22 protein-coding genes (1 of these 22 running past the window's edge) are annotated in these 57,671 nt (G+C 41.0%); 21 read left to right on the top strand and 1 reads right to left on the bottom strand.

The features are described 5' to 3' along the window. The 21 genes from HWQ58_RS18575 to HWQ58_RS18475 all read left to right on the top strand — a co-directional run. Window positions 1-1,288, top strand: the end of a protein-coding gene (locus tag HWQ58_RS18575; RefSeq protein WP_292865633.1) for a non-ribosomal peptide synthetase. The gene continues 3,320 nt to the left of window position 1, outside the view; 1,288 of the gene's 4,608 nt are visible here — the last part of the coding sequence; the start codon falls outside the window, past its left edge; the stop codon is at window positions 1,286-1,288. Between the two features lies 1 nt (window position 1,289). Then, complete coding sequence (locus HWQ58_RS18570) at window positions 1,290-4,577, top strand: amino acid adenylation domain-containing protein (RefSeq protein WP_292865630.1); 3,288 nt, start codon at window positions 1,290-1,292, stop codon at window positions 4,575-4,577. 2 nt (window positions 4,578-4,579) lie between these two features. Then, complete coding sequence (locus tag HWQ58_RS18565) at window positions 4,580-10,486, top strand: type I polyketide synthase (RefSeq protein WP_292865627.1); 5,907 nt, start codon at window positions 4,580-4,582, stop codon at window positions 10,484-10,486. Continuing rightward, window positions 10,479-17,078, top strand: coding sequence for a non-ribosomal peptide synthetase (locus HWQ58_RS18560; protein ID WP_292865624.1), 6,600 nt, complete (start codon window positions 10,479-10,481; stop codon window positions 17,076-17,078). The genes HWQ58_RS18565 and HWQ58_RS18560 overlap by 8 nt, the downstream gene beginning before the upstream one ends. A gap of 230 nt (window positions 17,079-17,308) precedes the next feature. Further along, window positions 17,309-19,921: a TonB-dependent siderophore receptor gene (locus HWQ58_RS18555; RefSeq protein ID WP_292865621.1), complete on the top strand. Its 2,613-nt coding sequence runs from the start codon at window positions 17,309-17,311 to the stop codon at window positions 19,919-19,921. 166 nt (window positions 19,922-20,087) lie between these two features. Beyond that, window positions 20,088-21,095: an iron-siderophore ABC transporter substrate-binding protein gene (locus tag HWQ58_RS18550; protein WP_292865618.1), complete on the top strand. Its 1,008-nt coding sequence runs from the start codon at window positions 20,088-20,090 to the stop codon at window positions 21,093-21,095. 206 nt (window positions 21,096-21,301) lie between these two features. Continuing rightward, window positions 21,302-27,376: a type I polyketide synthase gene (locus HWQ58_RS18545; protein ID WP_292865615.1), complete on the top strand. Its 6,075-nt coding sequence runs from the start codon at window positions 21,302-21,304 to the stop codon at window positions 27,374-27,376. A gap of 17 nt (window positions 27,377-27,393) precedes the next feature. Further along, a complete protein-coding gene (locus HWQ58_RS18540; protein WP_292865612.1) occupies window positions 27,394-31,824 on the top strand; it encodes a MupA/Atu3671 family FMN-dependent luciferase-like monooxygenase in 4,431 nt (1,476 codons plus the stop codon). A 140-nt stretch (window positions 31,825-31,964) separates the two neighbouring features. Beyond that, a complete protein-coding gene (panP, locus tag HWQ58_RS18535) occupies window positions 31,965-33,605 on the top strand; it encodes a pyridoxal-dependent aspartate 1-decarboxylase PanP (RefSeq protein ID WP_292865609.1) in 1,641 nt (546 codons plus the stop codon). A 148-nt stretch (window positions 33,606-33,753) separates the two neighbouring features. Continuing rightward, window positions 33,754-38,424: a type I polyketide synthase gene (locus HWQ58_RS18530; RefSeq protein WP_292865606.1), complete on the top strand. Its 4,671-nt coding sequence runs from the start codon at window positions 33,754-33,756 to the stop codon at window positions 38,422-38,424. 35 nt (window positions 38,425-38,459) lie between these two features. Beyond that, complete coding sequence (locus HWQ58_RS18525) at window positions 38,460-43,115, top strand: type I polyketide synthase (RefSeq protein ID WP_292865603.1); 4,656 nt, start codon at window positions 38,460-38,462, stop codon at window positions 43,113-43,115. Between the two features lie 141 nt (window positions 43,116-43,256). Next, complete coding sequence (locus tag HWQ58_RS18520; RefSeq protein WP_292865600.1) at window positions 43,257-44,024, top strand: class I SAM-dependent methyltransferase; 768 nt, start codon at window positions 43,257-43,259, stop codon at window positions 44,022-44,024. Between the two features lie 260 nt (window positions 44,025-44,284). Continuing rightward, a complete protein-coding gene (locus HWQ58_RS18515) occupies window positions 44,285-48,382 on the top strand; it encodes a non-ribosomal peptide synthetase (RefSeq protein ID WP_292865594.1) in 4,098 nt (1,365 codons plus the stop codon). An 18-nt stretch (window positions 48,383-48,400) separates the two neighbouring features. Beyond that, window positions 48,401-49,777 (top strand): cytochrome P450, encoded by a 1,377-nt coding sequence (locus tag HWQ58_RS18510; RefSeq protein WP_292865591.1) that lies wholly within the window; start codon window positions 48,401-48,403, stop codon window positions 49,775-49,777. Window positions 49,778-49,810: 33 nt separating this feature from the next. Continuing rightward, window positions 49,811-51,193, top strand: coding sequence for a cytochrome P450 (locus tag HWQ58_RS18505; RefSeq protein WP_292865589.1), 1,383 nt, complete (start codon window positions 49,811-49,813; stop codon window positions 51,191-51,193). A gap of 62 nt (window positions 51,194-51,255) precedes the next feature. Continuing rightward, window positions 51,256-51,795: a TauD/TfdA family dioxygenase gene (locus HWQ58_RS18500; protein WP_292865586.1), complete on the top strand. Its 540-nt coding sequence runs from the start codon at window positions 51,256-51,258 to the stop codon at window positions 51,793-51,795. Next, window positions 51,782-51,985, top strand: a complete 204-nt coding sequence (locus HWQ58_RS18495) for a TauD/TfdA family dioxygenase (RefSeq protein ID WP_292865583.1) — start codon at window positions 51,782-51,784, stop codon at window positions 51,983-51,985. The genes HWQ58_RS18500 and HWQ58_RS18495 overlap by 14 nt, the downstream gene beginning before the upstream one ends. Window positions 51,986-52,147: 162 nt before the next feature. Continuing rightward, window positions 52,148-53,194, top strand: coding sequence for a sucrase ferredoxin (locus HWQ58_RS18490; RefSeq protein ID WP_292865580.1), 1,047 nt, complete (start codon window positions 52,148-52,150; stop codon window positions 53,192-53,194). A 10-nt stretch (window positions 53,195-53,204) separates the two neighbouring features. Next, on the top strand, window positions 53,205-54,590 hold the full coding sequence (locus HWQ58_RS18485) for an MATE family efflux transporter (protein ID WP_292865577.1): 1,386 nt from the start codon (window positions 53,205-53,207) through the stop codon (window positions 54,588-54,590). A 74-nt stretch (window positions 54,591-54,664) separates the two neighbouring features. Continuing rightward, window positions 54,665-55,546: an SDR family oxidoreductase gene (locus tag HWQ58_RS18480; RefSeq protein ID WP_292865574.1), complete on the top strand. Its 882-nt coding sequence runs from the start codon at window positions 54,665-54,667 to the stop codon at window positions 55,544-55,546. A 102-nt stretch (window positions 55,547-55,648) separates the two neighbouring features. After that, a complete protein-coding gene (locus HWQ58_RS18475) occupies window positions 55,649-56,707 on the top strand; it encodes a methyltransferase (protein ID WP_292865571.1) in 1,059 nt (352 codons plus the stop codon). Between the two features lie 10 nt (window positions 56,708-56,717). Here the strand turns inward: HWQ58_RS18475 and HWQ58_RS18470 are convergent. Then, on the bottom strand, window positions 56,718-57,671 hold a 954-nt coding region (locus HWQ58_RS18470; protein WP_292865568.1), incomplete at its 5' end, for an IS66 family transposase.

Raw genomic sequence — 57,671 nt, 5'->3', positions numbered from 1 at the left:
ACAAAAACATCATGACGCGCTGCGTTCTCGATTTATAAAACAAGAATTTGGCTTTCAGGCAGTGATAGTAAGTCCTGATAATCAAGTGCCCGTAACCTATTCAGATTTGTCAGCATTATCCAAAGAAAAACAACTAGCACAGATAGAAGCAATCTCAGCGCAGCTACAAGCCAGCTTGAATTTGACAGAAGGACCATTATTCCGGGTTGCTCTTTTTGATCTTGGTGCAAATCAACCAAGTCGCTTACTTTGGGTGATTCACCACTTAATTGTTGATGGAGTTTCTTGGCGAATTTTAATTGAAGATTTTCAAACAGCTAAAGAGCAAATTTGTCAGGACAAAGCACTACAACTGCCACCTAAAACAACTTCTTTTCAGCAGTGGTCTAGCTATCTACAAGAATATGCACAATTGCTCACATTGCGTTCGGAGCTAGAATACTGGCTGACAATACAGCAGCAACCTGTTAAGTCTATACCGATAGATTTTAGCGATGGGAAGAATCTAGAAGAATCAGCTTGTACTGTGGCTGTATTGTTGACTGAAGAAGAAACTCAAGTTTTATTGCAACAGGTGCCAGCAGTTTATCAGACGCAAATTAATGATGTATTGTTAACTGCACTTGTACAAACATTTAGCCAATGGACGGGGGACACTTCTCTACTAATTGACTTAGAAGGGCATGGTCGAGAAGAACTGTTTGAAGATGTAGATTTATCGAGGACTGTAGGCTGGTTCACAACTATCTTCCCGGTACACCTGAGTCTAAAAAACTCTTCCGATTTGCCAGGAAAAGCCCTCAAGTCAATTAAAGAGCAGTTAAGGGCGATTCCAAATCGAGGTATTGGTTATGGAGTGTTGCGCTATCTCAGTTTAGAGAAGGAAATTAGCGAACAATTCAGTTGCTTGCCAAAAGCGGAAGTTATTTTTAATTATTTAGGACAGTTTGACCAAGCTTTACCAGAATCGTCTTTATTTAGCTTTGCTACCGAATCGAGCGGTCCCAGTCATAGTTTGCTTTGCAAACGAACTCACTTGCTGGAAATTAACAGCAGTATTGCTCAAGGTCGCCTGCAAATCAACTGGACTTATAGCAATCAGTTGCATCGGCAATCCACGGTTGAAACTCTTGCTCAAAGGTTTATTGAGGCACTGCGATCGCTGATTGCCCATTGCCAATCTCCTGATGTAGGAGGTTTTACGCCTTCCGATTTTGCTGAATTTAAGCAAAGCCAATGGGAGCAAACCGATCTTGATGCCATTACAGTAGCTATAGGAGATATTTGAGATGGGCGTAAAAAACAAAAATATTGAAGATTTTTATCCGCTCTCGCCCATGCAGCAGGGCATTCTCTACCATAGTCTTGCAGCCCCCAAATCTGGCAACTATTTTGAACAGTTTAGCTGGACTCTCCAAGGAAAACTTAACATTACAGCATTCCATCGCGCATGGCAGCATATTATAGAACGACATTCAATTCTACGAACCTGCTTTGTTTGGGAAGGCTTAAAAGAACCAGTGCAAGTTGTGCATCGACAGGTGGTGCTACCTTGGCAGGAGTATAATTGGCAGCATCTCTCTTCAGATGAACAACAACAAAAGTTAGAACTTTTCTTAGAGAGCGATCGCTCTGGTGGCTTTGAAATTACGCAACCACCATTGATGCGTCTAACACTAGTTCAACTTTCAGATACATCCTATAACTTTACCTGGAGTCATCATCATCTCTTACTAGATGGCTGGTCTGTTGCTATAATTTTTAAAGAAGTTTTTGCTTGTTACAAAGTTTTCAGCAACGGTGAAGACGTACACTTAGAACCTATTCGCCCTTATCGAGATTACATTGTCTGGCTACAGCAACAAAACCTATCCAAGGCTGAGACTTTCTGGCGAGAAACGCTCAAAAGTTTTACTACACCAACACAGCTGTGGGCAGATCAAGGAACTAGAAAATCACTGACTCCAGAAGATGACTATGCCGAACAGAAAATTCAACTTTCAGCACTAACAACCGCAGCATTGCAATCCATAGCACAGCAGCATCAACTAACACTAAATACTCTGGTACAAGGAGCTTGGGCTTTGCTGTTAAGCCACTACAGTGGTGAGGAAGACGTAGTTTTTGGAGCAGTAGCTTCTGGTCGTCCTCCAACCTTAGCTAAAGCCGAGTCTATGGTAGGACTGTTTATTAATACACTACCAGTTAGAGTCAAAGTATCAGCTAAAGAATTTCTTTTACCTTGGTTGCAAAAAATTCAAACTCAACTAGTTGAGGCGCGTCAATACGAACATAGTCCCTTAGTCAAAGTCCAGGGATGGAGTGAAGTTCCTAAGGGTTTTGCTCTGTTCGAGAGTATAGTAGTTTTTGAGAATTATCTTGTAGATGCTTCCGTAAAAGAAAGGGATATAAATTTTGAGATAGAGGATTTTCATGGCTTTGAAAGGACTAACTATCCTGTAACTCTAACTGTGATTCCAGGTAAGGAGTTGTTGCTCAAAATTACTTACAATGATAGTGATCGCTTCGACACCATTACCCAAATGCTAGGACATTTGCAGACTTTGCTAGAGGGTATGGTTACTAATCCACAGCAGCGTCTTTGTGAATTGTCGCTATTAACGGAAACTGAACGACATCAGTTGCTTGTGGAGTGGAATGATACAGAAGTTGAATATCCTCAAGAACAATGCATTCATCAGTTATTTGAGGCGCAAGTAGAACGCACACCTGATGCAGTAGCAGTGGTATTTGAAGATGAACAATTGACCTACTGTGAACTCAACACGAAAGCTAACCAATTGGCACATTACTTGCGTTCATTGGGAGTAAAACCAGAGGTATTGGTAGGGATTTGTGTAGAGCGCTCGCTTTCTATGGTCATTGGCCTATTAGCCATCCTCAAAGCAGGTGGTGCATACATTCCACTAGACCCGAGCTATCTCAAACAACGTCTAGCCTTCATACTAAAAGATGCTCAAATATCGGTATTACTAACGCAACAGCACCTCAAAGAGAATTTGCTGCAACATCAGACTCAGGTTATTTGTCTCGATACAGATTGGTCAATTATTGCTGAGCAAAACTCACAAAATCTAATTAATCAGTGTACAAGCGATAACCTAGCCTACATCATCTATACATCCGGTTCAACAGGTCAACCTAAAGGCGTATTAGTTAATCATAGCAATGTTGTTCGTTTATTGGCAGCAACCCAATCCTGGTATAACTTTAACCAAGATGATGTCTGGACATTATTCCATTCCATAGCCTTTGATTTTTCGGTTTGGGAACTCTGGGGTGCCTTGTTATATGGTGGGAAATTAGTGGTAGTACCATACTGGCTGAGTCGTTCATCAGAAGAGTTTTACAAATTGTTGTTAACACAGCAAGTGACCATACTTAACCAGACCCCTTCAGCTTTCTGCCAACTCATACAAGTAGAAGAATCATTGGGAAATATCAACAAATTAAGCCTGCGAAAAGTCATTTTCGGTGGAGAAGCATTGCAACTTGAGAGTTTAAGACCTTGGTTTGAACGTCATGGCGACCAGTTTCCCCAATTAGTCAATATGTACGGAATTACGGAAACAACCGTGCATGTTACATATCGTCCGCTAAGGATGGTAGATTTAGAAGTACGCTCAGGCAGTGTGATTGGGCGTCCCATTGATGACTTACAAGTTTACTTACTAGATAAATATCAACAGCCAGTACCTATTGGCGTACCAGGTGAAATGTATATTGGTGGTGCTGGTGTGGTACGGGGTTATTTAAATAGACCAGAATTAACACCTCTTAGATTTATTCCCAATCCCTTTAGTAATAAACCAGATGCACGTCTTTATAAATCCGGTGATTTAGGTCGATATTTACCAAATGGAGATATTGAATATTTAGGTCGTATTGACCATCAAGTAAAAGTCCGTGGTTTCCGCATCGAGTTGGGAGAAATTGAAGCACTCATCACTCAACATCCAGCAGTCCGAGAAACTGTAGTTGTACTCAGCGAAGAATCGGTAGATTCTAAACGAATAGTGGCCTATGTAGTTCCTCAAAAACAGCAAACACTGGCAATTCCTGAACTACGTACCTTTTTAGAGTCAAAGTTGCCAAACTACATGATGCCAGCAGCTTTTATCATCCTAGAGGCACTACCACTCACTCCTAATGGTAAGCTTGATCGCAAAGCGCTACCAGCAGCTGATACAGCACGTCCCGATTTAGAAGCAGTTTATCAACCACCCCAAACTGAAATAGAACAAACTATTGCTGATATCTGGCAAAAAGTACTTAATATCGAAAACTTAGGAATTCATGATAACTTCTTTGAACTGGGTGGTCATTCATTACTCTTGATTCAGGTTCATAACAAATTACAAAAAATCTTTTCACTTAATTTATTAATACTCGATCTATTCAGATATCCAACTATCAGTTTATTAGCTGATTTTCTCAGTCGAGCCAACAATAATGAACCATTATCTTTTGATCAAACTGACACTAGAACCCAACAACTAACACAGGGTAAAGATCGGATCAAACAGTTTTTAACAATCAGTAAGAAAATCAAATAAAAATGAGCACTCATTCAGAATTCAGTCAGAATGGTTTAGAAATAGCAATCATTGGCATGGTAGGTCGTTTTCCTGGTGCCAAAAATCTTGAGGAATTTTGGCAGAATCTGCAAAATAGTGTGGAGTCAATCACTACTTTCACGGATGAAGAACTAATATCTTCTGGAATAGACCCTACCTTAGTGAATAATCCTCAGTATGTTAAATCTGCGGGTAAGTTAGAAGATGTAGAATTTTTTGACGCTTCGTTCTTTGGCTTTAATCCTAGAGAAGCAGAAATTACCGATCCCCAACAGCGTCTTTTTTTGGAGTGTGCTTGGCAGGCTCTTGAAAGCGCTGGCTATGATTCTCAAAATTACCAAGGTTTAATTGGGGTTTATGCTGGTTCCAGCATGAACAGTTATATGTTTAATCTTTATTCAAATCAAAATCTGAGAAACTCTATTGATAATTCTCAACTGCTCCTTGCCAGTGATAAAGATTTTCTCACAACACGAGTTTCTTATAAATTAGAGCTAGAAGGACCTTCTGTAGATATTCAAACTGCATGTTCAACTTCATTAGTTGCAGTACATTTTGCCTGCCGAAGTCTGCTTGGCGGCGAATGTGATATTGCCTTAGCTGGTGGTGTTGCAATCAGTGCATCACAAAAATCTGGCTATTTATACCAACAAGGGGGTATTTTATCTCCTGATGGACACTGCCGTGCTTTTGATGCACAAGCCCAAGGAATTGCTTCCGGTAACGGTGTAGGTATTGTAGTTTTGAAGCGATTAGAAGATGCTCTTACCGATGGAGATTGCATCCATGCTGTTATCAAAGGTTCAGCTATCAATAACGATGGCGCTATCAAAGTTAGCTATACAGCACCTCGTATCGATACCCAAGCAAAGGTGATTAGAACAGCTCAAACAATTGCTGAAGTTGATGCCGAGACAATTAGCTATATTGAGGCACACGGAACAGGAACTCCTCTGGGAGACCCGATTGAAATTGCAGCACTAACCCAAGCTTTTCGTGCTACTACTGACAACAAAGGATTCTGTGCAATTGGTTCAGTCAAAACCAATATTGGACACTTAGACGCTGCTGCTGGTGTTACTGGATTAATCAAAACTGTACTCGCTCTCAAACACAGACAGATCCCAGCTAGCTTGCACTTTCAGCAGCCCAATCCTCAAATTGACTTCCACAACAGTCCTTTCTACGTTAATACTACACTTTCACAGTGGAAGACTAACGGTACTCCTCGCCGTGCTGGAGTTAGTTCCTTCGGTATTGGTGGAACTAACGCTCATGTAATTGTTGAACAAGCTCCGCCTACTCAACCTTCTGGTCCTTCTCGCCCTTGGCAGTTGTTATTGCTTTGTGCAAAAACTGATTCGGCACTAGAAACTGCGACGACAAATTTAGTTACTCACCTTAAACAACATCCAGACTTGAACTTGGCTGATGTTGCATATACCTTACAAGTTGGTCGTCGAGCTTTTGAGCATCGTCGAATGTTTGTATGTGAGAATTTTGACGATGCAGTTACAGTTTTAGAGAACTTAGACCCACAGAGGATATTCACCAACTTTCAACAACCATGCAACCGAGAGACTGTATTTATGTTTCCCGGTCAAGGTTCACAGTATGTCAATATGGCTCGAGGATTATACGATACTGAGTCAGGATTTGGCAAACATGTAGATGAGTGCTGTGAAATACTCAAACCTCATCTTGGCGTTGATTTACGTACTATTTTATATCCAGATGAACAAAAGATAGAAGTTGCTGTACGGCAATTGCAACAAACTCATATTACTCAGCCAGCACTTTTTGTCATTGAGTATGCCCTAGCTCAGTTGTGGATGGCGTGGGGTATATTTCCTGTAGCAATGATTGGTCATAGCATTGGGGAATATGTAGCAGCAACTTTAGCTGGTGTATTCTCTCTTGAAGATGCTTTAAAACTCGTTGCTACTCGTGGACGACTTATGCAACAGCTCCCGCCTGGTGCCATGCTTTCAGTAGCGCTTTCTGAGGAAGCAATACAATCTTGTCTTGATGAAAACCTTTCTCTGGCTGCAAGCAATGCACCTTTTTCTTGTGTGGTGTCAGGTTCAGAAAAAGCAATAGACCAATTGCAACAGGAGTTACAACAAGCAGGTGCCAGCTGTAGACGTTTGCATACATCTCACGCCTTTCATTCTCAAATGATGGAACCCATCATCGAGACTTTCACCCAATCTTTACAAAAGATAAAACTTAATCCACCGAAAATTCCGTTTGTGTCTAATGTCAGCGGAACTTGGATTACGGCAGCACAAGCAACAGACCCCAACTATTGGGCTAAGCATTCAAGACTACCAGTCTGCTTCAGCCAAGGTATCACTGAGTTGCTCAAACAAGCACAGCAAATACTCTTAGAAGTTGGTCCAGGACGGACGCTGAGTAGTTTGGCTAAACAACACCAAAAAGAGGAATTGGTAGTGCTGACATCACTGCGACACCCGCACGAACAACAGTCGGATGTCGCATTTTTACTTAATACTTTAGGTAAGTTGTGGCTTTCTGGATTTGAAGTAGATTGGTCTGGTTTTTACACCCATGAACGGCGTCATCGCTTGCCTTTACCCACATATCCATTTGAGCGTCAGCGTTACTGGATTGAACCACAGGCTTCCTTGGGACACGTAACAAAGGATGCAAGACAGACCAACAAGCTTCTCAATTCCCTGCTGTGGAAATCTTTGGTTAAGGCTGGTCAGACTCAAGCTGTTGCAGGAGTTAAGGAATTTGATGAGCAATTATATCTGGCAAACAAACAATGCTTAGAGGATTTATGCACTGCTTACATCAACCTTGGTCTCAAGCGTTTAGGTGCTTTTAGCAATGCAAACAAACAGTATTCCATAGAGAAGTTGTTTGAGCAATCTCAAATTATTCCTCGCTACTACCAATTATTGTGTCGTTGGCTGAACGTACTTGTAGAGCAAGGTCAACTACAGCAAGATCGGGAATTATTTACCAATTTTGTGCCATTTTCAACAGATATTAATACTCTTTTAGAAGAAGTAAGAGTCCGATTTGCTGATACACCCGAAGTAGTAGATGTTGTCGAGCAGTGTGGAGAAAATTTGGCAACTATACTAACTGGTAAACAAGAACCGTTAGAGTTGTATGTAGCTTTGGCTCAAAAGAGACCAACACAGACACCACAAGACTTAAATCAAAAGTTATCCTTATATGAGTACTACAAAGGGATTATTCAGGCAAGTCTAGAACAAGTGGTGAAATTATTACCACCAGATGTCAACCTGAGAATTCTGGAAATCGGGGGTGGAAAAGGAATTGCTACAGAAGTTCTGCTCCCAATTTTGCCATCAAAGCAAACTAATTACACCTTTACGGACGTAGGTGGTTTGTTCCTACAACTAGCTGAACAAAAATTTAGCGCCTATCCTTTTGTTGAATATCGCTTGTTAAATATTGAGCAACCTCCAAGTCAGCAGGGTTACTCAACACACAGCTTTGATATAGTAGTAGCTGTCAATGTGCTGCACGTTACTCGAAACATGGCACAAACCTTAGAGCATGTACGCTCTCTGTTAGCTCCTGGAGGCTTTTTCCTGATTTGGGAAATCACACAACCTCAGATAGAGTTCGACATGACTGATGGTCTGCTGATGAATCCGCTTGAGGATGAACAACGCAGCCAAGGAAATCCGTTTTTATCAAAAGAGCAGTGGGAGGAAGCACTATGCGAGCATGGGTTTGTTGAGGTAGTGGCTCTATCTGAAACTGAAGCTTTTGGGCACGATGTTCTGGTGGCTCAAGCTTCGACATCACCGGATTTATCGGCATCGTCAGCATTCACCCTGTTGCTTGAGCAAAAAAAAGCCGAGCAGATGCATCAAGACTCATTAAACAAGAAAGCCGACATTGCTGATTGGTTCTATATTCCATCATGGAAACGCTCGATGCTACCACAGCCTTTGGACTCAAAAGTTCAAGCAACTCAACCAAGATGTTGGTTAGTGTTTACCGATGAGTGTGGCTTGGGTGATAAAATGGTGCAACATCTCGAACTTTATGGTCACGAGGTGATTACAGTCAAGGTTGGAGAGCAATTTGCTAGAAAGAATAAATCGTCTCAACAAGCATATACCATTAACCCTCGACAACGGGATGATTACGACGCACTATTCAAAGACCTTCTCGCACTGAACAAGGTCCCAAATGCGATCGTTCATTTATGGAGTGTCACACCAAATCTGCACACAGAATTATCAATTGAGTCCCTGGAAAAGTTTGAATATTTAGGCTTTTACAGCCTACTGTTTTTAACGCAAGCACTTAATGAAAACAATCAGACACATTCGCTTGAAATTGCAATTGTTTCAAACAATATGCAGGAGGTGACAAGCTCAGAAACGCTATGCCCAGAAAAGGCACTTATTCTTGGGCCGTGTAAAGTTATTCCAATGGAGTATCCAAATATCACTTGTCGTAGCATTGATATTGATATCGTTATTCCCTCAGATGAAAGTTGGCAAGAGGAACAATTTATCAAAGAACTGTTGAACGAGTTATGTGCCCAAACATCTGACCAAGTTATAGCCTACCGTGGGCATCATCGCTGGGTGCAGGACTTTCAACCTATCCGATTAGATGGAAGAGTTGAGGGAAATGCTCGATTAAGGGAAGAGGGAGTCTATTTGATTACGGGTGGGCTAGGAGGCATTGGTCTGGTATTAGCAGAATACATAGCACAAACCGTACATCCAAAACTGATACTCCTGGGGCGTTCAGCTTTTCCTGGCCGACACGAGTGGTCAGAATGGTTATCAACTCATGCTCGACAGGATAGCATCAGCTGTAAAATCCACAAATTGCAGGCTATAGAAGCATTGGGCGCAGAGGTGATGGTGCTTAGTGCTGATGTTGCCAACCCCGAACAGATGTCGGTGGTTATCAAAAAAGTGAATCAGCAATTTGGTCAGATCAATGGGGTAATCCATGCAGCAGCAGTTCCTGGGGGAGGCATGATTCAACTAAAAACAAGAGAAGCTACAGCAACTGCTTTGGCACCAAAAGTTGCGGGAACAATAGTTCTCGATCTTTTGTTTCAGGATACCAAACTGGATTTGTTTGTACTGTGTTCATCACAAAGTTCATTTCGGGGCACACCAGGGATGGTAGACTATACTGCTGAAAACACCTTCCTTGACGCTTTCGCTCACTATAGCGTTTATCAACATAACAGGTTCACCATATCTATTAACTGGGATAGATGGAACAATTTAGGAATGGCAACTGCTGTCGAAGCACGACATCAGCAGATAACAGGAGAAGCTTTGACGGCAGGAATGACGACTTCAGAAGGCATTGAGGCATTTAGACGTATTCTATGTAGTAATACAGTTTCTCAAGTCATTGTATCAACACAAGATTTTCAGGGCTTAATTCAGCCGCAGGATTCTGTCAAGTCTTTGTCAGAGGAATTAGCGCAGCTGAGTCAAGCCAAACAAACTTACCCCCGTCCCAATCTGGGAAATGCTTATGTTGCTCCTCGTAACGAGGTCGAACAAACCCTTGCTGACATCTGGCAACAACTCTTGGGTATTGGACAAGTGGGTATCTATGACAACTTTTTTGAGTTAGGAGGAGATTCTTTATTTGCTACTATGCTTGTTTCTCGACTGTGCAAAACCTTTGAGGTAGAACTGCCTTATCAGAGCTTTTTTAAAGCACCCACTATAGCCCAGTTAGCTGAGGTGCTGATCCAAAAACTAACTGACCAAAGCGATCGCGACGTGTTAGTTGCAGCCTTAGCAGACATAGAACAACTATCAGAGGATGATGTACAAACACTACTTGTTTCAGAGAAGCGTTTAATTGAGGTCAAGGGGTCAAATGAGTGAACTTTCTCAACGCATCGCCAATCTTTCTCCAGAAAAACGCAAGCTTCTGCTGCAAAAGTTGAATGAAAAAAAAGGAAATCCCTTCTCACCAATAGCGATCGCACCCCAAAGTCGAGAATCCAATTCGTTTCCCCTATCGTTTGCCCAGAAGCGACTGTGGTTGCTCTACCAATTAAACCCTGATAACGCTGCCTATAACATTGCTCAAGCCATGCGCCTGAAGGGTCAACTCAACGTGTCAACGTGGGAGCGTAGCATCAACGAAATCGTCAGGCGTCACGAAGCCTTACGCACTACATTTGTTACAGTCGATGGTCAATCGCTGCAAGTAATTGCCCCAACTTTAACCTTGACAATACCAGTGGTAGATATCCAAGAGTTGCCGCCAACGATGCGGGAACGTAAAGTTCAGCAACTGGCTACCGAGGAAGCTCAGCGTCCCTTTGATTTAACTAAAGGTCCGTTACTGCGAGTGATGCTACTGCAATTGGGCAAAACTGAGTATGTGATGCTGTTCGTAATCCACCACATTGTTTGTGATGGCTGGTCGCTTAGTATATTGATTCAGGAACTGTCAGCACTTTACAAAGATTTTAACAGCGATCGCCCTGTTTTGCTTCCGGAACTCCCCATTCAGTATGTGGACTTTGCTCTTTGGCAGCGCCAGTGGTTCCAACAAGAGGGACGAGAGACGCAACTAGCTTATTGGAAGCAGCAGTTGGCTAGTGCTCCCTCCGTGACAGAATTACCTACTGACCATCCACGTCCGGTTATTCAGACCTACCAAGGTGCAACGCAGTTTTTGCAACTTTCTAAAAGCCTAACCGAGGCCCTTAAGGCTCTTAGTCAGCAGGAGAGAGTGACACTATTCATGACGTTGCTAGCGGCGTTTAAGACGTTGCTTCACCGTTATGCTGAGCATGAAGACATCCTAGTTGGCACTACTGTCTCCGGGCGCAATCGGGTTGAAACTGAGGGGTTAATTGGATTTTTTGTCAATACCTTGGTAATACGTACCTACTTTGGAGGCAATCCCAGTTTTCGGGAGCTTTTGGCAAGAGTGCGTCAAGTTGCTTCAGAAGCTTATGCTCACCAGGATCTGCCTTTCGAGCAAATCCTGGAGGAACTCAAGCTAGAGCGGCATTTGAGCCATACACCTTTGTTTCAGGTGATGTTTCAACTTCAGAATTTCCTAAGAACAACTCTCGAACTACCAGGTTTAAGCGTTAGTCCTTTGGAGTTTGAAAAAGAAACAGCGAGGTTTGACCTAGCTATGGAAATGGTGGAAACTGAGCAAGGGCTAATTGGAACTATGGAGTACAATGTGGCTCTATTTGATGAAGTTACCATTACCCAAATGTTGAGCTGTTTTCAAACTTTGCTAGAAGGTATTGTTGCTAATCCTGACCAAAGACTCTCGAACTTGCCGCTTTTAACACCAGCCCAGCAGCAGGTATTACTGGTGGACTGGAATGATACCTCTGTTGAGTATTCCCAACAACAATCTATTCATCAGTTGGTTGAGTATCCCCAACAACAATCTATTCATCAGTTGTTTGAGGCTCAAGTAGAACGCACACCTGATGCTGTTGCCGTAATCTTTGAAGATGAACAGCTAACTTATTGGGAGCTTAACACCAGAGCAAATCAACTAGCGCATTACTTGCAAAAGCTAGGAGTAAAACCAGAGGTGTTGGTGGGCATTTGTGTAGAGCGATCGCTCTCTATGGTCATTGGTCTATTAGCTATCCTCAAAGCAGGTGGTGCATACATCCCACTAGACCCTAATTATCCCCAAAAACGTCTATCCTTTATATTGCAGGATACTCAAGTATCAGTATTACTAACGCACCAACACCTCATAGAGAAACTTCCTGAACACAAAGCACAGGTAGTTTGCCTAGACAACGACTTCGACATCATTACCCAGCAAAAGCAAGACAACCCTATCAGTAGTTCGGAAGCTGACAATTTAGCTTATGTTATCTACACTTCTGGTTCTACAGGAGAACCAAAGGGAGTTTTTGGTTTGCATAAGGGTGCTATCAATCGCTTTGAGTGGATGTGGCAGAATTATCCTTTTGTAGAGCAAGAAATTTGTTGCCAGAAAACATCTTTAAACTTTGTGGATTCAGTATGGGAAATCTTTGGACCATTACTACAAGGGGTAACTACAGTAATTGTCCCCGATATTGTTGTTAAAGACCCACAACAGTTTATCACCACTCTTTCCCACAATCATGTTACACGGGTAGTCCTTGTTCCTTCATTACTACGTGTACTGTTGAGTACGTGTGAGATTTTACAGCTACAGTTACCCAAGTTAAAATTGTGGATTAGCAGTGGTGAAGCACTATCTACTGATCTGCCAGTGCAATTTCGGCAGAGTTTGCCTGATAGTACCTTATTAAATCTTTACGGTTCGTCAGAGGTATCTGCGGATGTCACTTGTTATAGCATTAGCCCGCAAGCAGCTCTATCAACATCTGTCTTAATTGGTCATCCAATTGCTAATACGCAGATATACATACTGGATGATAACCAGCGACCTGTTCCTGTAGGTGTACCTGGTGAGATATATGTAAGTGGTGACCAACTAGCGCGAGGTTACTTAAACCGTCCTGAACTAACAGCAGAGAAATTTATCCCCAATCCCTTTAGTGACAAACCATCTGCGCGTCTTTATAAAACAGGAGATAAAGCACGCTATTTACCAAGTGGAGAAATAGAATACATTGGTCGAATTGACCACCAAGTTAAACTCCGTGGTTTCCGCATTGAGTTGGGAGAAATTGAAACACTGATTAGCCAATACCCAGGAGTCCAAGAAAGCGTAGTTACAGTTCATTGTTCACAAGCAGATTCTCAACAAATAGTCGCTTATGTAATCCCCCAAAAAGAGCAAACATTGGCAATTTCTGAAGTGCGGTGCTTTCTGGAGTCAAAGCTACCAAACTACATGGTGCCATCGGCTTTTGTGACATTGGAGGCACTACCACTTACACCCAATGGGAAAGTTGACCGTAAAGCGCTACCTATACCTGACTTGACACAGGTATCATCATCTCAGATGCTTGCTCCTTCCACACCAATTGAGAATTTATTAACAGGTGTTTGGGCAGAAATACTTGGTATAGACAAAGTAGGTATTAATAATAATTTCTTTGAATTAGGAGGGCACTCGTTAATCGCAACTCGCGTGATTTCCCAAATCCGACAAGTATTTCAAATCGAACTTCCTTTACGTTACTTATTTGAAAAACCAACAATAGCTGGATTAGCAAAAGAAATTGAAAAAGCAATTAAGGTAGACTCAGGAATTGAATCGACGAAGATTGAGTGGATTAAGCGATCGCCAGAATTACCGTTATCATTTGCCCAACAAAGATTATGGTTCCTAGCCCAATTAGAACCAGACAGCCCATTTTACAATATTCCTGCTGCTGTTCGCCTACAAGGAAAATTAAATGTAGAAGCATTACAACAAAGTTTTAACGAAATTATCAGTCGTCATGAAACGCTGCGAACCAATTTCCAAACAACACAAGGGCAAGCAATAGCTGTCATCTCTGAAAAAAAGCCCCTAACCTTGTCAATATTCGATATTAGCGAACTACCTTCAGACCAACAAGAAGCCGAAATTAAACAACAGGCTACACAAGAAGCACAACAACCCTTTGATCTCAAGAGCGACTTGCTGCTGAGAGTAAAACTATTACGTCTTAATGACCAAGAACACATCGTACTACTGACAATGCACCACATCGTCTCTGACGGTTGGTCAATCGGTGTGCTGGTGCAAGAGTTGGCAACACTTTATCAAGCCTTTTGTAATGAACAACCCTCACCCTTAACTGAACTGCCAATACAGTATGTTGACTTCGCGGTTTGGCAACGACAATGGTTGCAAACAGAAGTACTCGAAACTCAGATATCTTATTGGCGAAAGCACTTAGAAAATGCGCCAGAAGTATTAGAGTTACCCACTGACCATCCCAGACCAGCAATTCAGAAATTCCGGGGTGCAACTTACTCATTTGAGTTATCCAAGCAACTCTCTGTTGCTCTGAATAAATTAAGCCAGGAGCAGGGAAGTACTTTATTTATGACGTTGCTGGCAGGTTTCCAAACACTGCTATGGAGTTACACAGGGCAAGAAGATATTGTAGTTGGTTCACCCATCGCCAATCGGAACCGAGCGGAGATAGAAGGGTTAATTGGATTTTTTGTCAATACTTTAGTACTGAGAACTAACTTAGCAGGAAATCCCAGCTTTCAGGAACTACTAAAACGGGTACGGGAAGTAGCATTAGGAGCTTATGCACATCAGGATTTGCCCTTTGAGTTGTTAGTTGAGCAACTGCAACCACAGCGAAACTTAAGCCATACACCACTGTTTCAAGTGATGTTTGTGCTTCAGAATGCACCGATGTCTGCCTTAGAGTTGCCTGGTTTGACTTTAACTTCTTTACAAAGCAATAGTGATAGTGCTAAGTTTGATTTGACCCTAAACATGAGTGAAATAGACTCTAAGTTAGTTGGAAGTATAGAATACAATACTGATTTATTTGAGCAAAGCACAATCAGCCGGATGGTGGGTCATTTGCAAACGTTGCTCTCTGGAATTGTTGCTAATCCACAGCAGCGGTTGTCAGAGTTAGCACTCTTAAGTAACTCTGAGCAGCATCAGTTGCTGCTGGAGTGGAATAATACAGAAGTTGAATATCCTCAAGAACACTGCATTCATCAGTTATTCGAGGCGCAAGTAGAACGCACACCTGATGCAGTAGCAGTAGTATTTGAATCGGAACAATTAACCTACTGTGAACTCAACACGAAAGCTAACCAATTGGCACATTACTTGCGTTCATTGGGAGTAAAACCAGAGGTATTGGTGGGAATTTGTGTAGAGCGATCGCTCTCTATGGTCATCGGACTATTAGCCATCCTGAAAGCAGGTGGTGCATATGTGCCACTAGACCCTAGTTATCCCAAAGAACGCTTGGCTTATATGTTAGCAGACTCCCAACCAGGCGTATTGTTAACACAACAATATCTAGTAGAAAGTCTACCAAATCACAAAGCTCAAGTAATTTGCATCAATAGCAATTGGGAACTAATCGCCAATGAAAACCCAAGAAATCCGGCGTGCAAGATCACAGTCGATCACCTAGCTTACGTCATCTACACCTCCGGTTCTACAGGTAAACCAAAAGGTGCAATGAATACCCATCGGGGAATCTGCAATCGTTTACTGTGGATGCAAGACACTTACCAATTAACAACAGCAGATAGTGTTTTGCAGAAAACCCCCTTCAGTTTCGACGTGTCAGTCTGGGAATTTTTCTGGCCGTTGATGACAGGTGCGCGTTTAGTAGTAGCTCAACCAGAAGGTCATCGAGAACCCAACTATTTAGTCAACTTGATTTTACAGCAACAAATTACAACCTTACATTTTGTTCCATCAATGCTGCAAGTGTTTGTTGAAACAGAAGGGTTAGAAAAATGTCAGTCTCTAGTGCGGGTAATAGTAAGTGGTGAGGCATTGCCAGTTCAACTTCAACAGCGCTTTTTTAATCGACTTGATGCCCAACTGCATAATCTCTACGGTCCAACAGAAGCGGCTGTAGATGTGACTTTTTGGCAGTGTCAAGATCGTGTTAATAACCAAAAGACAGTTCCCATTGGTCACCCAATTGCAAACATCCAGATTTATTTGCTTGATAAGTATCTTAATCCTGTTGCTTTCGGCGTACCAGGTGAACTTTATATTGGTGGTGTGGGAATAGGTAGAGGTTATTTAAACCGTCCCGACTTAACAGCAGAGAAATTCATTCCTAATCCCTTTAGTGATAAACCATCTGCGCGTCTTTATAAAACAGGAGACCTAGCACGCTATTTAACAAGTGGAGAAATAGAATACATTGGTCGAATTGACCACCAAGTTAAACTCCGTGGTTTCCGCATTGAGTTGGGAGAAATTGAAGCACTCATTAGCCAACACCCAGTAGTTCGAGAAACGGTCGTGACAGCACATACTCAAAGTTTAGTAGCTTATGTAGTTCCACAACATGAACAAACATTGGCAATTACGGAACTGCGTCACTTCTTAGAATCGAAACTACCAAACTATATGGTGCCAGCAGCTTTTGTCACATTGGAGACACTACCACTCACGCCTAATGGTAAGGTTGACCGCAAAGCTTTACCAGCACCTGATACAGCACGTCCACAATTGGAGGCAATTTATCAGCCACCCCAAACTGATGTAGAAAAAACTATTGCCAATATTTGGCAAGAAGTGCTGAATGTTGAGAACGTAGGAATTCATGATAACTTCTTTGAACTGGGTGGTCATTCGCTGCTTTTGGTTCAGGTTCATAGCAAATTGCGTGAAGTATTTCAGAGTGATTTATCTATCCTCGACCTGTTTAGATATCCGACCATAAGCTCTTTAGTAGATTATTTTAATCAAGTCAAAAATGGAAAACTATTTTCTGGTGTAGTAGATGTTGTCACAGAAAAAATTGCTGATGGTAAAGCTCAACAAAGAAAGCGTCTGCAAAAAATGAAATCACTTGAAAATATTTAAGGATGGATCGTTATGTAACTAGTTTTGTAAATTACAACTGATAAAGACTTGCAATTGCTGAACCATTTCCTGTAAGATTATTTTTGAAATCATAGTAAATAACTCATATGCTACTAAGATTAATTTTCTTTAGTCAGCATAGTAGAGCCAGGTGTGTAGAGTAGCCAATGGGAACAAAGAAGTTATCGAAAATTTTATTAGTGACGAGTTCTGTTTGGTTGTGGTATGCAATGAGCGCAACTGCTCAAGAACTACCCAAGTCAGAAATACAGAGTAAATCTGTGGCATCGGTACTACGTAATTCCCATTCAATTAGAGAGATTCGCCAACTCAGTGAGATCGAGCGTCCCAGCACTAGCGCCCAAATGCTAGTGCAATCGCCAACACCAACTAATCCCCCTTCCCAAGGAGATGTTATCCAGGTGACTGGGGTGAAAGCTAATCCCACTGATAAAGGTGTGGAGGTGATTTTACAGACAACTCAAGGACAACAACTCCAAATCACCAATCGCAGTGCTGATAATAACTTTATTGCTGATATTCCTAATGCTCAATTGCGTTTACCCAGTGGTGATTCGTTCACATTCCGTTCCCAAAACCCAGTTGAGGGTATTACTGAGATAACTGTCATAAATCTGGATGCCAATACTATTCGGGTGACAGTGGCGGGTGAGGCGGGATTGCCAGTTGTGGAGTTGTTTGATGGGGATGAAGGGCTGATTATTGGTTTTACAGCTGCTACAACTGCAATGCAGCCACCACAACAGCCGAAACCTGAGCAGCCAGCGAATGAAACACCCCAGGAAACACCATCGGCACAAGCGGATGACCCGATTGAATTAGTCGTGACGGGTGAGGAAGATGGGTATCGTGTACCTAATACCAGTGTAGGTACCCGAACCGACACACCCCTGCGCGATATTCCCCAATCGATTCAGGTTATACCTCAACAGGTGCTACGGGATCAAAACGTCACTAGTGTAGTTGAAGCACTCAGAAATGTACCTGGTGTAGGATTTGGAACTACCTCCAAATCAGTGTTTGATTCAACTGTTTTCCTCCGAGGTTTTTCTTCTGGCAATAATGTCTTGAGGAATGGGTTGAGCGAAAGTACAGGTGATAGTATAATTGGCTTTGAGACGGCAGGGATCGAACGGATTGAGGTTTTCAGAGGACCCTCCTCCGTTCTCTATGGTGAAGCTGCGCCAGGAGGATCTGTTAACTATGTAACCAAACAGCCATTGAGTGAACCCTACTATTCGTTGTCAGCTTCTGCGGGTAGTTTCAACTTTTATCGCGGTGCTATTGACCTTTCCGGACCGCTCAATGACAGCCGAACTGTACTGTACAGACTGAACCTGGCAGCTCAAACTACAGAAAGTTTCTTTGATTTCTACGACGCACAGAGATACTTTGTGGCACCTACTTTCACTTGGCAGATTAGCGATCGCACAAAATTAACTCTAGCAGCCGAATATGTTGATCGACCACAATCTGCCGATCAATCCTCTGGTCTCCCGCTTGTGGGAACAGTGTTGCCAAATCCAAATGGAGAAATACCACGTAACCGGAATGTGGGTGAGCGGGATGATATCGAAAGTTCGTATTCGATTCGACTTGGCTATGACCTCGAACATCGCTTTAGCGAAAATTGGCAGCTACGAAATGCCTTGAGATTTACGCAAACTGGGCAACATAGGAGATTTACCTTCGGTACCGCCTTAGCTGACGATAACCGGACTCTGAGCCGAAGCTTTTCTGATAATGATGACTATTACGGCGGATTTTTGAACTCTGACACCTATGCTGTTGGTAAGTTTTCTACGGGTAGCATTGGTCATCAATTGGTAACAGGCATTAATCTCACTAGGAGGCAACTCGGACAAGCTAGGTCTACTTTTCAGGCATCTCCAATTGACCTATTCAATCCTGTATATGGTCAGCCTATTGGTGATGATCCTTTCAGTACTGATGATTTTAGCACAATAGATGCACTGGGCATTTATGTTCAAGACCAGATAACACTGGCTGAAAATTTAAAGCTGCTGCTGGGCGTGCGGTTTGATACTTTTAGTCAAACTGACGAGGATCGGCTCGCTAATACACAAACAAGTCAGTCTGGCAATGCATTTAGCCCTCGTGTCGGTATTGTCTATCAGCCAGTTAAGCCAATTTCACTCTATGCCAGCTACAGTCGCTCATTTACCCCAACGATTGGCACCAGCTTTGATGATGGTGTATTTCAACCGGAGCGCGGCACCCAATATGAAGTTGGGGTCAAGGCAGATTTGAATGACCGATTTTCAGCAACTCTGGCTCTCTACGATCTGACCCGTACCAATGTTTTGACGGCTGACGAGAGACCCAATGTACCACCAGGCTTTTCGATTCAGACGGGTGAGCAGCGCAGCCGAGGTGTTGAACTGACCCTTGAAGGAGAGATTTTGCCGGGATGGAACATCATTGCGGGCTATGCCTATAACGATGCAAAAGTTACTGAGGACAACACGCTTCCCATAGGTCTTCCTTTTCGTAATGTCCCTGCAAATACCTTTAACCTGTGGACAAGCTATGAATTTCAACGGGGTACTTTGCAAGGGTTCGGCGCTGGCGTGGGATTATTCTTTGTCGGAGAACGGCCAGGGGATACATTAAATACTTTTCAACTACCCAGCTATCTGAGGACAGATGCTGCGATTTTTTACAAGCGCCATCGGTTTCGCGCTGCCCTTAATTTTAGGAATTTATTTGATGTCGATTACTTTGATACTTCTTTCAATAGGTTTCGAGTTTTTCGGGGTGATCCGTTGACGGTGCAGGGGACGATTTCCTTTGAGCTTTGACCCCTCCCCAGCCCTGCCCTTGCAAAGGGAATTTGTGTAGTGAGGTTTACGAATGAGCAGGTGGATCAACAACTGGATGAGTTATTGGAGGCGATCCCTGAGACGATTCGTCAGTTGCGTCAATCGACCCCACCCTAGCCCTACCCTTGGTAAGGGGAGGGAATCGATGCCAACTTCCCCACACCCTTATCAGGCGAGATTGAGGGGGGTAAAGCAACAGCTATTGTTATCACTACTCATAATCGCGATCGTCTCAGCGTGTAGTAGCAGGGCGATTGAGCGGGGTACAACGCCTGCTTCATCAGAAGCATCTCAAGCCTCTTGCAGAATCGTGCAACATGCAATGGGTGAAACGTGCATTCCTCTCAACCCTCAACGAGTTGTGACTCTATGGAAGGGTACTTTCTGTAGCACCTTAGCATTGGGTATCAAACCCATTGGATATACACGGAGTCTAGATAAATCTTTCCCAGAATATCTTCAAAGCAAAGCAGATGGAGTTGAATCTGTTGGAACCTACGAGCAACCAAGTTTAGAAAAGATTCTCCTATTAAAACCCGATTTAATTTTGTCGATTAAGCGGTTCCAATTTCAGGATATCTATACGCAGCTATCTAAGATAGCACCCACAGTTGTCATCGATGTTTCTGCTCCACCTCCTCCCTGGCAAAAACATTTAGAAGATGTTGCCAAGATCTTCGATAAGGAACAGGAGAAAAAACAGTTAATCGACGAATATTGGCAACGAATTGAACAACTTAAACAAGCCTTGGGCGATCGCCGCCATCAGATACAAGTATCTATTGCTACTTCGTATCCAGAAATTGGAGGAGTGTATACTTATGGGAAAAAGTTTTCTACTAGCGTAGTTCTAGATGATATCGGACTAAAACGCCCACCTGCACAGAGGGGAGATTTTTGGGTAATGCCTAATATTTCCTACGAGCGTTTATCCGAAATCGATGGTGATATTTTATTCCTTTGTACTCGGAAAAATAATGCTTATGAACAGGCTTTAGAAAAGCTGCAACAATCTCCTTTGTGGCAAAAACTGAAGGTAGTTCAACAAAATCAAGTCTATATTGTAGATTTAGACTATTGGTCCGCTTTTGATGTTTTAGCAATGAACGCAGTCATTGATGACTTATTTAAGTACTTAGTTAACACTTCATAAACCCATGCCTAAACATAATCTATTCCTCTGTAAAAAAATAAATCTATTTTTAGAGCAAAAATTTTTCTTTGATATACGTTTGGAGTTTCAACTCGCATAAGGCGTTAAATTCAAAATATAAAAATTGGTTATTAAGTTACATATAGATTAAATGAAACAATTCCTTAAAAAAAGTAAATGAAAATATTCAAGGAATCAGCAAAATTATGAGTATTCCAACAGTGACAAATTCAATAAATGGTTCAGAAATCGCAATTATAGGTTTAACAGGACGTTTCCCGAAAGCTAAAAACATTGATGAATTTTGGGAAAATATCCAACAGGGAAGAGAGTCAATCTCTTTTTTCAGTGATGAAGAATTATTGTCATCAGGTATAAGTTCATCGATATTAAATGACCCTAACTATGTAAAAGCACACGCTATATTAGAAGACGCAGAATTATTTGACGCTTCATTTTTTGGCTTTAATCCTAGAGAAGCAGAAGTTACCGATCCGCAACACAGAATTTTTCTAGAGTGTGCTTGGTCAGCGCTGGAAAGTGCTGGATACGATTCACAAACTTATAAAGGTGCTGTTGGTGTTTATGGTGGCTCTAGTTTGAGCAGCTACTTACTTAATATTTATCTAAATCAAAATATCAGAAATTTTATCGATCCTCAGCAACTCACAATAGCAGGTAATAAAGACTATTTAACCACGCGTGTTTCTTACAAACTCAACTTAGAAGGTCCCAGTTATGCTGTGCAAACTGCCTGCTCAACTTCATTAGTTGCTGTGCATTTAGCCTGCCAAAGCTTACTCAATGGTGAATGTGATATGGCATTGGCTGGTGGAGTTGCTATCAGTGCAACTAGAAAAACTGGATACATGTATACAGAAGGAGGAATAGCGTCTCCTGACGGACATTGCCGTACCTTTGATGCTAGAGCAAAAGGATCTGTGGGCGGTGAGGGTGTGGGCATTGTGGTATTGAAACGATTAGAAGATGCTCTTAGCGATCGCGATACGATTCATGCTGTAATCAAAGGATCAGCCATCAATAACGATGGTTCACTCAAGGTCAGCTACACAGCACCCCGTATCGATACCCAAGCAAAAGTAATTAGAACAGCCCAAGTAATAGCCGAAGTAGAACCAGAGACAATTACTTACATTGAGGCTCATGGTACAGGAACAGTCTTAGGAGATCCCATTGAAATTGCTGCCCTCACACAAGCTTTTCGCTCTAGTACCCAGAAGAAAGGATTCTGCGCCATTGGTTCCGTCAAAACCAATATTGGGCATTTGGACACTGCGGCTGGTGTGACGGGATTAATCAAAACCGTCTTAGCCCTCAAGCACAAACAGATACCACCCAGCTTACACTTTACTTCGCCTAATCCCGAAATTGACTTTGCTAACAGTCCTTTCTACGTCAATACCACACTTTCGGAATGGGAGACGCATGGCACTCCTCGACGTGCAGGAGTTAGTTCCTTTGGACTTGGAGGAACCAATGCCCATCTGATTGTTGAAGAAGCCCCAGTTGTCGAAGCTTCTAGTTCCTCTCGTCCTTGGCAGTTGTTGATGCTATCTGCCAAAACTGATTCAGCACTGGAAACGGCTACCACAAATCTAGCTAATTATTTCCAAGAATATCCCGATTCAAACCTTGCCGATGTGGCTTACACATTGCAGGTTGGACGGAGAACTTTCGACTATCGGCGCACAGTTGTCTGTCGGGATATTCAAGATGCTATCAACGCACTTCAAGAGCCAAAGCGAGTTCTCACCAGTACTGAAAAAACTCAACAACGTCCTGTTGCCTTCATGTTTTCTGGACTAGGAACTCACTACATTAATATGGCTCTTGAACTTTACCAAACTGAGCCAACATTTCGCGCCTGTGTTGACCAATGTTGCGAACTCCTCAAACCCCACCTTGGTACTGATTTGCGAGATGTTCTGTATACCAATAGAAACAGTGAGAATGGAAATAAACCAAGCACTCTCTCTGCTGGGCTAGATTTGCGAAAAATGTTAGGTCGGGGAACAGAACAGTTAGATGTCGCCACTCAAAAGCTGAATCAAACCTTTCTCACCCAACCAGCTATCTTCGTTATTGAATACGCTTTAGCTCAATTGTGGATATCGTGGGGGATTCGTCCGACGGCAATGATTGGCTACAGCATCGGTGAATATGTAGCAGCGTGTCTGGCCGAGGTTTTGTCTTTGGAAGACACTTTAACTTTGGTAGCGAAAAGAGCGCAAATGATTCAATATCTGCCTGAAGGAGCAATGTTGGCAATTGGGCTTTCCGAGGAGGAAATACAGCCCTTCTTGAATGAGAAGATTTCTCTATCTGCAATCAACGGCTCATCGTTGTGTGTGATTGCAGGTGCTACAAATGCTATCGAGGAAGTAGAACGACGATTGAGTGAAAGAGGTTTAGTTGGGAAGCGTTTACAGAGTTCTCATGCTTTTCATTCGGTGATGATGGAGGCGATCGCACCTACCTTTGACAATTTAGTGCAAACATTCACTCTTAAACCACCGAAAATTCCCTATTTATCCAACGTCACGGGAACTTGGATTACAGCAGACCAAGCAACAGATCCCAGTTATTGGGTGAAGCATTTGTGCCAAGCAGTACGCTTTGCTTCGGGGGTGCAAGAGTTGTGGAAAAAAGATCATCCGATTTTATTGGAGGTTGGCGCTGGTCAGGCATTGAGTAGTTTCGCACTGCAATGTCTAGAAAGTGACGAGAGAGCCAAATCAGTGATGCTCCCTTCCTTGCGGCATTCCTATGAGCAACAGTCAGATGTCGCCTTTTTAATGAATACATTGGGTCGCCTTTGGCTGGCAGGGGTAAAGGTAGACTGGTCTGGTTTTTATGCTAATGAACAACGCGATCGCCTTCCCTTACCCACATATCCTTTTGAACCTCAGCGTTACTGGATTGATGCTAATCCTGAAGCTAATTTGGCAATGCGATCGCCGCAAGCATTACAGAAAAAACCGGATATTGCTGACTGGTTTTACATTCCTTCTTGGAAACGTTCTCCACAGATAGGAGCGAAATCACCACAAAAATTAAATTATTTAGTCTTTATTGATACTGATGCAGTAGGTTTACAAGTTGTCAAACAGTTGCAATTAGCAGGACATGATGTGATTAGTGTGACTGTTGGAGAGCAGTTTACACAACTAGGCGATCGCTCTTACGCAATAAATCCCCAAGCAAGTAGTGACTATGATGCCTTGCTGAAGAAACTATGGGATTTTCAACCAAATGCGATCGCGGAGCGTGCCGGATGGCATTTCGCTCATTTTTGGAGTCTCATCCCCAACCCACAACCAGAATCATCCCATCAGTTCTTTGAAGAATGTCAAAATAATGGTTTTTATAGTCTACTTTTCTTAGCACAAGCGTTGGGAAGACAAGAAGTTACCGATACTATCCAAATTTCAGTTGTTACCAACAATGTGCAAGAGGTAAACGGCGACGAAAACTTGTGCCCGCAAAAGGCAACTATCATGGGAATCTGTAAAGTGATTCCCCAAGAGTATACGAACATCACCTGTCGTAACATTGATGTGGTTATTCCTGAATCAATAACATCCCAAAACAGTCAACTCATAGACCATCTCGTAACAGAACTGACTCAAACAACATCTGAGAATATGATTGCCTACCGTGGCAAACATCGTTGGGTGCAAACTTTTGAACCAATACAAATTGAAGAGCCAAATCAAGAAACAATTCCCATCAGGGATGAAGGAGTTTACTTAATTGTTGGTGGTTTGGGAGATATTGGCTTAGTGCTGGCAGAATATCTCGCCCAAACAGCACACGCCAAGCTAATTCTGACATTGCGTTCCAGTTTCCCTGCAAAACAAGATTGGTCGCAATGGCTAGCAATTCATGATGATAACGATGATATCAGTCGCAAAATCAAGAAAGTGCAAGCATTAGAAACATTGGGTAGTGAAGTTCTAATTTGCCGCGCCGATGTTGCGAATCTCGAACAAATGCAAGCAGTAATGACTCAAGCATCAAACCGCTTTGGTGAAATTGATGGTGTCATTCATGCAGCAGGGATAAAGTTGTTTAGTAATATTCAACAGATAAGTAAAACTGAGTGTGAAAGTCAATTCAGCTCAACAGGCTATGGATTATTTGTATTAGAAAATATCCTCCAAGGAAAAGAGCTAGATTTCTGCGTAATAATATCGTCATTAGCATCTGTTTTAGGGGTAATGGGCATGGCTGCTTATCCAGCAGCGCATCTATTTACTGATGCTTTTGTACATAAACATAACCAAACAAGTCTTTTCTCCTGGCAGAGTATCAATTATGGGGATTGGATTACTCAAGAATCCTCAAAATCAGTAACCTCACTCAAAGGTGCAGATTCGATGATGACAAAGCAAGAAGGTCTGGAGGTTTTTAAACGTGCCTTATCCTTGAGAAAATTTAGTCAGTTAGTCACATCAACAGTAAACTTACAAGTTAGTATCAAAAGATGGATTCAACTTGAATTTAGTCAAGGTTCTAAAGTTGCACAAAAAGCCAGTTCCGCCTCACTTTATTTAAGACCTAATTTAGATAATGACTATGTTGCTCCTAGAAATGAGGTAGAGCAAACCATTGCCAATATCTGGCAAGAACTCCTTGGTATTGAGCAAGTAGGTATTGACGATAACTTTTTTGAGTTAGGGGGAGATTCTGTACTTGGCATTCAAGTCAGTGCTAGAGCTGCTAAAGCAGGTTATCGGCTTGCCCCTCAGCAATTGTTTGAGCATCAGACAATCGCCGAACTGGCAGAGGTAACCACCACAAAACAAGTTGTCCAGGCTGAACAAGGCTTAGTAACTGGTTCGCTTCCTCTTACACCTATCCAGCACTGGTTCTTTGAACAGAATTTATCAGAACCACACCACTGGAACATGGCATTCTTTGTAGAGGTAATGCAAGTTCTCGATCGGGCTTTGTTTGAACAAGCATGGCAGCATTTATTTATACATCACGATGCACTTCGCTTGCGGTTTATCCCCTCTGAGTATGGCTGGCAGCAGGTGAGCACTGACTTAGAAAAACAGGTGAATCTTACACATACAGATTTATCAGCGTTTTCGCCTGATGTTCAAAAATCTTTGATGGAAGCAACCGCCACGGAACTACAAGCTAGTTTGAATTTATCAGATGGGCCAATTGTGCGGGGTGTGCTTTTTGATTTGGGTGTCAATAAGTCAAGCCGCTTGCTCATCATCATCCACCACTTGGCAGTAGATTTTGGTTCTTGGCGAATCTTAATAGAGGATCTTCAGACTACTTATCAACAGCTCAGACTTGGTAAAGCAATTCAACTGCCGCAGAAAACAACCTCTTTCAAACAGTGGTCTGAGCGACTAAAGGAATACGCTCAATCAGTAGAGTTGCAAAAAAACCTAAATTCCTGTCTCAGCAAAGGTTACGAACAGGTTTATCCCTTACCAATCGATTATCCAGGAGGCATTAACACTGTAGCATCAGGTGAAAGTGTCTCAGTAGCGTTAAGCGAAACAGAAACTCAGGCATTACTTCAGGAGGTTCTAGCAGTTTATCGAACTAATACACAAGAAGTTTTGTTGACTGCTCTTGTACAAGCTTTTACAGAATGGACAGGCATAAAATGTTTACTGTTTAATACCGAAGAAGATGCGCGAGATGCAAGTACAACTATAGATAATGTGGATATATCACGGACAGTAGGTTGGCTGACTACTCTTTATCCTGTGCTTTTGGATTTAGAGGGTGCTGAGAATCCAGGGGAGGCATTGAAAGCCGTAAAAGAGCAGTTTCGTTGCATTTCTAGTAGAACCATTGATCATGGAGCGCTACGCTACCTTAGTGAGGATACAACACTGACAGAGAAAATGCGATCGCTTCCTCAAGCAGAGGTATTTTTTCTCTACCTTGGTCAATTTGGTAAAAGCTTTGATCAATCTTCTATGCTCAGACCGACTGAAGAATCCACTGGATCAATGTACAGTCCAAAAGGAACTAGTTCTCATTTGCTAGGCGTGACCGCATGGGTTAATGAAGAAGGTCAGTTAAGACTGGAATTTAGCTACAGCACAAATGTGCATAGACGCGAGACTATAGAGAAACTATCTCATAGTTTTGTCGAAGCCCTCAAATCTCTCATCACCTATTCTCGCTCCCTAGAAGCAATAGAGTATACCCCTTCAGACTTTTCGGCAGCAAACATCAATCAAGAAAATTTGAGTAACTTGCTGGCTCAGATTGGTCAGTGATATAGGAGAAATTTTCCATGAACCAAAATAATATTGAAGATATATACGAACTTTCACCCTTACAGCAGGGTATGCTTTTTCACACGCTGGTTACACCTAATTCGGGGATGTACTTTGAGCAGTTTTGCTACGCCTTACAAACTCAAGTTGATGTTCCAGCTTTCCAAAAAGCATGGCAGCAAGTTTTAGATCGGCATCCAATTTTGCGTACCTCCTTCTACTGGGAAAATCTTGATAAGCCATATCAAGTGGTATATCGACAAGTAGACTTGCCTTGGGATTTTCAAGACTGGCGCGAACTTTCTTTGCCGGAACAAGAAAAGCAGTTAGAAATTTTTTTAGCAGCAGATCGCAAACGAGGCTTTACACTTTCCCAAGTTCCACTGATGCGTTTGGCATTAATTCAGGTGGCTGATAACGCTTATCAATTTGTCTTCAGCTATAACCATATATTGATGGAAGGGTGGTCTTTAACATGGCTATGGAAAGAATTTTATGAATTCTATAATGCCTTTTGCAAAGGTGAAGATTTACATTTAGAAAGTCCTCGTCCCTTTAAAGAATACATTTCTTGGCTACAGCAGCAAGATATATCAAAGGCTGAAATTTACTGGCGCGAAATGCTTGAAGGATTTACGATACCGACATCACTAATGATGGACAAAGCTGTCGGTACTTTCTCTAGCGAAGACGAAGACCATGATTGTCAACAAACCCGACTTTCGGTAACAACGACAGATGCCTTGAATTCCCTGGCACGAAAGTATCATCTTACCCTAAATATTCTACTCAAGGGAGCCTGGGCTATACTTTTAAGCCGATATAGCGGTGAGTCAGATATAGTTTTTGGCGCCACATCTTCAGGCCGACCGACTGAATTGGCAGAAGCAGAATCCATGATGGGACTTTTCGCCAACACATTGCCGCTACGGGTACAAGTCCCTGCTGATGATTTGCTTATACCTTGGTTGAAAAAGCTGCAAATTCAAGAAGTGGAAATGCGTCAGTATGAGTATAGTCCACTAATACAGATTCAACAATGGAGTCAAATTCCTCGTGGGTTGCCACTATTTGAGAGTCTTCTAGTTTTTAATAACTATTTAGTAGATGATACTGGAGAAAAGCTAGCTCAAAGCATGGTAATAGGGGAAACTCGGATATTTGAAAAGACGAATTATCCTCTTACCCTACAGGTATATCCTGGTTCAGATTCATTACTGTCGATTGGGTATGATACCCGTCGTTTTGATAGTGCGACGATTAATCGGATATTAGGGCATTTAAAGACTTTGTTAGAAAGTATAGTTGCCAATCCTGAACAACAACTTCGAGATTTGTCGTTACTGACTGGACAAGAAAAATCTCAATTGCTGCGGGAGTGGAATGATACAGAAATTGAGTATCCTCAAGAACAATGCATTCATCAATTATTTGAGGCGCAAGTAGAACGCACACCTAATGCAGTCGCAGTGGTGTTTAAAGATGAGCAGTTAACTTACCGCGAACTCAACACGAAAGCTAACCAATTGGCGCATTACTTGCGATCGCTGGGAGTAAAATCAGAAGTATTGGTAGGGATTTGTGTAGAGCGATCGCTCGATATGATCGTCGGACTATTAGCCATCCTCAAAGCAGGTGGTGCATATCTACCGCTAGACCCAGCATACCCGCAGGAACGCCTAACTTTTATGTTGGCAGATGCTCAAGTGCCAGTGCTGTTGACTCAACAACAATTACTGGAAAAACTTCCAAATTCTGGCGCATCGGTGGTTTGCCTAAATAGAGATTGGCAGATAATTCAAAGCGCTAGTGATCAGAATCCCCCAACAGCCTTGTCAACTGACAACTTAGCATATACGATCTACACTTCCGGCTCCACAGGTAAACCAAAGGGAGTGATGGTCAGTCATCGCAACGTTGTCAATTTCTTTACAGGAATGGACGGTAGTATTGGAAACGATCATCCAGGTACTTGGCTAGCAGTTACCAGCATTTCCTTTGATATCTCAGTGTTAGAGTTGTTGTGGACGCTGACACGCGGTTTTCAAGTTGTGATTAATGGTGATCCAAGACCTACTACTTTTACTACTGAAGTAGACCAAAAAATCACAGATAAAGAAATGGCATTTAGCCTTTTCTATTTTGCTAGTGACGAGGTACAGGCAGGCACAGATAAGTATCACTTACTACTTGAAGGTGCTAAATTTGCCGACAAACACGCCTTTGCAGCCATCTGGACTCCAGAGCGACACTTCCATGAATTTGGCGGTCTATACCCAAATCCCTCCGTTGTCAGTGCAGCGATCGCCACAATTACAGAGCGTATTCAAATTCGTGCTGGTAGTATTGTTTTACCCTTACAAAATCCGATCCGAGTTGCTGAAGAATGGTCTGTAGTTGATAACCTTTCGCGAGGCCGGGTTGGTATCTCCTTTGCTTCCGGTTGGCACGCCAATGATTTTGTCCTAGCACCAGACAAGTATAGCGATCGCTTCCAAATCATGTTTCGTGACATCGAAACTGTCCGCCAACTTTGGCGCGGAGAATCGATAACTCTGCCAGGAGGTAGTGGCAAAGAAGTAGAAGTGAAGATTCATCCCCAACCGATTCAGCCGGAAGTGCCGATTTGGGTTACAGCAGCTGGTAGTCCAGAAACTTTTCGTCGGGCGGGTGAAATTGGTGCCAACTTGCTTACCCATTTACTCGATCAGAATGTAGAGGAACTAGAGGAAAAAATTGCGGTTTATCGCCAATCCTGGCAGGAACACGGACATGGACTGGGAGCAGGTCACGTGACGTTGATGATTCACACCTTCGTGGGTGAGGACATTGATGTTGTGCGAGAAAAGGTGCGGCAACCTTTTTACCAGTACTTGAAAAGTTCTCTGAGTCTGTTGAATAACTTAGGAAAAAGCTTAGGTCACGATATTAATGCAGAGAATTTTACTGCACAAGAGCAAGAGCAACTGCTGAATTACGCCTTTAATCGGTACTTTGAAAGAAGCAGTTTGTTAGGCACACCCAGCACTTGTTTGCGGATGATTAACCGACTCAAGGCGATCGGGGTGGATGAGGTTGCATGTCTGATCGATTTTGGTGTGGATGTGGAATCGGTGTTGTCTAGTTTACATCACCTAAATACAGTCAGAGAATTGAGCAACAAAAAAATAGACAAAGATGACACTGACTATTCCCTACCTGCTCAAATTGCCAGGCACAATGTGACACATCTGCAATGCACTCCGTCTCTTGCAAGAATATTAATTCAGGATAATAAGGCGCTGAGTGCGATGGGTTCACTCCGCAAATTGATGCTTGGTGGTGAGGCGTTACCCGTTTCTCTAGCAGAACAGTTGCGGACTCAACTCTCGGCAGAAATTTATAACATGTATGGCCCCACCGAGACGACTATTTGGTCTACAACCTATCCCCTGCAAGAAGTCGGCAATACGATACCAATCGGACGCCCCATTGCCAACACAGAAATTTATATTCTCGATCGCCATCTACAACCAGTACCTGTTGGTATTCCTGGTGAACTCTACATTGGTGGCGAAGGCGTGGTGCGTGGCTACTTAAACCAACCACAGTTAACCATAGAGCGTTTCATCTCCAATCCCTTTGGGACAAACCCAAACAACAAACTGTATAAAACTGGAGACTTGGCACAATATCTACCCAACGGTAACATTGAGTTTCTGGGTCGTGTAGATCATCAAGTGAAATTCCAGGGATATCGGATCGAATTAAGTGAGATAGAAACTATCTTGAGTCAACATCCGGGAGTAGTGGAGGCTGTAGTTGTCTCACGAGAGGAGCAACCAGGAGATAAACGCCTAGTAGCCTATGTTGTTCCGATACAACAAGCAGAAGGGACACAAGTCACACCCACAGAAAAAACACACCTACTGGCTGACGAAATAATAGCAAACAAACCCACCCTTTCGATCGGCGACTTACGAGCGTTTATCAAAGAAAGATTACCTGAGTATATGGTACCCTCAAGCTTTGTAACGCTGAACGCCCTACCTCTAACACCCAACGGCAAAATAGACCGCAGTGCATTACCTGCACCAGAGGCTTCAAGACCAGAATTAGAGGTATCCTATGTGGCGCCGAAGACCGAAGTTGAAAAAGTGATTGCATCTATTTGGCAAGAATTACTTCAAGTAGAAAGAGTGGGAATCCATGACAATTTCTTTGAACTTGGTGGTAATTCATTGCTCTTAATTCAAGTTCCTAGCAAGTTGCAAAAAGTATTTCAGCGAGATTTCAGCTTGGTTGAGATGTTTCAATATCCGACTATCAGTCACCTGGTTAAATATTTTAGTCAGGAATCTAGTGAAGAAACATCTGTTTTACGACCTGCTCATCACTCGGAGAGCAGAACAGCTTCAGTACAGAGGCGAAAACAAGTTAGGAAAGAGCGCCGAGCAGCAACACAGTAACAAGATGTTTAGTCTCAACAAGGCGATTGAAGAAGAAGGGCGATCGCTTCGCTGTAACTGTAGAATCGAAGATTTTAGAGAAAAGCAGGCAAAAGATTCTTCCTGCAAAAATGAAATAAAAAAATTGCCACCAACACAATATGACATCAAGCAAACAAGAAATGCTAAACAAAAATTCTTTTTTGGAATCTGAGCAAACATTAGATAATGAGATAGAAGAACAAGTAATGCAATTGTTTGCTTCATGCAATCAAGCAAACTCTATAGAGAAACGAATCGATGAAATAACTGATAGCTTATCGCAAGATTTTTTAAGCACAAGTGATTCTAATACCAACATTGATTTAGAGTCACTATTAGAAAAATTTTCTGATAGTAAAATTCCTCTTCAGCCGACTAATTTTGAGAACTATCTCAAATACATAGGCAACAATGTTGTTGCTCATTCAATACATACATCTTCGCCACGATTTATAGGTCACATGACCTCGGCACTTCCTAGTTTTGTACGCCCTTTGGCTAAACTAATGACGGCGATGAACCAAAATGCCGTCAAAATAGAGACAGCTAAAGCCCTAAGCTTTTGCGAACGTGAAGCTTTGGCTATGTTGCATCGACAAATTTATAGTTTCTCTGATGGTTTTTATACTCAACATATTCAAAACAATTTGAGTACACTTGGAATCTTGGTTTCTGGTGGAACAGTGGCAAATATCACAGCAGTTTGGTGTGCGCGAAATGCTTTACTAGGACCGAAAGATGGATTTCTTGGTGTAGAAAAAGAAGGTTTAGCAGCTGCTCTAGATTTCTATGGCTATAAAGGAGCAGTGATTATTGGCTCTGACTTGATGCATTTCTCTTTTGATAAAGCTGCGGATTTAATGGGCATTGGTACGCATAGTTTGATCAGAATCCCTGCTGACTGTAATAATCGAGTTGATATAGAAGCACTGCGCCAAACTGTTGCAAATTGTCGTGCCAAAAACTTGCTAATTATTGCAATTGTGGGAGTTGCTGGTACAACAGACTCTGGTGGAGTTGATTCCCTTACAGATATTGCAGAAATTGCACAGGAAGCTAATGCTCATTTTCACGTAGATGCTGCTTGGGGTGGTCCGCTGATTTTTTCTGAGCAATATCGGCATAAGATTGCTGGTATAGAAAAAGCTGATTCAGTCACTATTGATGGACATAAACAACTATATCTACCAATGGGCATTGGTATGGTCTTTTTCCGTGATCCATATCTGCCTGGGGCGATCGAAAAACACGCTAGTTATACCATGCGTAAGGGATCGTTTGATTTAGGTAAACGCGCTTTAGAAGGTTCTCGACCAGGCATGGCTTTATTTTTACACGCGGGTTTAAAGCTAATTGGAGTTAAGGGATATGAGTTTTTGATTAATGAAGGAATCCGAAAAACTCAATACATGGCTGCTTGTATTTCGGCTATGCCTGAATTTGAATTGCTGGCAGAACCTGATACGAATTTGTTAACTTATCGCTATATTCCAAAACAATTTAGAGAGGCGCGTGCTAAAAATAAATTGACAGAGATAGATAATCAAATTATCAATAGATTTAATGAATGCTTACAAAAAAATCAGCGTCAAATTGGTCATACTTTTATTTCCCGAACGACAAAAAAAGATATCCTTTTTGGCAGTGGAATTCCTATAATTGCTATGCGTGCAGTGATTGCTAATCCGTTAACGACAGAAGAAGATATTAAAGCGGTTTTAAATGACCAAATCCAAATGGCTGCAAAAATATCAATTTAATAGACCTCTTGCAAAAGTCTTTCTTTGCGTTCTCTTCTCTGCGCCTCTGCGTGAAACAAAAAAATATTTATTCAAGAGGTCTAATATTCGATATAAGTTAAAATCAATATTTGATTACGTTGATGTTTAATAAAGTAACATGATGGAAATGAATAAATTAAATCAATCTGAGAACTTAATTGGCGAAGATGAAATAGCTGTTATCGGTATGGCAGGGCGTTTTCCTGGTTCAAAAAACATTGATATTTTTTGGCAAAACCTGCGGGATGGTGTAGAGTCAATTTCTTTTTTCACGGATGAGGAACTAATATCTGCTGGGGTAGATCCATCATTACTCAACGATCCCAATTACGTGAAGGCAAGCGGTGTATTAGAAGATATAGAGTTATTCGACGCTTCATTTTTTGGCTTTTCACCTAGAGAAGCTGAAATTACAGATCCACAACACCGCCTTTTCATGGAATGTGTTTGGGAAGCTTTAGAAAATGCTGGCTACAACTCTGAAACTTATAGCGGTCAAATAAGTCTTTTCGCTGGTGCATCTCCAAATATGTACCTACTTTTAAACTTATATTCCAATCGAGATTTGATGGAATCAGTAGACAGCTATCAAATTTTGCATAGAAACGAAAAGGATTTCTTGCCCACACAAATTTCTTACAAATTGAACTTGAGAGGACCAAGTATCAATATTCAAACTGCTTGTTCCACATCATTAGTTGCTATCCACATAGCTTGCCAAAGTTTACTAAATGGTGAAAGTGATATTGCTTTAGCAGGCGGTGTTTCTACTACAACGGTACAAAAAATAGGTTATCACTATCAACAAGGAGGAATTCATTCTCCTGACGGTCATTGTCGAGCTTTTGACGCAAAATCTAAAGGAACTAATGGTGGTAATGGTTTAGGTATAGTTGTCTTGAAAAGATTAGAGGATGCCATTGCTGATGGTGACTTTATCCATGCAGTAATCAAGGGTTCAGCTGTTAATAACGATGGTTCTTTAAAGATTGGATATACAGCCCCTAGTATTGAGGGTCAAAGGGATGTAATTTTAGAAGCTTTAGCCTTAGCTGAAGTCGAACCTGAGACTGTTACTTATGTAGAAGCACACGGTACAGGAACCATTTTGGGAGATCCGATTGAAATCAAAGCTCTCACACAAGCTTTTGGTGCCAGCACAAATAAAAAAGGCTTTTGTGCTATTGGTTCAGTAAAGACCAATGTCGGGCATTTGAATATAGCAGCAGGTGTGACAGGATTCATTAAAACAGTCCTTGCACTAAAACATAAACAAATACCTCCTAGTTTGCACTTTCAGGAGCCAAATCCACAGATAGACTTTGCCAATAGTCCCTTTTATGTCAACACCAAATTATCAGAGTGGGAAACCAACGGAACACCACGCAGAGCAGGTGTAAGTTCTTTAGCCATTGGTGGGACTAATGCCCATGTTATTTTGCAAGAAGCTCCAGTGATTGAAGCTTCGAGTCCCTCGCGTCCTTGGCAATTGTTACTGCTCTCAGGCAAAACCAGCACGGCTTTAGACACTGCAACAGCACAACTGCGTGATTATTTAGAGCAAAACCCCGATATTCCCCTACCAGATGTCTCTTACACCCTACAAGTAGGTCGTCGAGCTTTTGACTATCGCCGCATGGTAGTTTGCCAAGACCTAGATGATACCGTGAAATCGCTTAATAGCAAAGACCCACAACGCATTTTTAGTCACTACTATGAGCTAGGTCACTGTCCAGTTATCTTCATGTTTTCAGGACAAGGGTCACAATATGCAAACATGGGTCGGGAACTATATGAAGTAGAACCGACGTTTAAAAAACATGTAGATACTTGCGCTCTGATTTTGCAACCCCACCTCGGTCTTGATATCCGCTCCCTACTTTACCCCAGTGAACAAGATACCGAAACTGCTGCAAAGCAACTACAACAAACAGCCCTCACCCAAAGCGCGTTATTTGTTACAGAGTACGCCTTAGCTCAGTTATTGATGTCATGGGGGATACATCCAGAAGCAATGATTGGTCATAGTATTGGGGAATATGTCGCAGCTGTGATCGCAAATGTATTTTCCCTAGAAGATGCCTTATTCATTGTGGCAAAAAGGGGACAGTTAATGCAACAAGTACCCAGAGGAAGTATGCTGGCAATTAGGCTTCCAGAAAAAGATGTGCAGTTGCTGGTGTCTGCACAGATGTTGTATAAAAAATATCTACAAATTGCAGTTATTAACAGCCCATCGTCCTGTGTTGTTTCTGGAACAGACGAGGCAGTTGCTATACTAAAAAATCAATTATCCTCTCAACAAGTTGAATGTCAACTGTTGCATACATCTCATGCGTTCCATTCCCAAATGATGGAACCAATACTAGAAGCATTTATTCAGGCTATCAAAACAGTCAAACTGAATCCACCACGCATACGCTTTATTTCTAATGTAACTGGTAGTTGGATTACGGATGAGCAAGCCATAAATCCTAACTACTGGAGTCAACATTTACGAGAAACTGTGAGGTTTTCAGATGGGATCTCGCAACTGTTAGGGCAGTTTGAAGGCGTTTTTTTGGAGGTGGGACCGGGGCGGACACTAAGTACATTAACAACACAGCATTTAGATAAAAATACCAAACAACAAGTACTAAGTTCATTAAGTCATGTTAAAGACCAACAATCGGATGTTAGCTTTTTATTACAGACATTAGGTCGGTTGTGGCTTTCTGGTGTAGAAATAGATTGGTCGGGATTTTATACCCACGAGCAGCGTCATCGTCTACCTTTGCCGACTTACCCCTTTGAACGACAAAAGTACTGGATTGAACCCAACAAGCAAGGACAAGGCGATCGTCACACTCCAGCATCACTGGCTAAAAAACCTGATATAGCTGACTGGTTTTATATTCCTTTTTGGAAACCTTCTTTACCCCCTGTACAAATCGGACATCAAGAATTAGCAACTCAAAAATTCTGCACTTTGGTGTTTATCGATGAGTGTGGCTTGGGTAGCAAGTTAGTCAAACAATTAGAAACACAAAATCAGGATGTAATTACTGTAAAAGTTGGGGAAAACTTTACCCTACTAAATAAGTCTCAATATACTATTAATCCGGAAAATAATCATGATTACGATCTTTTAATCCAGGAGCTTTTTAAACAAAATAAGTTCCCAAAAACGATTGTTCATTTATGGAGTGTCACACGTAGTAGTGACCAAGAATTAGCAATTGAGCAAGTTGATAAAGCTCAAACAACAGGATTTTACAGTCTCCTATTTCTTGCCCAAGCTTTGGGAAGACAAGAAACTACTGATGAAGTACAAATCACAGTTATTTCTAACGACCTACACTCAGTGACTGGAACTGAAATACTTTGTCCAGAGAAAGCCACTTTGCTCGGACCAATTAAAGTTATTTCCCAAGAATATTCAAATATTAATTGTCGTAGTATTGATGTTGTCCTACCCCCCGAAGGCAGTTGGCAAGAAGAAACACTTGTAGAAAAAATACTGGCAGAACTAACGGTTTCTGATTCCCAAAAGCTAATTGCTTATCGAGGTTTGAATCGTTGGGTGCAAACTTTTGAACCAGTGCGCTTTGATCAAGCTAAAATCGAAAAGCCTCGACTAAGAGAAAAAGGAGTTTATTTAATTACAGGTGGACTCGGAGGTATCGGACTTGTTTTGGCAGAACACTTAGCTCGAAGTGTACAAGCAAAACTAGTGTTGATAGGACGTTCTGGTTTGCCAAAAAAAGATGAGTGGGAAAAATGGCTCACTACTCATGATGAGACTGATAGCACTAGCTGCAAAATTCGCAAAGTTCAAGAACTCGAAGACTTAGGTGCAGAAGTTTTGATGATGAGTGCTGATGTGAGCAACATAGAACAAATGCGAAGTGCTATTGCTCAAGCTCAACAGCAGTTTGGTCAACTCAATGGTGTTATTCACGCTGCTGGAGTTTCTGGAGGCGGTATAATTCAGCGAAAAACTCAAGCAGAAGCAGAAAGTATTCTGGCTCCCAAAGTCAAGGGGACAATAGTTATTGATACAATTGTCAAAGACATTCAGTTAGATTTCTTGATTCTAGCATCATCAAAAAGCTCAATTTTAGGGGAATTTGGACAGGTAGACTATTGTGGAGCAAATTCTTTTCTTGATGCCTTTGCTCATTGTAATGCTTCCAAAAAGGGCAGATTTACTACAAGTATCAACTGGGATGCTTGGCAAGAAGTTGGGATGGCGGCGAACACAGAGTTGCCCCAACGACTCCAACAATTGCGAATAGAAAATCTTCAACAAGGTATATTGCCTAATGAAGGTATAGATGCTTTTCTACGCATTTTAGGAAGCACAATACCTCAAATTGTAGTATCTACCTCTGACTTCTTGGATACACTCAAACAGTACAATTCTTACAACGAAACACAAGTCCTAGAATTTTTAGAGACTGTCAATCCATCGTACTCCAAATATCCCCGACCTGAACTAAGTAATGATTATGTTGCTCCTCGAAATGAAATTGAGCAAAAGATTGCCAATATCTGGCAAAATCTTCTGGGAATTGAACTGATAGGAATCTATGATAACTTCTTTGAAGTTGGTGGTGATTCTCTTATAGGGATTCAAGTTATTGCAACCTTAAATAAGGAATTTAATTCAAAGATTTCTGTTGCCAAACTTTATGAATGTCCGAACATCGGCTCTATGGCAAAGACTTTTAGTCCTGAAGAACCCCAGGAAAATACTTTTGAACAAAGACTAAGCCGAGGACAGAGAAGAAGGCAGATAAAAATGCAAAGTAACTAAAAAATGTTAATTTAATTTATCTGGTTCAGTAAATTATGAGCACCCAAATAAAACAAGAACAAACAGCAAATCTAGATATAGCAATAGTGGGAATGTCCGGTCGGTTCCCTGGTGCCAAAAACCTTGATGATTTTTGGCATAATCTTCAAAATGGTGTTGAGTCTATTTCATTTTTCTCCAATCATGACTTAGTAGATTTAAATCTGGAAGAGGAAGTTATAAACAACCCCAATTATGTTAAAGCAGCACCTGTACTAGAAGATATTGAGTATTTTGATGCTAGGTTCTTTGGTTGCAGCCCTAGAGAATCTGAAGTAATGGACCCCCAAAATCGCCTCTTCATGGAATGTGCCTGGTCAGCTCTTGAAAACGCTGGATATGATCCAGAAACTTATAAAGGTTTGATTGGGGTTTACGCTGGTGTAAGTACAAATAGTTACTTTTTTCACAATATATATGAAAACGTTAATTTAATAAATATTTCTACTAACTATACTCTGAATAAAGATTTTTTGTCCACAAATATTTCGTATAAATTAAATTTAAAAGGCCCAAGTGTAGGTATCCAAACTTATTGTTCTACTTCATTAGTTGCTGTACATTTAGCCTGCAAAAGTCTACTTGATGAAGAGTGTGATATTGCTTTAGCAGGTGGGGTGACGATTGTAGTTCCACAAAAGTCAGGTTACTTCTATCAAGAAGACGGAATTTTGTCGCCTGATGGTCATTGTCGAGCTTTCGATGCTAAAGCACAGGGTACTATTTTTGGCAGTGGACTTGGAATAGTTATCTTAAAAAGATTAAAAGATGCTATTGCAGATAAAGATTATATTCATGCAGTTATTAAAGGTTCAGCAATCAATAATGACGGTTCCTTAAAAGTTAGCTATACAGCACCTAGTGTAAATGGTCAGGCTGAAGTTGTTGTAGAGGCTCTGGCAAATTCTGGAATTAATGCTGATGATATTTCTTATATAGAGACTCATGGAACTGGAACAGCAACTGGTGACCCAGTCGAAGTTGCTGCGCTCACCAAGGCTTTTCGTGCTTTTACACAAAGAAATAGCTTCTGCGCCATCGGTTCAGTAAAACCAAACATCGGACATCTAGATATAGCATCTGGTGTAGCGAGTCTTATCAAAACCGTTTTAGCATTGAAATATAAACAAATACCTCCTAGCTTAAATTTTGAAGCTCCCAATCCTGAAATTGATTTTGCAAATAGTCCCTTCTACGTCAATACGAAACTTACCGAGTGGAAAGCTAATAATACTCCCCGCCGAGCAGGAATTAGTTCCTTAGGTTTTGGTGGAACTAATGCCCATATAATTCTGGAAGAAGCTCCTGAAATTAAATATTTTGATGGCTCTAGACCTTGGCAGTTACTCTTATTATCAGCTAAAACTACTTCTGCGGTTGAAACTGCGGCTACAAATCTGGTTGATTATTTCAAACAATATCCAGATATAAATCTAGCTAATGTGGCTCATACTCTACAAGTGGGTCGTAGAGCTTTTAACCATCGCAAAATGTTGGTGTGCCAGAACATTAAAGATGCTGTAATTGCTCTGGAAACACAAGACCAACAACGGGTTTTTAGTGCATATCAGGAGCATAGAGAACAGCCAGTCATCTTCATGTTTTCAGGACAAGGGTCACAATATGCAAACATGGGTCGGGAACTATATGAAGTAGAACCGACGTTTAAAAAACATGTAGATACTTGCGCTCTGATTTTGCAACCCCACCTCGGTCTTGATATCCGCTCCCTACTTTACCCCAGTGAACAAGATACCGAAACTGCTGCAAAGCAACTACAACAAACAGCCCTCACCCAAAGCGCGTTATTTGTTACAGAGTACGCCCTAGCTCAGTTATTGATGTCATGGAGAGTACAACCAGAAGCGATGATCGGTCACAGCATCGGGGAATATGTCGCCGCGACTGTTGCAGGTGTATTTTCCCTAGAAGATGCCCTATTGATTGTGGCAAAAAGGGGAGAGTTAATGCAACAAGTACCCACAGGAAGTATGCTGGCAATCAGGCTTGCAGAAAAAGAAGTGCGATCGCTGTTGGAATCAGAGACGTTGTATAAAAATTCTCTCGAAATAGCAGCAATTAACAGTTCATCTTCCTGCGTAGTGTCTGGTACAAACGAGGCAGTTGCTACACTACAAAATCAATTATCCTCTGAAGAAATTGAATGTCGGCTGTTGCATACATCTCATGCGTTTCATTCACAAATGATGGAACCAATACTAGAAGCATTTATTGAGGCTGTAAAAAAAGTCAAACTGAATCCACCACGCATTCGCTTTATTTCCAATGTCACTGGTACTTGGATTACAGATGCACAAGCCACAAATCCCGATTATTGGTGTCAACATTTGCGACAAACTGTGAGATTTTCAGATGGAATATCTCTACTGTTAAAGCAGTTTGAAGGTGTTTTTCTGGAGGTGGGACCGGGACGAACTTTAAGCACGATTACGACACAGCATTTAGATAAAAATGCTAAACAACAGGTATTAACTTCATTACGCCATGTTCAAGATCAACAATCTGATGTTAACTTTTTGTTGCAGACATTAGGTCGGTTGTGGCTTTCTGGTGTCGAGATTGACTGGTCAGGATTTTATACTCACGAGCAGCGTCATCGTTTACCTTTGCCTACCTATCCTTTTGAGCGACAAAGATACTGGATTGATGCTAAACCCCCATCGCCTTCTTTAAATAGTAAGTCAGTAAAATTAGATAATAAACAAGATATTGCCAACTGGTTTTATGTCCCTTCATGGAAACGCTCTTTGCTGCCTAATTCATCCTCTGCTCAAATAGAATCTACACAAAACGAGTGGCTATTTTTTATTGATGACTTGGGAGTTGGTGAAAAATTAATTAATGCGTTGAGCAATCAAGGTAAAAATATCATTACGGTTAAGCAGGGAGAGCAGTTTAGTAAACTAAGTGATGGTGTATATACAATTAATCCATATAGATGCGAAGACTATGATGCTTTGTTTCAAAAATTAATTTTATTCGGTAAACTTCCCCAAAATATTGCTTATTTATGGAGCATCAACAAACCAGAAAATCGTCAATCTAGAAAATATTTAGAATTCAACAGTCTGCTGTTTTTAACGCAGAGCCTTAGTAAACTCAAAAATAGCGATCGCACTCTTACGGAAAATCGCTTACAACTTTGGGTTATATCGAACAACATTCAAGAGGTCAATGGTAATGAAAAACTAGACCCAGAAAAAGCAACAATATTAGGTTTATGTAAAGTTATTCCTCAAGAATATCCTAATATTACCTGTCGGTGTATTGATGTTGCCTTAACAAATCGCCAAGGATCTGAGGATAGAGAGGGAAATTATAACAGTAATATTATTGACCAACTTTTAAGCGAGTTCATGGCTCTATCCTCAGACTTGATTGTTGCTTATCGTGATTTCTACCGTTGGGTACAAACATTTGAACCAGTTTGCTTAGAGTCAGTAGTTGAAGAAAAAACACCGTTAAGAAAACAGGGTGTTTACCTGTTTCCTAGTGGATTAGAAAGTATTGAAGTTGTGCTTGCAGAATATTTAGCAAAATCTCTACAAGCACAACTCATATTTATCGAGGATTTAGATTTTCCAGAAAAGGATGATTTCTCGCAATGGCTCGAAGCTCACACTCCAGAAGATGAAGTGAGTTGCAAAATCCAAAAATTACTAGCATTAGAGGAATTAGGTGCAAAAGTTTTGGTGGTGCGTTCAGATATAACTAATTATGAACAAATCCACCACAGTCTTGCACCTGAGAATATTGGTCAAATTCATGGGGTTATCTATTCGACTGGAATCAAGCGTGAAAATATATTTAGTTCGATTCCAGAAATTGGTAATATAGAATTGGAAAACCTATTTTACTCCCAACATGATCAGATTACTCTATTAGAACAAATCTTACAGAATATAAAATTAGATTTTTGTGTCGTTTTTTCTTCTTTGTCTTCCATTTTAGGAGGATTTGGGTTAGGTTTATATTCAGCAGCGAATCATTTCATAGATACCTTTACTAACCGACACAACCGAACTCATTCTTTACCGTGGTACACTCTAAATTGGGACAAATTACAGATCAATACGACCCAAGAACAAAAAGCACTGGAACAAGTATCTGGGGTGGAATTAGCCATTACTCCAGTAGAAATTGTAGAAGTATTTAAACGAATATTTTCTCTAGATAAAGGAACTCAGGTTGTTGTTTCGACAGTAGATCTCAAAGCTAGGTGCGAGCGCACATTTGACCTCGACTCTCTACCAGATTCAAAATCTTCTTCTCAAATAGACTCATCCTCGCGCTACTCCAGACCTAACCTTAGTAATTCCTATGTTGCTTCGACAAATGAGTTGGAAAAACAAATTACGGAAATATGGCAAGAGGTACTTGGAATTGCAGAAATTGGTATTTACGACAACTTCTATGAGTTAGGAGGAGACTCCCTCATTGCAACTCAACTAGTTTCTCGATTGCGAGGAAGATTTCCTGTAGAGCTACCACTGCGCGACCTTTTATTGGAAGCAATGATACCAGTCAAACAGGCAGAAATGATTGAGCAACTTCTGTTGGAAAAAATTGAAGAGTTATCTGAGGAAGAGGTAGAACTGCTTTTGGCTAATCGTGCAGATATTGAGCTCTAGAGACTTTAAAAGGCAAGGCACTCCTCGAATTCTTATGAGCTTGTATACGAGTTATAAGCGGGATAAAAAACATTGCTTTTCTTCTCACTTTCCCAAATGAATTGATTTGAAACCTTTACTTAGAAACAGGAAAAACAGTTTATGTCTTTAGCAAGTAATCCTCTTATGTCTTTAACCAGCAATCCTCCAAATTATGATCCGATTGCTCGCTTACAGAACGAATTCAAAAATAAAAGTCAATTTATAGTGGAGGATGTAATACCTTGTTTAGAGCAAATACTGTTTCCATATCTTTCTAAAGAAGCGCGTATTCTCGACCTTGGTTGCGGTTGTGGAGATTTAGTGCAACAGCTTCACCTTAAAGGGTATCAAATGACTGGGCTTGATGCTTCTGAAGGACTATTGCGCTATGCCCGAACAAACGCACCTGAAAGTGAATTTATTTTTGGTGATATACGCAACTTAGAGTTGCCATCCACCTTCAATGCTATTGTTTCAATGGATCTTTTACTTTTCATCCTAAACAATGAAGACTTGACAACCGTCTTCCGAAACGCATATGCAGCACTACAGGACAATGGTCTGTTCGTGTTCACGATAACGTTAATAGAATTGATGCATAAGCTTGCTGAAGAAAGATATTTTAATCATATCTATGTCAATGATGAATGCGCTTTTCTTGAGTTATTCTACTACAAACCGGAAGAAAGGATGTGGGAAATCAAAGTCACTGGGTTTGAATTGGTAGACAAAACTTGGAAGCGTTCAGACACTACTTGGCTAAGAAAAGATCACTTATTAACAGATGTTCAGTTAGCTTTAGAAAATGTGGGCTTCACAGAAATTAGTCATTTTGAACTTGGAGAGGGAACAGGTAGTGCTTGCTTTGTTTGTCGTAAACATCTCTAGTACGATGGTAAAATGACAAAGTTTTTGCTGTAGTCGGAGTTAATTAGGACTTACGCAAGAACTCTCTGAAACTCTTATTCCTCGGTGTCCTCTGCGTCCTCTGTGGTTCGATTTTCCGTTACCTGTGCGTAAGTCCTGTTAATCAATTCGCGGAAGTTACTTATTGAGAAATGAGGTTACGGCACTTCAATTATTATTTAGAATTATCTAGCTAAAAAAGTAAAAGTTGCAGTTAGTGAGTCTTCAGATAACTTTTAACAATGAATAAACAACACTCTAATTTATCACCTGCGAAAAAAGCTCTTCTAGAAAAATGGAAGGGAGGAAAATTTAAAGCTGATACTATTCCCAAACGTCAAATTTCTGAGAACATTCCCTTATCTTTCTCCCAACAAAGACTATGGTTTATTGACCAACTTTATCACGGCAGTTCCTTCTACAATATTCCCATCGCTTTTCATATCAAAGGAAAGCTGAATATTACAGTACTTCAGCAAACTCTGAATGAAATTCTCAAGCGTTATGAAGTTTGGCGCACAACTTTTCCCGTTGTAAATGGAGAGCCAGTACAGGAGATTGCACCCCAATTAACTTGGGATTTACCCATTATTAATCTTGAGCATTTGTCTGGTAAAGATTGGGAGTCTGAGGTTAAACAACTTGTAGCAGAGTCAGCGAAAAAACCTTTTAATTTAGGTAAAGGACTTTTAGTCAGAGCAACTTTACTTCGCTTGAGTGAAGAAGAACACATTTTGCTTGTGACGATGCACCACATTATCACAGATGGATGGTCTTGTGGTGTGTTCCTGCGCGAGCTGTCAACGCTATACGCTGCTTTCTTTTCAAATCAACCTTCCCCCTTACCCGAACTCCCCATTCAGTATGCAGATTTTACCATTTGGCAACGCGATCGCATCCAAGGTGAATTCCTCGCAACCCAATTAAATTATTGGAAGCAACAACTCAAGGGTGAGTTACCTGTACTACAATTACCCACAGACCGTCCGCGACCTAATGTTACTACTTTCACTGGTGCCAAGCAATACTTTACATTCTCGAAAGCTCTGACTGATGCATTGAGACAATTAAGCCAGCAAGCAGACGCTACTTTATTTATGAGTTTGCTGGCGGCATTTAACATATTATTATATCGCTACACAGACCAAGAAGACATCTTAATTGGTTCTCCAATTGCCAACCGAAACCGAGCCGAATTAGAAGGAATGTTGGGTTTATTTGTTAACACTTTGGTGTTACGTAATAATCTCAGTGCAAATCCTAGCTTTCGCCAACTTCTACATCGAGTACGTGAGGTGACTCTTGATGCTTATGCACATCAAGATTTACCTTTCGAGATGCTTGTAGAAGAATTGCAACCCGAACGAGACTTAAGTCGAAATCCACTTTATGAAGTCATGTTTGTCCTGCAAAACAGTCCAGTGTCTGTGCAGGAAGTTTCTGGTTTAACCTTGCGTACTTTAGAGTTTGATAGCGGTACAGCTCAATTAGATATTTTCCTATCGATGTCTGAATCCCAAGAGGGATTAACAGGGTATTTGGAGTACAATACAGATATTTTTGATTCAACAACGATTACCCAATTTATCAACAACTTCCAGACTTTATTAGAAAAGATCGTTACTAATCCAGAGCAACGCCTTAGTCAGTTATCGTTACTAACTACTTCTGAGCAAGAGCAACTATTATTTAAGTTTAATCAAACTCGTGCAGATTATCCTCAAGATGCATCTCTCCATCAATTATTTGAGCAGCAAGTTGAACTAACACCTGACTCTTTAGCATTAATTAGCCAGTCTGAGGAACTGACTTATCGTCAACTTAACCATAGAGTTAATCAACTTACACATTATTTACAAAAACAGGGTGTAACAAAGGAAACTCTCGTTGCTCTATGTCTGGAACGCTCTACAGAGATGGTAGTGGGAATTTTAGCTATCCTCAAAGCTGGCGGTGCATACATTCCCCTTGACCCAAGTTATCCAGTTGAGCGTTTAAATTTTATGCTCTCTGATTCTCAAGCATCGGTATTAATTAGCCAACAAAAGATATTAGAAAAACTCTCATTATCTTCAGCTAAAACCGTTTGCTTGGATATCCACAAAAAGGAAATTGCTGAAGAAAGTTCTGAAAATCCCATTAACATCTCTTCATCTGATAATCTCGCCTATGTTATCTATACTTCTGGCTCAACTGGAACTCCTAAAGGTGTTCTTGGCACACATCGCGGTACGGTAAACGGCTTACACTGGTTATGGAAAACCTATCCTTTTACCCAAGGAGAAGTTTGTTGTCAGAAAACAGCTATTAGCTTTGTAGATTCTGTGTGGGAAATTTTTGCTCCTTTACTTAAAGGAATTCCGACAGTAATTATCAAGAATGAAACTCTACTAGACCCGCAGCTATTTATAGAAGCTTTAGCACATCACAAAATTACCCGTATTATACTTGTACCTTCACTACTGCGCTTACTTCTAGATAATTACAGTCATCTAACCAAGAAATTATTGCAACTGAAATTATGGATAACTAGCGGGGAAGCACTATCTGTTAAGTTAGCTCAAACTTTTCAAGAATTGATACCATTTGCCAAACTAATTAACCTTTACGGCTCATCGGAAACTTCCGCTAACGCCACTTATTATGACACCAGTTTATTGCCAGAACAAGCAAGCAGTATCTCCATCGGTCGTCCTATCGATAATACTCAGGTTTATGTTTTGAATCGCAATTTACAACCAACACCTGTAGGAGTTATTGGTGAATTTTATATTGGTGGTGACGGATTAGCGAGGGGATATTTGCATCGTCCGGAATTAACTCAAGAAAGATTTATTGATAATCCCTTTATTCCAGGAACTAAACTTTACAAAACAGGCGATTTAGTCCGATATCTCAAAGATGGTAATCTTGAATATTTTGGTCGCTATGATGAACAAGTAAAAATCCGAGGATTCCGAGTAGAATTGGCTGAAATTGCAACTGTTATTGCCCAACATCCAGATGTGCAAGAATCTGTTGTAATTGCTAGCGATGATGCTCAAGAAAATCAGCGTTTGATTGCATATATTGTCACAAAGAAACAGGATATAGCTGTAGAAATCTTGCCAGATTTGCAACAGAAATTGCCTAATTACATGCTACCGTCTAGTTTCGTTGTACTGGATGCGCTCCCACTGACACCTAATGGGAAAGTAGATAAGCGCTTTTTGACAACTGATGAAGTTATTCGACCAAATACTACTCAATCCTTCCTTGCTCCTCGTAATTTTACAGAATTATCATTAGTAAAACTTTGGGAAAATCTCCTAAATACTAACCCTATCGGGGTAAAAGATAACTTCTTTGACTTGGGTGGTCACTCATTTTTAGCTGTACGCTTAATGGCTCAAGTTCAGGACAAATTTGGGCATAATCTTACCCTATCTACTCTTTTTGAAAACCCAACAATTGAAAAATTAGCGATTATTCTTAGTCAGCCATCCCGTGAGAGTTCTAATTCTCCTTTAGTAGCAATTAACTCTTCTGGTGACAAGATACCTTTCTTCTGTATGCACGGCGCTGGCGGAGGTATTAATAACTACTTTGGATTGTCCAGAAGGCTTGGTGAGGACTATCCATTTTATGCCTTGGAACATACTCTAGAGCAAGACCTACCTAAAATTATTTCAGTCGAGGAAACGGCAACTCGCTACCTCCAAGAAATTCGTCAAGTACAACCAAATGGCCCTTATTTTTTAGGCGGTCATTGTTACGGCGGTGTAATTGCTTTTGAAATGGCGCAGCAATTGCAAAGGCAAGGTCAAACAGTAGGTTTGTTAGTTGTTATCGATAACATAGTACCAGAAACACGTATTGAATCTACAAAAGATGACGATGCAAAATTCTTACTCCGCATGGCAGAATCGATAAAAACCAATAATAATATAGATTTTTCAATTCCTTTTGAGGAACTTCGAGTTTTACCACTAAATGAGCAATTTCATTTAGTAAATAAAAAAGCAAACTTTATCTTTAGCCATACAGAAGTTGAAGATTTTCTCAATTATTACAAACTTTTCAGAGCGCATGTCCAAGCTATGCGAGATTATGTTCCCCAGGTTTATCCTCAATCCATCACTCTATTTCGAGCTAAGGACGAGATTATTCATGACTTTGACAATCCCGAATGGAGTACTGAGGACCCCTTACTAGGCTGGGGTAAATATTCTAGTCAACCTATTCAAGTAATTGAAGTTCCTGGCGATCATTTCTCGATTTTCGTTGAACCTCATATTCAAGAATTAACTAAACATCTGAGAATTTGTATCGATAATTCTGTGTGTAATATCAATCAATAATGGGAGTAAAAGAGATTCATGAAAGTACCCCCAGGACCGAAAACACCTTTCTGGTTGCTAAATCTGCAATTCGAGGCTGACCCCTTTGGTTACATGGATGCTATTTCCAAACGTTATGGTGATATTGTCACTCTAATGTCTGGTTCTACACCAATTGTTTATGTTAGCAATCCCTTAGGAATAAAGGAGGTTTTCACAAATACCAAGGAAATTGCAGCTAAAGGTGCATTAAACCAAAATTTTGCCTTAGGGACAGGAAATCAAGGAGTTCTTCAACTAGATGGCTTAGTTCACAAAAATCGACGCAAACTCTTAATGCAATCTTTTCACGGAGCGCGAATGCAAGCCTGTGGGCAACGTATCTGTGAACTCACAGAAAAGATTATGAGTAAGCAGGTGATTGGAAAACCTTTTGTTGCATACCCGACAATTGAAGATATCACCTTACGAGTGGGTATAGAAGTTGTAATGGGTTTGCAAAAAGGAGAATGTTCTGACAAAATCAAACATTTATTTGTGTCTTTGCTTAGAGATGGAAAATCTCCTATAGATAAGATTCTTAGGAGTATTTTTGGACAACGGGATTTAGGTAAGTGGAGTCCAGAGGGATACCTTCTTCACCTGCGGCAAGAACTTTTTCAATTGCTATACACTGAGGTTGAAGAACGACGATCGCAAGCAAATTTTTCACGCCCTGATATGCTTTCCGATCTGATATTTGCTAAAGATGAAACAGGTCAACCGTTAAGCAATGAAGAGGTGCGTGACCTATTATTATCGCCTATATTTGCAGCTGGTGATGCTTCAGGAACTGCGATCGCTTGGTCTTTATATTGGATTCACCGTTTACCTAATGTTCGCTCCCGCCTTTTATCAGAACTCGACAGCCTTGGTGAAAATCCAGACCCTATGAGTATTGTCGCACTACCCTACCTAAGTGCCGTTTGTAATGAAGCTTTGCGAATTTACCCAACTCAGTTGTTTGCATTTCCCAGGTTGGTAGAATCGACTGTTGAGGTCATGGGTTACGAGTTGAATCCCGGTACAGTACTTATTGCTAATATTTATTCGACACATCAACGTGAAGATTTATACCCTGCTCGAAAAGAATTTCAGCCAGAGCGCTTTTTAGAAAAACAATTTTCCCCCTACGAATTTTTACCTTTTGGCGGTGGTTCTCGTGTCTGTATTGGCGGAACTTTTGCCTTATTTGAAATGAAACTTATATTAGCAACTATTCTTTCACGTTATCAATTGGAGCTAGTTAGTAAGCGTCCAGAACGTCCCAAATTTGGAGGTCTGATTTGTTACCCAGCTAGTGGCGTGAAGATGGTTATGTGCGATCGGCGTCAACATCAAGGACAGTCGCAGACATTCGTTGTTGGTTCAGTTTAACAGCGATATTTTAACATTTACCTAAAAATACTAATGAAACTACCAGATGGACCAAAAACTTCTCCCCGGTTGCTGAATCGTCAATTTAAGACCGATCCCCTTGGCTTCATGGATGCTATGAGCGATCGCTATGGTGATATTTTCACTATTATGGCTGGTTCTACACCTTTAGTTATCGTCAGTAACCCACAGGGGATAAAACAGATTTTTACCAGTGCCAAAGAGATTAAAGCTTCTGGGAAGTTGAACCAAGGCGGTGCGGCTCTAGTGGGAAACAATGGGTTACTTATGCTTGATGGCTTGCGCCATAAGCATCGCCGTCAGTTGTTGATGCCTCCCATGCATGGGACTCGGGTACAGCTATACGGGCAGCGTATCTGTCAAGTGACAGAAAAAATCATCAATGATCTGGCGCGAGGCCAAGCTTTTGTTGCCTACCCGACTGTGCAAAAAATTACCCTAGAGGTAATACTGCAAGCTTTGTTTGGTTTATCTGAGGGAGAGCGTTATGAACAATTTCGGCAACTACTTTCCAATTTATTAAGTTTTTCCCGGTCTCGCTGGCTGGGGTTATCTCTGTCCTATCCCTTTCTGCAAAAAGATTTAGGTCGTTGGACTCCTTGGGGATATTGGCTTGATCTGCAACAACAGTTTGATAAACTACTCTATGCTGAAATTGCACAAAGGCGATCGCAAGTAGATCCTACTCGCACCGATGTCCTCTCAGAACTACTCTTTGCCCGTGATGAAACGGGTCAACCAATGACCGATGAGGATATACGGGATTTGTTTCCATCATTATTACTGGGTGGTCAGGATGCGTCAGCCACTGCCATAACTTGGTCATTGTACTGGATTCACCGTTCAAAAGATGTTCGCGATCGATTGCTAGCAGAACTTGATACTCTTGGTCAATCCGCAGATCCTATGGCTATTGCTGCGCTACCCTACCTCAGTGCTGTCTGTCATGAAGCACTACGAATTTACCCGACTCAGGTAGTCACATTTCCACGGCTGGTAGAAGCACCAATTGAGGTGATGGGCTATGAATTGAGTCCAGATACAGTCACCAGAGGCTGTATCTATCTGACACATCAGCGTGAGGACTTATACCCACAACCGAAGGAATTCAAACCAGAACGGTTTCTGGAGAGACAATACTCTCCCTATGAATTTCTCCCATTTGGGGGTGGTGCTCGCCGCTGTCCGGGTGAGGTGTTAGCACTTTTTGAAATGAAGCTAGTCTTAGCAACAATTCTCTGTCGTTATCAACTAGCACTAGCCCATGAAAAAAGAGTAGAAAAACCCAAGGCTATAGGTGTTAACTATCCCCCTGCTAGTGGCTTAAAAATGATTCTGCTTGGTGAACGTCCACGCTCAACAAAGCCACAGCAGTTCGTTGCTAATTCAGCGTAAGATGCGTTTGTCTTGCGGTAAGAAATTACAATGTTAATCTCAAAAAATACTAAATAAAACCCATGATTAGTAAAATCGAGTCATTAGGAACAGGAACAGGAAAAATAGTATACAGTACTAACGATTGTGAAGATATTTTACGTCTTTCTAAAGCGGAAATTCTTGAGCTATTCAAGTCATCTGGAGTTGTTCTTTTTCGAGGTTTTGGGGTAACTCCCATGCTGATGAAAGAATTTTCTGAAAAATTCAGTTATAGCTACCTTAAAGATCCTACGAAAACAAGTATTGACTCGGTTGATTTTGTTAATTCAGTAGATAACGGAATGGGTGCTAGTCCTGCTCATACCGAGCATGGTTCTAGTCCTCATCAACCTGATGTTATTTGGTTTTGCTGTAAAACGCCTGCACAAGAAGGAGGCGAAACTCTATTTTGGGACGGTGTGCAACTATGGAAGGAAATGAGCCAACATCTGAAACAGTTATTTGTTGAGAAAAAACTAAAATTTACTTTTGAACATTTGCCATTAGATATGTTAAATCAATGGATTGACGGTGGTGAAACCATTGATGATTGTAAGCAAGTTTTGGATGGAAATTTTTGAAGATGGTTCAAAGCTTCATGAGGAAGTTGCCGATGAACTTGAGAAACTTTACGACAAATTTACCCAAGAAATATCGTGGCAAGCAGGCGATCTAGCTATGATCGATAATTCGAGATTTATGCACGGTCGCCGCGAATTCAAAGATAATCGACGGCAGGTATTCACTACCATAGCTAAGATTTTAGACTAATTCATCCTTCTTTCTTATAGTCGTTTGCAAAAGAAATTAGGACTTGATTAAGAAATAGATTTAGTTTGATTGAACGCATAATTTTTTGGGAATTATGAATGATTAATTATCAGGGCTTGGATTTAAGAAACATGCCCCAATCTTTTTTCAGGAGCGATTAAATTGCAAACTCAACAGACCGATCAACTACCCATCAAAGATTGTCGTTTTTGTTCACAGGTTTCCAAAGCTAACGGAGAAGACCCCATTGGTACAGCAGGTACTTGTGACCACTGGTTGATTATGGAAATTCCCCAACCTTGGCCGGAAGATATTTTTGATAAAAATCTAACAATCAAGGCATTAATAGATTTTTTTGAAGAGGTCATCGTCAAGCATAGAATTAACATCAGACCAATGCTAATTGCTCCCGATCGCGAGTACTCTCGCCCAGGCTTTACCCGCGTGCTGTACTACTATCGTCCTGCCAAACTCTTTTCTCAGTTTGAGAAACAAGAGTTTGTTCTCCCAGAGGAACAAGCAATTACTTTAGTAACGGCAATATTGAAACAGTTGATACAACAGCCCAACAATGTATCAGAATTTCAGCAGTATCAGCAACAAACCAGTCACATTCGCGAACTGATGGTTTGCACACATGCTCAAGTTGATCTTGCTTGTGGCAGATTTGGGACTCCCCTATATCGCCGATTACGAAAGGAATATGCTCCTGCTGCCAACGGAAATTTAAGAGTATGGCAAACAACTCACTTTGGCGGTCATCAATTCGCCCCCACCTTAGTTGATTTACCCCAAGGATGCTTGTGGGGACATTTAGAACCTGAAACCCTTGATTTACTGGTAAATAGAAATGGTTTAGTTGCAGACTTGCATAAATTCTACCGAGGATGGACGGGTTTAACCAAGTTTGAGCAAATTGCCGAGCGCGAAATCTGGACACAATTGGGTTGGACTTGGCTTGACTACTTGAAAACTGGCAAAGTACTTGCTATTGAAGAAGTTGCTCAAGGACAAGAGGTCGATTGGGCAGAAGTTCGTATTGATTTTGCTGTCCCAGATGGCAGCGTATCTGGTGCCTATGAAGCCAGAGTTGAAGCCAGTGGTGAGGTCATCAGCACACTTAACTCTGGAAAAGAAATGGAGTTGAAAGCGGTGAAGCAGTATTGCGTTAGCCGTTTGGTCAAAGTTGAGTCAACAGCATCAAGCTAAGAACCTAAAAATGACTTCCCAAAAACAATCTCAAGTGACAAATGAGATCCTCCAAGGCAATCTCATTAAACTGATGTTCAAGTTATCAACTCCTGGTATTTTAGGAACGGTGCTACTAAGCTCAAGCACTTTTGTTGATGCTTTATTTGCAGGACGACTGATTGGTGAAACTGCTGTCGCTGGTATATCTCTTGCTTTACCACTAACTTCTCTTATGGCTGGTTCTGCTTATTTAGTTGGAGTAGGTTCTGCTTCTGTTCTCAGTCGAGCTATTGGTTCTGGAGATATCAAAACTCAGTCCAAAATATTTGGCAACTTAATAGTAATGGGTGTTGTTATCTCCTTTGCGCTGACAATCATTGGCTACAGTTTTGGTGAAAAATTAGTTGTATTCATGGGAGGAAGTGGTGAAGTTGCCTCAGATGGAGCAGAATTTTTTAAGACTTATATGCTTGGTTCAGTGTTTTGTATCATAGGGGTTTCTGCTAACCATCTGATCAAATCTGAAGGTAAACTAAAACTATGTATGATATTTGCTGCTATTTTTCTTATCATTAATATTATCTTAAATAGCATATTTATTAGTATATTTCACTGGGGAATTCGGGGATTAGCCCTCGCTACAGTTATTGCAATGTTTGTTTACTGTGTTCTCATATTAACCTATTTTATTTCTGGGAAAAGTTCTATCCCAGTTCATCCGATAAAATTGGTTCTAGCAAGAGATTTACTACCCGATATTTTATCAGTAGGAATCTCAGAACTACTGACTCCATTTATGAGCTTAATTCAAAGTTTTGTAGTTTTTCAATCCATCTCTCATTATGGAACACAGAATGATATAGCCTTGTTCGGAGCTACACAGACATTAACTTTATTAGCATTCATTCCCTTAAATGGTTTTACGCAAGCCTTACAACCTGTGATAGGCATAAATTATGGAGCCATAAATTACGATAGGCTTAAAAAAGCTTATTTAACTTTTATAATTGGTGTCATTGCTTTGTTAACATTATTTTGGCTGCCTCTACAATTATTTCCACAAACGTTTCTAGGCTTGCTGTTGCCAAACCTTACTTTTACTAATGATGATTTACTTCACTTTCGTATTTTTAATTTATTGATACCATTAATGCCATTCATTTCCTATGGTGTAGTTCTCTTTCAATCTATAGGTAAAGGGAAAATAGTTGCTGTAATAGTTATTTTAAGAAGTTTAATTTTATTTATTCCAAGTGTAACAATATTCTCAATTTTAATGGGTTTAAGTGGTATATATTATGGAATAATATTGACAGACACTCTAATTATATTAATTGCACTTAAATTAACAGCAAAAGAGTTTAATTACTTTACTAAAATGCAAATAAAAAATACCATAAATACAATTATATGAAAAAATATAATGATTTTTTTGAATTTTTATCTTGCAAATAAATAAATGTCCTACCAATTATGAGGGTCACAAAAATGGTTCAGGGAGAAAAAGGTGCTGTTTTGATTACAGGAACATCGACAGGAGTAGGTCGAGCAGCAGCGAGCCTACTTGAGAAACAAGGATATCAGGTCTTTGCTACAGTTCGTCAGGAGAAGGATGCTGAATCACTGAGACAGGAGTATAAATCTGGAAGTTTGACACCTATCTTGATGGATGTTACTAAAGCAGAAGAAATTAAATTTGCCGCCGACATTGTTTCAAAATCTGTTGGCAATCGAGGATTGGTTGGATTAGTGAACAATGCGGGTTTATTGGTGGACGGGCCTATTGAGTATGTTTCAATTGACGACCTGAGATGGCAATTTGAAGTTAATGTTTTCGGGCAAATAGCAGTTACACAGGCATTTTTACCATTAATCCGAAAAGCCAAAGGTCGGATAGTCAACATTGGCTCAGTCGGCAGTCAGATTTCTCTACCATTTATCTCTGCCTTGTGTGCTTCCAAGTTTGCATTGGGAGCATTTACAGACGCTCTCAGAATGGAGTTAGAACCTTGGGGAATTGAAGTTATTTTGGTTGAACCAGGCTCGATTGCTTCAGCTGCCCCTGATAAAGTGGAAGAAAGCTTTCAGAAAAATTTTGCCAATATGTCACCTGAAGCTAAAGCTATGTATGGTGATGCCTACAAATTTTTTGTCGAGGGTTTGATTACATCAAATCGCACAGGAATGCCACCTGAACAAGTTGCAAGTGCAATTCTAGAGGCTCTGGAAGCTAGTAAACCCAAAACACGTTATTTCTTGTCTAAAGGACAGATATTTCTAGTACTTAATTTAATGCTAAAAAAATTGATTCCCGATCGTAGTTTTGATGCAAGAATATTAAAAGGTTGGAAGTTAAAAAATCAGAATTGAAGCTATCTCTTTGTATTGTACCCAACTGAATACTTGAAGCCAAGGTAAATTCAATTGCAATGCTTTGAGAATAGCAACACTCAATAAATTTAAAGAAAAATCATGGTTTTATTAGACTACAAGCCTAGCACGTTTCAATCTCCCTTGACTGTGGAACAATGGGTATACGCCTACTGGGTTTCACGATGTATCTATGTTGTTGCTAAACTTGGCATTGCTGATTTGCTCAAAGATGGTTCCCAACACTGCGATGCTTTAGCTGCTGCAACAAACACCCACAGTGATTCTCTTTATCGAGTGTTACGAGCTCTTGCTGCTCTCGGAATTTTTGCTGAGAGACAACCGCGATGTTTTGAGCTTACTCCACTAGCAGATTGTTTGCAGAGCAATGTGCCTAACTCTATACATAATGAGGCAATCATGCGGGGCGAGGAGCATTACTACAAATCCTGGGGAAATTTGATGCATAGTGTGCAGACAGGGGAAAGTGCCTTTGAAGATTTGTATGGTATGGATTTGTTTCAGTACAACAAGCAAAATCCTGTTGCAGCAGAAATCTTCCATCAGGGTGTCGCTTCGATCGCTAAAGAGGCACATATTCCACAATTGTCGGCTTATGATTTTTCGTCAATTACAAAGCTGGTTGACGTTGGTGGTGGCACAGGTAGCTTTCTTGCTGCTATTCTCGAAGCTAACCCCACCATGACCGGGGTGTTATTCGATCTCCCAGAAGTGATTGATGAGACCAAAAATTCACCCGAAACAGCATCTGTTAGCGATCGCTGTCAACTGATAGGGGGCAGCTTTTTTGAGGCTATTCCGTCAGGTGGAGATGCTTATTTACTTAAGCATGTTATTCATAATTGGGATGATGAGCAGGCGATCGCCATTCTTAAGTGCTGTTATCAAGCCATGAAAGAACAAGGGCGATTGCTAGTCATAGAGTGCATAATATCTCCTGGAAATGAGTTTTCTTGGACCAAGTTTGGAGATGTTAATATGTTAGCCATGTGCTCTGGTGGAAGGGAGCGAACTGAAGCCCAATACAAAGACTTGTTTGAATCTTCAGGGTTTAAACTCAGCAAAGTTTGCCCAACAGAATGGGATTTCAGCATTATTGAAGGAGTTAAAATAGTTAACAATGGCGTTGTTCCATGGTAAGGATTCAGGTCTAAAATTGCAGAAGCAAAGAAGGACGAGACTGATAATTATTAGAGTCAGCAATTAGAGCTTGTGCAAAAAAATCAATTGCCTTCCTACCTTGACGACGACAGGTTTGAACCACCGTCAACAAATTGGCAGTATGACAAAACCGCTCCATCGAACCAGAACCACCACTTACCTTACGTTTTGTCACAGCCAAACGCAGCGATCGTTCGGCCTGATTATTATCAGGAGGAACTTCCGGATGATCAAGGAAATACCACCATTGGCTTGCTTTATCGCGCAAAGAACGTAAAAGGTTTCCAGCCATAGCGCAAGCCTTGTTAATCCATTGCTCGACAGAGGATTGCAACTTGGACTTGAATTGATTGACCCAATGGTTGTAACTGGCGCAGTCAAGAGTCTCAAACCATTGGGCGTAATTTCTAAAAGCTTCATCAATTAAATCAACAAATACTTCACCAATAGCTTGGTTGTGAAGACCTGGAAGTTGAATTAATTTTTTGAAGTGACGACGTAGATGAGCCAAACATTTCTGTTGAGCAACAGCTTGATAGCCATTGTAAACACTAAAATCGTCACTGCTGAGTACACCTGTATATTTAGTCCCTAAAATTGCTTCTAATTCAGTTCTAGAGCGAGTATCAGCCGCAGTAAACAGGCAGAAATCAGAATTGGCAACTACCCATAACCATTCTTTGATTCCTTTAACCGACCAAGGTGTTTCATCTACATGAATGTTAGGTTGTTTCTGTTTTAGCCAATTACTCAACTCAGTAACGCTCGGTTCAATTGCTTGTTGTATTCGTTCATTAGTTGCTACTAAAGTTCCTACCCCAATTTTAATTTGTCCTAATTCCCATAGCATTTGTTGCTGTTTTTCATAGGGCAGATGTCCGTAATTATCTAGCGTGGCAAAACTTACTAGAGAAGAGTGGAAATCCTGTAATCTTAACCTTGT

The organism is Nostoc sp. LPT, from assembly GCF_017115165.1.
GTDB lineage: Bacteria > Cyanobacteriota > Cyanobacteriia > Cyanobacteriales > Nostocaceae > Nostoc.
This window is presented reverse-complemented; position numbering and strand designations above follow the sequence as displayed.

What these genes read in the sequence shown, in the direction of transcription:
- HWQ58_RS18520 (WP_292865600.1), top strand. Translation starts at nt 43,257, where the DNA reads ATGTCTTTAGCAAGTAATCCTCTTATGTCTTTAACCAGCAATCCTCCA.
- HWQ58_RS18565 (WP_292865627.1), top strand. Translation starts at nt 4,580, where the DNA reads ATGAGCACTCATTCAGAATTCAGTCAGAATGGTTTAGAAATAGCAATC.
- HWQ58_RS18555 (WP_292865621.1), top strand. Translation starts at nt 17,309, where the DNA reads ATGAGCGCAACTGCTCAAGAACTACCCAAGTCAGAAATACAGAGTAAA.
- HWQ58_RS18550 (WP_292865618.1), top strand. Translation starts at nt 20,088, where the DNA reads ATGCCAACTTCCCCACACCCTTATCAGGCGAGATTGAGGGGGGTAAAG.
- HWQ58_RS18540 (WP_292865612.1), top strand. Translation starts at nt 27,394, where the DNA reads ATGAACCAAAATAATATTGAAGATATATACGAACTTTCACCCTTACAG.
- HWQ58_RS18505 (WP_292865589.1), top strand. Translation starts at nt 49,811, where the DNA reads ATGAAACTACCAGATGGACCAAAAACTTCTCCCCGGTTGCTGAATCGT.
- HWQ58_RS18500 (WP_292865586.1), top strand. Translation starts at nt 51,256, where the DNA reads ATGATTAGTAAAATCGAGTCATTAGGAACAGGAACAGGAAAAATAGTA.
- HWQ58_RS18515 (WP_292865594.1), top strand. Translation starts at nt 44,285, where the DNA reads ATGAATAAACAACACTCTAATTTATCACCTGCGAAAAAAGCTCTTCTA.
- HWQ58_RS18485 (WP_292865577.1), top strand. Translation starts at nt 53,205, where the DNA reads ATGACTTCCCAAAAACAATCTCAAGTGACAAATGAGATCCTCCAAGGC.
- HWQ58_RS18570 (WP_292865630.1), top strand. Translation starts at nt 1,290, where the DNA reads ATGGGCGTAAAAAACAAAAATATTGAAGATTTTTATCCGCTCTCGCCC.
- HWQ58_RS18510 (WP_292865591.1), top strand. Translation starts at nt 48,401, where the DNA reads ATGAAAGTACCCCCAGGACCGAAAACACCTTTCTGGTTGCTAAATCTG.
- HWQ58_RS18530 (WP_292865606.1), top strand. Translation starts at nt 33,754, where the DNA reads ATGAATAAATTAAATCAATCTGAGAACTTAATTGGCGAAGATGAAATA.
- HWQ58_RS18525 (WP_292865603.1), top strand. Translation starts at nt 38,460, where the DNA reads ATGAGCACCCAAATAAAACAAGAACAAACAGCAAATCTAGATATAGCA.
- HWQ58_RS18495 (WP_292865583.1), top strand. Translation starts at nt 51,782, where the DNA reads ATGGAAATTTTTGAAGATGGTTCAAAGCTTCATGAGGAAGTTGCCGAT.
- panP (WP_292865609.1), top strand. Translation starts at nt 31,965, where the DNA reads ATGACATCAAGCAAACAAGAAATGCTAAACAAAAATTCTTTTTTGGAA.
- HWQ58_RS18475 (WP_292865571.1), top strand. Translation starts at nt 55,649, where the DNA reads ATGGTTTTATTAGACTACAAGCCTAGCACGTTTCAATCTCCCTTGACT.
- HWQ58_RS18560 (WP_292865624.1), top strand. Translation starts at nt 10,479, where the DNA reads ATGAGTGAACTTTCTCAACGCATCGCCAATCTTTCTCCAGAAAAACGC.
- HWQ58_RS18480 (WP_292865574.1), top strand. Translation starts at nt 54,665, where the DNA reads ATGGTTCAGGGAGAAAAAGGTGCTGTTTTGATTACAGGAACATCGACA.
- HWQ58_RS18545 (WP_292865615.1), top strand. Translation starts at nt 21,302, where the DNA reads ATGAGTATTCCAACAGTGACAAATTCAATAAATGGTTCAGAAATCGCA.